The sequence below is a fragment of the [Scytonema hofmanni] UTEX 2349 genome, assembly GCF_000582685.1.
GTDB lineage: Bacteria > Cyanobacteriota > Cyanobacteriia > Cyanobacteriales > Nostocaceae > Hassallia > Hassallia hofmanni.
This window is the reverse complement of the sequence record NZ_KK073768.1, coordinates 1,922,331-1,980,001: the sequence shown is the minus strand read 5'-3', so window position 1 is coordinate 1,980,001 and position 57,671 is coordinate 1,922,331. Positions and strand designations below refer to the sequence as shown.

At 42.0% G+C, this 57,671-nt stretch carries 52 protein-coding genes and 1 pseudogene; 26 read left to right on the top strand and 27 right to left on the bottom strand.

Translation table 11 applies throughout. From position 1 onward, the window contains the following. Positions 1-286 precede the first annotated feature (286 nt). A complete protein-coding gene (locus TOL9009_RS0113915) occupies positions 287-1,018 on the top strand; it encodes a 16S rRNA (uracil(1498)-N(3))-methyltransferase (RefSeq protein WP_029633349.1) in 732 nt (243 codons plus the stop codon). Positions 1,019-1,135: 117 nt separating this feature from the next. Then, a pseudogene (locus TOL9009_RS49320) lies at positions 1,136-1,261 on the top strand (tetratricopeptide repeat protein); the annotation flags it as partial. Here TOL9009_RS49320 and TOL9009_RS0113910 read toward each other — a convergent pair. Further along, positions 1,258-1,791 (bottom strand): hypothetical protein, encoded by a 534-nt coding sequence (locus TOL9009_RS0113910; RefSeq protein ID WP_029633348.1) that lies wholly within the window; start codon positions 1,789-1,791, stop codon positions 1,258-1,260. The pseudogene TOL9009_RS49320 and the gene TOL9009_RS0113910 overlap by 4 nt on opposite strands. Positions 1,792-2,230: 439 nt before the next feature. On the opposite strand from TOL9009_RS0113910, the gene TOL9009_RS0113905 reads away from it, so the two are divergent. Further along, a complete protein-coding gene (locus TOL9009_RS0113905) occupies positions 2,231-2,899 on the top strand; it encodes an esterase/lipase family protein (protein ID WP_029633347.1) in 669 nt (222 codons plus the stop codon). Here TOL9009_RS0113905 and TOL9009_RS0113900 read toward each other — a convergent pair. Then, a complete protein-coding gene (locus TOL9009_RS0113900) occupies positions 2,829-3,260 on the bottom strand; it encodes a VOC family protein (protein WP_029633346.1) in 432 nt (143 codons plus the stop codon). The genes TOL9009_RS0113905 and TOL9009_RS0113900 overlap by 71 nt on opposite strands. 144 nt (positions 3,261-3,404) lie before the next feature. Between TOL9009_RS0113900 and TOL9009_RS0113895 the strand changes: the two genes are divergently transcribed. Continuing rightward, positions 3,405-3,644 (top strand): hypothetical protein, encoded by a 240-nt coding sequence (locus TOL9009_RS0113895; protein WP_029633345.1) that lies wholly within the window; start codon positions 3,405-3,407, stop codon positions 3,642-3,644. A gap of 143 nt (positions 3,645-3,787) precedes the next feature. On the opposite strand, the gene TOL9009_RS0113890 is transcribed toward TOL9009_RS0113895, so the two are convergent. Next, positions 3,788-4,060: a DUF2442 domain-containing protein gene (locus TOL9009_RS0113890; protein ID WP_029633344.1), complete on the bottom strand. Its 273-nt coding sequence runs from the start codon at positions 4,058-4,060 to the stop codon at positions 3,788-3,790. 12 nt (positions 4,061-4,072) lie between these two features. Next, positions 4,073-4,321, bottom strand: coding sequence for a DUF4160 domain-containing protein (locus TOL9009_RS0113885; RefSeq protein WP_029633343.1), 249 nt, complete (start codon positions 4,319-4,321; stop codon positions 4,073-4,075). 320 nt (positions 4,322-4,641) lie between these two features. Between TOL9009_RS0113885 and TOL9009_RS0113880 the strand changes: the two genes are divergently transcribed. Further along, positions 4,642-5,430 (top strand): TIGR00297 family protein, encoded by a 789-nt coding sequence (locus TOL9009_RS0113880; RefSeq protein WP_029633342.1) that lies wholly within the window; start codon positions 4,642-4,644, stop codon positions 5,428-5,430. Positions 5,431-5,439: 9 nt separating this feature from the next. On the opposite strand, the gene TOL9009_RS45600 is transcribed toward TOL9009_RS0113880, so the two are convergent. Beyond that, on the bottom strand, positions 5,440-5,562 hold the full coding sequence (locus TOL9009_RS45600) for a DUF4351 domain-containing protein (RefSeq protein WP_144238230.1): 123 nt from the start codon (positions 5,560-5,562) through the stop codon (positions 5,440-5,442). Between the two features lie 248 nt (positions 5,563-5,810). Between TOL9009_RS45600 and TOL9009_RS45595 the strand changes: the two genes are divergently transcribed. The 6 genes from TOL9009_RS45595 (at position 5,811) to TOL9009_RS47270 (ending at position 13,691) form a co-directional block, all read left to right on the top strand. Beyond that, the gene (locus TOL9009_RS45595; RefSeq protein WP_144238229.1) at positions 5,811-5,999 is read left to right on the top strand and encodes a hypothetical protein; all 189 of its coding nucleotides are present in this window, start codon (positions 5,811-5,813) and stop codon (positions 5,997-5,999) included. A 133-nt stretch (positions 6,000-6,132) separates the two neighbouring features. Then, positions 6,133-6,891 carry a peptidylprolyl isomerase gene (locus TOL9009_RS0113870; protein ID WP_029633341.1) on the top strand — a complete coding sequence of 253 codons (759 nt, stop codon included), beginning with the start codon at positions 6,133-6,135 and terminating at the stop codon, positions 6,889-6,891. Continuing rightward, positions 6,840-9,542, top strand: coding sequence for a peptidase domain-containing ABC transporter (locus TOL9009_RS0113865; RefSeq protein ID WP_029633340.1), 2,703 nt, complete (start codon positions 6,840-6,842; stop codon positions 9,540-9,542). The genes TOL9009_RS0113870 and TOL9009_RS0113865 overlap by 52 nt, the downstream gene beginning before the upstream one ends. Before the next feature lie 788 nt (positions 9,543-10,330). Then, positions 10,331-12,097 (top strand): group II intron reverse transcriptase/maturase, encoded by a 1,767-nt coding sequence (gene ltrA / locus TOL9009_RS0113860; protein ID WP_029633952.1) that lies wholly within the window; start codon positions 10,331-10,333, stop codon positions 12,095-12,097. 258 nt (positions 12,098-12,355) lie between these two features. Next, positions 12,356-13,528, top strand: coding sequence for an RRXRR domain-containing protein (locus tag TOL9009_RS39095; protein ID WP_084763214.1), 1,173 nt, complete (start codon positions 12,356-12,358; stop codon positions 13,526-13,528). After that, the gene (locus TOL9009_RS47270) at positions 13,518-13,691 is read left to right on the top strand and encodes a hypothetical protein (protein ID WP_186227553.1); all 174 of its coding nucleotides are present in this window, start codon (positions 13,518-13,520) and stop codon (positions 13,689-13,691) included. Before TOL9009_RS39095 ends, TOL9009_RS47270 begins: the two co-directional genes overlap by 11 nt. 425 nt (positions 13,692-14,116) lie before the next feature. Here the strand turns inward: TOL9009_RS47270 and TOL9009_RS0113845 are convergent, their stop codons facing one another. Together TOL9009_RS0113845 and TOL9009_RS39090 are read right to left on the bottom strand one after the other, a co-directional pair. Continuing rightward, positions 14,117-15,202: an aromatic ring-hydroxylating dioxygenase subunit alpha gene (locus tag TOL9009_RS0113845; RefSeq protein WP_029633338.1), complete on the bottom strand. Its 1,086-nt coding sequence runs from the start codon at positions 15,200-15,202 to the stop codon at positions 14,117-14,119. Positions 15,203-15,285: 83 nt separating this feature from the next. Continuing rightward, a complete protein-coding gene (locus TOL9009_RS39090) occupies positions 15,286-16,074 on the bottom strand; it encodes a hypothetical protein (RefSeq protein ID WP_051502892.1) in 789 nt (262 codons plus the stop codon). 226 nt (positions 16,075-16,300) lie between these two features. Here TOL9009_RS39090 and TOL9009_RS45590 point away from each other — a divergent pair, with 226 nt between their 5' ends. The 4 genes from TOL9009_RS45590 to moaA all read left to right on the top strand — a co-directional run bounded on the left by TOL9009_RS45590 (position 16,301) and on the right by moaA (position 22,916). Then, positions 16,301-16,489, top strand: coding sequence for a hypothetical protein (locus TOL9009_RS45590; protein ID WP_144238228.1), 189 nt, complete (start codon positions 16,301-16,303; stop codon positions 16,487-16,489). A 456-nt stretch (positions 16,490-16,945) separates the two neighbouring features. After that, the gene (locus tag TOL9009_RS0113830) at positions 16,946-19,960 is read left to right on the top strand and encodes a CHAT domain-containing tetratricopeptide repeat protein (protein WP_029633336.1); all 3,015 of its coding nucleotides are present in this window, start codon (positions 16,946-16,948) and stop codon (positions 19,958-19,960) included. Between the two features lie 419 nt (positions 19,961-20,379). Next, complete coding sequence (locus TOL9009_RS0113820; RefSeq protein WP_029633334.1) at positions 20,380-21,354, top strand: trypsin-like serine peptidase; 975 nt, start codon at positions 20,380-20,382, stop codon at positions 21,352-21,354. 575 nt (positions 21,355-21,929) lie between these two features. Then, positions 21,930-22,916 (top strand): GTP 3',8-cyclase MoaA, encoded by a 987-nt coding sequence (gene moaA / locus TOL9009_RS0113815; RefSeq protein ID WP_029633333.1) that lies wholly within the window; start codon positions 21,930-21,932, stop codon positions 22,914-22,916. A gap of 82 nt (positions 22,917-22,998) precedes the next feature. Here moaA and rpsD read toward each other — a convergent pair whose 3' ends face one another. Further along, complete coding sequence (gene rpsD, locus TOL9009_RS0113810) at positions 22,999-23,607, bottom strand: 30S ribosomal protein S4 (RefSeq protein ID WP_029633332.1); 609 nt, start codon at positions 23,605-23,607, stop codon at positions 22,999-23,001. Between the two features lie 176 nt (positions 23,608-23,783). Here rpsD and TOL9009_RS0113805 point away from each other — a divergent pair, with 176 nt between their 5' ends. Then, positions 23,784-24,428 carry a hypothetical protein gene (locus TOL9009_RS0113805; RefSeq protein WP_029633331.1) on the top strand — a complete coding sequence of 215 codons (645 nt, stop codon included), beginning with the start codon at positions 23,784-23,786 and terminating at the stop codon, positions 24,426-24,428. A gap of 37 nt (positions 24,429-24,465) precedes the next feature. Here the strand turns inward: TOL9009_RS0113805 and hetR are convergent, their stop codons facing one another. Then, entirely contained in the window at positions 24,466-25,365 is a 900-nt protein-coding gene (gene hetR / locus TOL9009_RS0113800; protein ID WP_029633330.1) for a heterocyst differentiation master regulator HetR, read from the bottom strand. Positions 25,366-25,543: 178 nt separating this feature from the next. On the opposite strand from hetR, the gene TOL9009_RS47265 reads away from it, so the two are divergent. Beyond that, a complete protein-coding gene (locus tag TOL9009_RS47265) occupies positions 25,544-25,708 on the top strand; it encodes a hypothetical protein (RefSeq protein ID WP_186227552.1) in 165 nt (54 codons plus the stop codon). Here TOL9009_RS47265 and TOL9009_RS0113790 read toward each other — a convergent pair. The 3 genes from TOL9009_RS0113790 to TOL9009_RS0113775 all read right to left on the bottom strand — a co-directional run bounded on the left by TOL9009_RS0113790 (position 25,680) and on the right by TOL9009_RS0113775 (position 31,351). After that, the gene (locus TOL9009_RS0113790) at positions 25,680-28,118 is read right to left on the bottom strand and encodes a DMT family transporter (RefSeq protein ID WP_029633329.1); all 2,439 of its coding nucleotides are present in this window, start codon (positions 28,116-28,118) and stop codon (positions 25,680-25,682) included. The two genes, TOL9009_RS47265 and TOL9009_RS0113790, sit on opposite strands and share 29 nt — an antisense overlap. 677 nt (positions 28,119-28,795) lie before the next feature. Beyond that, a complete protein-coding gene (locus TOL9009_RS0113780) occupies positions 28,796-30,130 on the bottom strand; it encodes an inorganic phosphate transporter (RefSeq protein WP_029633327.1) in 1,335 nt (444 codons plus the stop codon). A gap of 174 nt (positions 30,131-30,304) precedes the next feature. After that, on the bottom strand, positions 30,305-31,351 hold the full coding sequence (locus TOL9009_RS0113775) for a zinc-dependent dehydrogenase (RefSeq protein WP_029633326.1): 1,047 nt from the start codon (positions 31,349-31,351) through the stop codon (positions 30,305-30,307). 280 nt (positions 31,352-31,631) lie between these two features. Here TOL9009_RS0113775 and bcp point away from each other — a divergent pair, with 280 nt between their 5' ends. After that, positions 31,632-32,123, top strand: a complete 492-nt coding sequence (bcp, locus tag TOL9009_RS0113770) for a thioredoxin-dependent thiol peroxidase (RefSeq protein WP_029633325.1) — start codon at positions 31,632-31,634, stop codon at positions 32,121-32,123. Positions 32,124-32,411: 288 nt separating this feature from the next. Here bcp and TOL9009_RS0113765 read toward each other — a convergent pair whose 3' ends face one another. From TOL9009_RS0113765 to TOL9009_RS0113750, 5 genes are all read right to left on the bottom strand, one after another. After that, positions 32,412-32,750 (bottom strand): hypothetical protein, encoded by a 339-nt coding sequence (locus tag TOL9009_RS0113765; RefSeq protein ID WP_029633324.1) that lies wholly within the window; start codon positions 32,748-32,750, stop codon positions 32,412-32,414. An 88-nt stretch (positions 32,751-32,838) separates the two neighbouring features. Then, positions 32,839-32,985, bottom strand: a complete 147-nt coding sequence (locus TOL9009_RS47260) for a hypothetical protein (protein WP_186227551.1) — start codon at positions 32,983-32,985, stop codon at positions 32,839-32,841. Positions 32,986-33,067: 82 nt separating this feature from the next. Beyond that, entirely contained in the window at positions 33,068-34,420 is a 1,353-nt protein-coding gene (locus TOL9009_RS0113760; RefSeq protein WP_029633323.1) for an aromatic ring-hydroxylating dioxygenase subunit alpha, read from the bottom strand. Between the two features lie 109 nt (positions 34,421-34,529). Next, positions 34,530-35,318 carry a DUF3598 family protein gene (locus tag TOL9009_RS0113755; RefSeq protein WP_029633322.1) on the bottom strand — a complete coding sequence of 263 codons (789 nt, stop codon included), beginning with the start codon at positions 35,316-35,318 and terminating at the stop codon, positions 34,530-34,532. Positions 35,319-35,358: 40 nt separating this feature from the next. After that, complete coding sequence (locus TOL9009_RS0113750; protein ID WP_029633321.1) at positions 35,359-35,724, bottom strand: Lin0512 family protein; 366 nt, start codon at positions 35,722-35,724, stop codon at positions 35,359-35,361. Positions 35,725-35,917: 193 nt separating this feature from the next. On the opposite strand from TOL9009_RS0113750, the gene TOL9009_RS0113745 reads away from it, so the two are divergent. Beyond that, positions 35,918-36,940 (top strand): S66 peptidase family protein, encoded by a 1,023-nt coding sequence (locus tag TOL9009_RS0113745; RefSeq protein WP_029633320.1) that lies wholly within the window; start codon positions 35,918-35,920, stop codon positions 36,938-36,940. 62 nt (positions 36,941-37,002) lie between these two features. Then, positions 37,003-37,812: a metallophosphoesterase family protein gene (locus TOL9009_RS0113740; protein WP_029633319.1), complete on the top strand. Its 810-nt coding sequence runs from the start codon at positions 37,003-37,005 to the stop codon at positions 37,810-37,812. Positions 37,813-37,888: 76 nt separating this feature from the next. Here the strand turns inward: TOL9009_RS0113740 and TOL9009_RS0113735 are convergent, their stop codons facing one another. Then, positions 37,889-38,776: a UTP--glucose-1-phosphate uridylyltransferase gene (locus tag TOL9009_RS0113735; protein ID WP_029633318.1), complete on the bottom strand. Its 888-nt coding sequence runs from the start codon at positions 38,774-38,776 to the stop codon at positions 37,889-37,891. Next, positions 38,763-39,797, bottom strand: a complete 1,035-nt coding sequence (locus TOL9009_RS0113730; RefSeq protein WP_029633317.1) for a mevalonate kinase family protein — start codon at positions 39,795-39,797, stop codon at positions 38,763-38,765. The genes TOL9009_RS0113735 and TOL9009_RS0113730 overlap by 14 nt, the downstream gene beginning before the upstream one ends. Positions 39,798-39,866: 69 nt before the next feature. Between TOL9009_RS0113730 and TOL9009_RS0113725 the strand changes: the two genes are divergently transcribed. Continuing rightward, on the top strand, positions 39,867-40,742 hold the full coding sequence (locus TOL9009_RS0113725; protein ID WP_029633316.1) for a GNAT family N-acetyltransferase: 876 nt from the start codon (positions 39,867-39,869) through the stop codon (positions 40,740-40,742). Positions 40,743-41,621: 879 nt separating this feature from the next. On the opposite strand, the gene leuS is transcribed toward TOL9009_RS0113725, so the two are convergent. Then, positions 41,622-44,174 carry a leucine--tRNA ligase gene (gene leuS, locus TOL9009_RS0113720; protein ID WP_029633315.1) on the bottom strand — a complete coding sequence of 851 codons (2,553 nt, stop codon included), beginning with the start codon at positions 44,172-44,174 and terminating at the stop codon, positions 41,622-41,624. Positions 44,175-44,603: 429 nt separating this feature from the next. On the opposite strand from leuS, the gene TOL9009_RS0113715 reads away from it, so the two are divergent. Continuing rightward, a complete protein-coding gene (locus tag TOL9009_RS0113715; RefSeq protein ID WP_029633314.1) occupies positions 44,604-45,404 on the top strand; it encodes an Rpn family recombination-promoting nuclease/putative transposase in 801 nt (266 codons plus the stop codon). 81 nt (positions 45,405-45,485) lie between these two features. Next, complete coding sequence (locus TOL9009_RS0113710) at positions 45,486-46,049, top strand: hypothetical protein (RefSeq protein ID WP_029633313.1); 564 nt, start codon at positions 45,486-45,488, stop codon at positions 46,047-46,049. On the opposite strand, the gene TOL9009_RS43450 is transcribed toward TOL9009_RS0113710, so the two are convergent. Next, positions 46,023-46,274, bottom strand: coding sequence for a hypothetical protein (locus tag TOL9009_RS43450; RefSeq protein WP_186227550.1), 252 nt, complete (start codon positions 46,272-46,274; stop codon positions 46,023-46,025). The two genes, TOL9009_RS0113710 and TOL9009_RS43450, sit on opposite strands and share 27 nt — an antisense overlap. 309 nt (positions 46,275-46,583) lie before the next feature. Here TOL9009_RS43450 and TOL9009_RS0113705 point away from each other — a divergent pair, with 309 nt between their 5' ends. From TOL9009_RS0113705 to TOL9009_RS0113695, 3 genes are all read left to right on the top strand, one after another. Then, positions 46,584-46,973, top strand: coding sequence for a DUF2358 domain-containing protein (locus tag TOL9009_RS0113705; RefSeq protein ID WP_029633312.1), 390 nt, complete (start codon positions 46,584-46,586; stop codon positions 46,971-46,973). Positions 46,974-47,015: 42 nt separating this feature from the next. Continuing rightward, positions 47,016-48,206 (top strand): TRC40/GET3/ArsA family transport-energizing ATPase, encoded by a 1,191-nt coding sequence (locus TOL9009_RS0113700; protein WP_029633311.1) that lies wholly within the window; start codon positions 47,016-47,018, stop codon positions 48,204-48,206. Positions 48,207-48,574: 368 nt separating this feature from the next. Next, complete coding sequence (locus TOL9009_RS0113695) at positions 48,575-51,328, top strand: GAF domain-containing protein (RefSeq protein WP_029633310.1); 2,754 nt, start codon at positions 48,575-48,577, stop codon at positions 51,326-51,328. Positions 51,329-51,432: 104 nt separating this feature from the next. Here TOL9009_RS0113695 and dnaN read toward each other — a convergent pair whose 3' ends face one another. The 6 genes from dnaN to TOL9009_RS39075 form a co-directional block, all read right to left on the bottom strand. After that, entirely contained in the window at positions 51,433-52,599 is a 1,167-nt protein-coding gene (gene dnaN / locus TOL9009_RS0113690; RefSeq protein ID WP_029633309.1) for a DNA polymerase III subunit beta, read from the bottom strand. A 174-nt stretch (positions 52,600-52,773) separates the two neighbouring features. Then, the gene (locus TOL9009_RS0113685; RefSeq protein WP_029633308.1) at positions 52,774-53,256 is read right to left on the bottom strand and encodes a TerB family tellurite resistance protein; all 483 of its coding nucleotides are present in this window, start codon (positions 53,254-53,256) and stop codon (positions 52,774-52,776) included. Positions 53,257-53,648: 392 nt separating this feature from the next. Beyond that, positions 53,649-55,091, bottom strand: coding sequence for an RtcB family protein (locus TOL9009_RS0113675; protein WP_029633307.1), 1,443 nt, complete (start codon positions 55,089-55,091; stop codon positions 53,649-53,651). A 259-nt stretch (positions 55,092-55,350) separates the two neighbouring features. After that, complete coding sequence (locus tag TOL9009_RS39080; protein WP_038296341.1) at positions 55,351-56,169, bottom strand: molybdopterin-binding protein; 819 nt, start codon at positions 56,167-56,169, stop codon at positions 55,351-55,353. Between the two features lie 80 nt (positions 56,170-56,249). After that, positions 56,250-56,771 (bottom strand): NADAR family protein, encoded by a 522-nt coding sequence (locus TOL9009_RS0113665; protein WP_084763213.1) that lies wholly within the window; start codon positions 56,769-56,771, stop codon positions 56,250-56,252. A 504-nt stretch (positions 56,772-57,275) separates the two neighbouring features. Next, on the bottom strand, positions 57,276-57,671 hold a 396-nt coding region (locus tag TOL9009_RS39075; RefSeq protein ID WP_144238227.1), incomplete at its 5' end, for an ISAs1 family transposase.

The window sequence follows — 57,671 nt, the reverse complement described above, 5'->3', positions numbered from 1 at the left end:
CTAAAAATATTTTAGCCACTTAGATAACACTGAGTTAAAAGCAGCGTTTTTGAGGCAAGCAAATATCAAGCTTTTGCTACCCAAGTGTCCAAGAAACTGTCAGCACCCAAAACTGTTTAGTAGACTTCGCTGATCATACATCAATCTAAGTGGAAATAAGCAGCAGTGCAGTAGGTTGTATTGCAAAATTTTTAAGAAGATGAAAACTGACCCAGGCAATCTAATCACACAAATGTAGAGACTTAGCACAGAATAGTCTCTACGTCTCTACCGTGCGTAAAATTACATGGCTCAACTGCAAAGAATCGCGATAACTTCGTTAAGCTCCGCTAACGCACTTGATCAACTTCAACAAAATCAAATTCTGCTCACATCGCAACAGCAACATTACTTAAGTCGCGTATTACGGTTGCAAAAAGGCGATCGCTTTATTGCAATGGATGGTATCGGTAAATGCTGGTTAGCGCAGTTAGAAGGGGAAGAAGCGCAAATTTTAGAATTATTGACAGTAGAAACCGAATTACCTGTATCTATTACACTGGTGGTAGCCTTGCCCAAAGGTAATGGATTTGATGAAGTCGTGCGCTGTTGTACAGAATTAGGTGTAGCTTGTATTGTTCCGGTAATGAGCGATCGCACTTTACTCAACCCCAGTCCCCAAAAACTCGAACGCTGGCGTAGAATTGCTTCTGAAGCAGCCGAACAATCAGAGCGTTCTTTTGTCCCAACAATATTAGAACCTATTTCCTTTAACGCTGCTCTATCATCATTTCCCACAAATCACAAATATATTTGTGAGGGACGGGGCAACTACCCCCATTTAAAAAATTGCCTGCACAACCAAGGAGAAATGTCAATAGTTATTGCCACCGGTCCAGAAGGGGGATGGACAGAAAAAGAACTTGACAACGCTATTCAAGCCGGCTTTCAACCAGTTTCCCTTGGTCGTCGCATCCTCAGAGCAGTCACAGCCCCGATTGTGGCATTGTCCCTAATTTCCGCAGCTTGTGAAGTTTGAACAGGGTGTAGGGGGTAGGGTGTAGGGTGTAGGGTATGAATTTGATGGGGATTCAAACCCCAGTTTAGGAACCCCACACAAGATTGAAGGAATACGTCGTTATGCTATTCAACGTTTTCCTTATTAGATCAAACAGAAATGCTGGGTCAAATTCAGTCTCACATTCACCTATTTCGTAGGGAAAAGACTAATTGGGACCCAGCATTTCATTTATATAGCGGACTGATATTTGTCAAGGGTTAACCAGGAGTTTTCACACTCCGTGCCATGTCCAAGAAAGAAGTCATGTTTGCACCAGGACGACGACGACCGTTAGAGCTTGTAGCCGAAGGAGCTAGGTACTTGGGAGCAAAAGTAGTTTCAGTTGGTATCTTCGCAACTTTGCTGGCTGCGGGTGTTAGCTCTGGTTTAGGTTCAGCCTTAGGAGCCTTGCCATTTTTAGAAGCTTTGACTGACTTGGAGTCGGCTTTAGAAGCAGCAGCTTTTGTTCCATTCGATGACGCTGCGGCTTTTGATGGAACTGTTTCCACTTCTTTTTTAGAATCAGATACAACTGTTTCGACTGCTTTTTTAGCCTCAGTTGCAACTTTTTCTGCTGCTTTTTGAGTGTTTGCTGCTACTTCTTTTGCTGCCTCTTTAACAGTCTCTAACGGCTTGATACTCTTTGCCTCGTCTAACTCTAAAAAGTAGCCGTTGTCTTTTTTCTTACCTGGTAATAGCCCAGTAATAAAACCCAGAATTCCCGCGATTAAGTTTTTGATAAATCCGAACATTACAATTACTCCTGCTCTTTATATTTGGAAACCCAACGCAATTGTGAAAAATTACGTCAAAATGTTACATTTTATGAAAATTTTGTTTACTGACCGATTTACTGGTGTCACCGTGAGTATGTGACATTCCTCATCCGTCTGTGCCGATCTACATTCTAACTAATAAGAGTATAGGACAAACGTTTTCAACTCTTTTTCGCAACTCGCGGAGCAACTCTGTGTGCTGAGAATTTATTATTAAATTTTATTGTAACTGAGAGCAAGTTTCTGAAAGTTGACTTAACAAAAATTAATATTCTGCACGAAAACTTAAGTAACTGACTGTCGAAATTGGTTGCCTGTGAACCAGTAGAGTGAGTGTCATAGTCTGTTAGGGCGATCGCCATCGCCCTCGGTTAAAATTTCTACATAATTAGATAAGATTAGACATATTTTGGATATGAATACTGAGACGCAGCAACGCAATACCGTGGTATTGGTACATGGTATTAACGATACGGGGCAAGTTTTCCAGACAATGGCGACCTACCTGAGAAAGCGGGGATGGTCTGTGTATACTTTAGATTTAATCCCGAATAATGGTGATTTTGGTCTGGAAAAATTGGCACAGCAAGTTGCTGATTATATTGCCGATACCTTTGCCGCAGAACAACCACTAGATATAGTTGGTTTTAGCATGGGGGGAATTATCAGCCGTTACTATGTGCAGCGACTGGGGGGAATTAATCGCATACAGCGGTTTATTACAATATCTTCGCCCCATAATGGGACTGCGATCGCTTATGCTTCCCTACGTCCTGGATGCTTGCAAATGCGTCCTAACAGCGCATTTCTCCAAGATTTGAATAGTGACGTAGCCATGTTAAAGCAATTGAATTTTACCTCAATCTGGACACCGTATGATTTAATGATTGTGCCGGCAGATAGTTCGCGTCTTCCACTAGGAACAGAGGTGATAGTACCATCAAGGCTGCACCCTTGGATGTTAACCGACTCACGCTGTTTAGCAGCAGTAGCAGAAGCATTAACAGCACCAATTAATTCCGGTCGCCAATTTGGGCATATTCAGAACTTGCAAAAATCGCTTCTGGGTAACGATAATACTTAAATTCCATTAAGTTATGAAAAGGATCTTCTAAAAAGAAAGTGCGGTGTTCTAGAGGAGAACCGACAAAGCGGTGTTTGGCTTCTTCAAAGAAAAGTAGCTCTCTTTGTTGCGATCGCCTTAATAAATCCTCCCAATCACCTTCAGCACTAAAAATTAGCCCAAAGTGTCTGGGATAGATACCGCGTTGGGGTGTTAAAGGTTCTTTGGTCATGTGTGCTACCAATTGATGACCATAGAGATTGAGAATCAGCGCGTGCTTATTTTCGCGACCAGCAACGCAACCCAACCCATCGACATAATATATCTTGGTTTGGGCAATGTCAGTAACCGGGAAAGCGAGATGAAATAATATTTGGTTCATAATTGGCGCCTTGTGTTGATACTTACAATTTATCGAACAAAGCTTTGTTGGGTTGTAAATGCGATCGCTATGGGGAAGTAGAGCTTTTAGAATGAAAGTACCATAAGAGACAATAAAAGTAGTAACACTCAAAGGTGAAGACAAATGAGTCCAGAACAAGAATTATTAGCAAAATGGCGATCGCTTGACAAAGAAAAACAAGAAGAAGTTCTAGATTTTGTCGAATTTCTTCACTTGAAAAAATCTGGAAACAAAGCCCCCTTGGGAGAACGTTTGCGGCAAATTCGCGCTCTTATTGTTGCTTATGGTAAACATTTATTAGATGAAAATGAAATAGAAAAAGAACTTGCCAGTCGCAGAGGTGGGCTACAGGATAGAGGGTAATGAAAATAACTTATATTGATTCAGGAGTAGGGTGCGTTAGCGACGAAAGTACGGCACCTTTTCAAATGTCGCCCCCTCAGCCGCTATACTCTAAACCAGAGAGCGATCGCAATTACAAATAATACAAAAACCCAGTTGCGATCCTACACGGTAACTGAGCGATCACCTTCTGCTACCGTCATGCCATTTTTCCAAAGCTCATACTCACTCAGATCAATATCTTCATTCCACACAATCCCATAACCCCCTTGCTCAATCTTAAAGTTCTTGAAAAAAGCAGGTTGACGAAGTGGAGCAAACATGGGATTTTCTAAAAGATGGACAATATCATATTTCTTGACTTCGTGATTGGTGAATTCAATTACCAAGGTGCGATCATCAATTGCTTTTGCTTGGCAAATTCGAGGACATTTCATACTATTTTTACTCTACTTTAGAGGAGGTAGTTTACGAAACTCTTGAGTATTCCACATCTGTAAAAGATCCTGCTGGTATAAAGTTGCCCACTCTAGAACTAATTTCTGAGCGCGACTTGGCAAATCTCCTTCAATGATTTCCAGTGATTCAATGCTTACTAAGGCATTGTAATCACCATAGATTGCATGAAAATGAGGCGGAGGGTGATCCCCAAAAAACACCTTTATCACAATTCCGTAGAACCTTGTAATCTCTGGCATAATTCGTTCAAGCACAACTACTGACTTATCCTAATTCTATCAAAGCCTGCTTTATGGTAAGAGATAGGGTTTGTAAAGAGCGATCGCACTCAAGTGATCGCTTTTTGTTTATGGCAGATTAGGGAGACCGATCGCTTTGGGGATGTTGTAAGTGCGATCGCAAGAGCGTTAAACTCTTCATTTAGGCGAATGATTTAGACAAAATTGTTCAAGATGCTGATCAAATAGCATCTTAGTATAGTTTAGCTGCTATGGACGCGCTTCATCTCTAAAATGGTTATAGTGTTAATGTTTTGCCAAAACGACGGGTGATGTATTTAATGCTTTCTTTTATTTCTTCTTTAAATCCGTGGCTAGTGGGAGCAGGATTGAATACGGTTTTATTAGGCATAGTTTTTATTGCTCCCAAAAAACTGCTTACCCCAGCTGGTTTACTGCACGCTTGGTTTTTGGGTGTGCTGCTTTGGGGAACCCTTGGCTGGCAAGGATATGTAGTAGTAATGTTCTACTTTATTGTTGGTTCTGCGGTTACACGTATTGGGATGAAGCAAAAAGAAGCAGAGGGAATTGCCGAAAAGCGTTCTGGGGCAAGAGGTCCAGAAAACGTTTGGGGTTCAGCTTTAACTGGAGCGTTGTGTGCTTTGGCAATCGGGTTAATAAATTGGGGATTTATTTCAATTTCTCAGTCCGCATTCCCCAATCCTCAATCGCTCCTCCTATTAGGTTTTGTTGCTAGTTTCAGCACCAAACTTTCTGATACCTGCGCTAGCGAAGTTGGTAAAGCTTATGGTAAAAGCACCTTTTTGATTACTACACTGCAACCAGTGCCACGGGGGACAGAAGGAGCGGTGAGCTTAGAAGGAACTCTTGCTGGAATGCTTGCTTCTGCTGCGATCGCCTTTCTTGCTTGGGGTATCGGTTTAATTAATATACTCGGTGTAGTTTGGTGTATTCTGGCAGCCTTTATTGCCACTAACATAGAAAGTGTCATTGGCGCGACTTTGCAATCTAAATATACATGGTTAACTAACGAAGTCGTCAATATATTGAATACATTAATTGGTGCGATCGCTGCAATGATATTCGCCTTAATCTGGATAAGTCTGTAGACGCAATTTCTAGAGTTTGAATTGAACTTGTAAATCAGCCGGAATAGTTCCCAACCGTCGATTTAGCTCCCGCAGAACAAGCTTTAATTCACCTTGTTGAAAAATATCTTGATAAATTACAGACTCTCGCATACTTTCACCTTGAAAAAGATGGATGCAGGTGTTTCCCCTAACAACCAAGTAGCAAAATTAGCCGGATAAGTTTCTGCCAATAGTTTGCAGAGATTATCAAAGGACATAAGGCAGAGGGGGGGAAAGGGGAAAGGGGAAGGGGTAAAGGGTAGGAGTTATTTGAAATTAGTCGATTGGTCTATTTTTACTTCAACATTTCCCTTTTTTCCTTTCCCCTTTACCCCTAGAGTGATAAAGATGAGTTATTCTTGGCAGGAAAACCAGGGGATTACACTTACGAAGATGTCGCTGGAAATCTGCGGATATCTGAAGTGCGATTATTAAGTGAGCGCGATCGCCCTTCATTTTGTCAGCAGCGATATGGAAATAGCAAACAACGAACATTATCCTGGGAATGGCTGTTTTGTCGTCTCAAAGAGAAGATTTACCTAATTTAACTTAGATGTTTACTCATTAAATATTTTATAGAGTGAGGTTACACTACAATTGGCAGTTAACCAAGTTCAAAATATGCCAGATTGATTTCCAAATCTCAGTATACTTTTATAGTTGAATTTACGTAACCACTTCATGGAAAATTCATCATTTTTGGTAGTAGATGACCAGACAATTTCTATCCAGCAAGCAGTAAAATATCTCCAAGCCTCTGGAAAACTGGGACAATTTATGAGCGATATTCTTCGCCAGCACGTCATTGAGCAAGAAATTGGCACGCGAGAAGATATTGAAATCAGCCCGGGTTTAACCGAACAGACAATCATTGACTTTCGGCTGAAAAACCAACTCACAGACCCCCAGAGTTTCCAAGAATGGCTAAAAAATAATGGTACAGATTACGCTACCTTTCACTCATCAGTAGCTTTAGGCTTTAAATTAGAAAAACTTAAAGCTGTAGTTACACAACCAAAACTGCAAGAATATTTTATTGAGCGTAAAATTTATCTAGATCGGGTGGTACTTTCTCGGATAATAGTTGATAATCGAGAACTCAGTGAAGAATTGCAAATCCAAATCGAAGAAGGAGCAAGTTTTGAGCAACTGGCAAGAGAATATTCACTTGCAGACGACAAAATAGTTAGCGGCATGATGGGACCTGTTAGTAGGGGAACGATGCCGGATATACTAAGGGCGGCTGTTGATATGGCAAAGCCCAGACAATTGGTAGGACCGATAGAACTTGAAGGACGTTACGGTTTGTTTCGAGTAGAACAATTTCTTCCCGCGTCTTTAGAAGATACTCAACTAAAGCAAGCACTACAAAATGAGTTGTTTGAGAAATGGCTAGCAGAGAAAATTCAAAAGCTGACAGTGAAGCTGCAAGTGAGCTAAAACTTGTGGACAATGAATCTTTAAATATAAGCGTGCTAGCAACTCTACCTTGGAATCAACCTCCCCTAGGTTGGCTGACTCCCGAACAACAATCTCAATTGCAAAATCGATCAGAAACCCGTCGCTACAAGCTTGGGGAAAAAATCTGGTCAAAGCAAGAAGGAATTTATCAGTTTTTTATTGTTTCTGGTAAAGTCCGCTTACGTGAAGAAGGTGTCGGTACACCGTTAGCAACCCTAGAAGCGGGGGATTGGTTTGGTGAGTTGCACTCATCCTCAGTAGATTTTAAAGCTGTAGCAGCGAGTAAAGAAGTAGTAGTAGTTCGCTGGGATAAAGCACTTTGGGCAGAATTTTCTACATCACAAATTGAGCAGTTCTTTTGTGGTGAAGAGAAGGAGGAGAGGGGGAGAGGGGGAGAGGAGGAGACAAGGAGAGGGGGAGAGGGGGAGACAAGGAGAGAAGAAGAGTTTTCTCCTGTCATTTCTTCTCCCAGTTCTGCACTCTCGCACTCTTCTACTTATGTGTCGGGTTATCCATTTGTTTCTAACTCAAACACAGCCGCCGCTTGTTTGACAATGGTGGCGCAAAAGTTAGATAATCCCTTGCAACTGGAATGGGTACAACGCCAAATTAGAGGACAACGACCGAAAAATGTCGCGGAAGCTGCTGAGAAGTTAGGTTTTGTATTGCGACGTTTGCAAGTAAGTTGGAGTGAATTACGTTCGTTATCTTTCCCGGCTTTGTTGCAGTGGGGTGAATCCCAAGGGAAACAAGGTAATTGGGTGGTAGCATATGGGGTGAAAGGCGATCGCCTAATTATTGCCAATCCCAAATCGAGCGATCGCACTTGTGAAAGTGTTTCCCAATCAGTTGCCGAAAATGCTTGGGATGGACAACTTTGGCAAGTAGAAGTCATTCAGCAGCAAGAAAAATTTAACCTCAATTGGTTCATTCCCGCAGTTGCCAAATACAAGGGATTGCTCGGTGAAGTTTTGCTGGCATCTTTTACTTTGCAACTTTTGGGGTTAGCAACACCACTAATTACCCAAGTTGTCATCGATAAAGTGATGGTGCAAGAAAGTTTGCCCACCCTTGATGTGATGGCGATCGCTCTTTTGTCAGTATCATTATTTGAGGCAGCACTCGGCATCCTCCGGCTATTTATCTTCACTCATACAGCTCGTCGTCTGGATCTGAGTTTATCAGCACAGCTATTTCGCCACTTGATGCGCTTACCTTTAGCTTACTTTGAAGCGCGACGCGTCGGCGATACAGTAGCACGGGTTCAAGAACTTGAACAAATCCGCCAGTTTCTCACAGGTACAGCATTAACTGTCATATTAGATAGCATCTTTGCCGTGGTTTACCTGGTATTGATGTTTTATTACAGTGCTCAACTTACCGCAGTCGCTTTAGCTGTGTTGCCGCTGTTTGCTATTTTGACAATTGTCTCAACACCAATTCTACGAGGTTGGCTGAACGAAACATTTAACCGCAGTGCTGACAGTCAATCGTTTCTGGTTGAGACGGTGACAGGAATTCACTCAGTCAAAGCACATGCAGCCGAACCAGTAGCACGCGATCGCTGGGAAGGCTTATTTGCTCGCTTCATCCGCACAGGTTTCAAAGCCTCCACCACCTCCAATATTAGCAGCAACATCGGTGACTTTCTCACCAACTTTTCCAGCCTGCTAATACTCTGGTTTGGTGCCAAATTAGTCATCGAACAAAAACTGACCATTGGACAGTTGGTGGCGTTTCAAATGCTTTCTGGGAGGGTAACAGGACCATTATTGCGGTTAGTCCAACTATGGCAAAATCTCCAACAAGTTCTACTTTCAGTTGACCGAATTGGTGATATTCTTAATGTTGCGCCAGAAGCTGAAGCCGGAACTGGTCTAGTTTTACCGGAACTCAAAGGAGAAGTCGCTTTTGAGCAAGTCTTTTTCCGCTATCGACAAAATACTGAACCGGTTCTGCGGGGAATCTCTTTCAACGTTCAACCAGGACAGTTTGTTGGCATTGTCGGACGGTCAGGTTCTGGTAAAAGTACCCTTTCCAAGTTGTTGCAGCGTCTTTATCAAATAGAATCAGGACGCATCCTGATTGATGGTTTTGATATCAAAAGTGCCGATCTCGCATCATTGCGTCAACAAACTGGGGTAGTTCTCCAAGAAGACTTTTTATTTAACGGTTCCATCTTGGAAAATATCAGCCTCGGCAATCCTGATATTACTGCTGAACAAGTTGTGGAAGCTGCCAGACTAGCTGTTGCTCACGATTTTATCAGTGAATTGCCTTACGGTTACGAAAATAATGTTGGTGAACGCGGTACAGCTTTATCTGGTGGACAACGGCAACGTATTGCTTTAGCGAGGTTATTTCTCTCACAAGCACCAATATTAATTTTAGATGAAGCTACGAGTGCTTTGGATAGTGAAACTGAACAGCAGGTTCTGCAAAACTTGCAGAAGGTTTCTAGTAACCGCACCGTGTTTCTAATTGCCCACCGTTTTGCACCCCTCAAACGTGCCGATTTGATTTTGGTGATGGAACGTGGTGTAATTGCCGAACGTGGTACGCACTCACAACTGTTGCAAGATAAGGGTTTGTATTGGTCACTATATCAACGGCAGCAGGCAAATATATAAGAGTGTTCGCTGTTGCTGATTGATGGGATGAATTCTGGTGTGGAGACGTAGCAGTGCTACGTCTCTACAGTATGTGTAACTATAAAGGTAATCTAGAGGTAGATTCCGTCACAAACCCTGCTCTGAAGAGACAGCTGTGATTCGTTGGTCGAAATGAATAGAAATATTCAGGGATGACCGCAAGAAAAAGAAGGGAATAATCCCAACTAAACCTTGACAACTTGACAACCATAAGGGTGACTCAAATTATATTTTGAGAAGTCCCTTCCCGCAGGTGCAGCGGTGACAGCAAGTCCCCCACACTTGAGGTTAGCAACCCTAAGTGACCATTGTAACGGGGAATCATGGCGGTATCTGAAAGCCTAATTTGGAAACCCGCCTAGCAAGAACCCATGAGCAAAGCCTCGGCTTGAAGATGCGCTTGAACCATCGTGATCATGAACCAGCTTAAAGGCTAACCCTTCCGGGAAAACAGGATTTAAGGCAATGCCTGAACACTGTTGAGGCTGGAGCCAAAAGGCAAAGGATAGGGAATTGGCGGTTCCGTCTCCGACCAATAAGCACTTCCCACAAACCCGGTGGACAGCATCACTCTAAAGGTTCAACCAATGGTTGTCAGGAACGAAGTAACCCCCTTAACGCTCTCAGTCGGTCGATACTGAGTAGGTGCTAACCGTATGCATTAAGGGGAAAGGATTGAGTCAGAAGCCAACGCTCTGCTGTAATGGCAGAGATATGCTGACGGACTCACGATGATTTGGAAAATAAAGTTGTAAGTAGCAATATATATGTCTAATACACGGCTTCAGTCAAAGCCCTTGCTAAGACAAAAACCGATGGTGGAATGGAAGGATACAAACTGGCGGAAGCTAGAGCGTGTTGTATTCAAGTTGCAAAAACGAATTTATCGAGCCACTCAGCGTGGAGATGTCAAGGCAGTTCGCAAACTCCAGAAAACATTGATGAGGTCTTGGTCTGCAAAGTGTTTAGCAGTACGAAAGGTAACTCAGGATAATCAGGGCAAGAAGACAGCCGGAGTAGACGGGGTTAAATCACTAACACCATTACAACGACTAGAACTTGCATCCAAACTGAGTTTAAACCGAAAGGTCAAACCGACCAGAAGGGTTTGGATACCCAAACCTGGAAGTGAGGAAAAACGCCCCTTAGGAATACCCACAATGTACGACAGGGCGCTACAAGCGCTTGTTAAACAAACAATAGAACCAGAATGGGAGGCTCGTTTTGAGCCAAACTCCTACGGTTTTAGACCTGGGCGCTCATGCCACGATGCCATAGAAGCAATTTTTACAATAATCGCGCAAAAATCCAGGTATGTACTGGATGCCGATATCTCGAAATGCTTCGATTGCATCAACCACGAGGCACTCTTGGACAAACTGAATACATTCCCCACCATACGCCGACAAATTCGTGCATGGTTAAAAGCGGGAGTGATAGATAAAGGCATATTTTCTGATACATCCGAAGGGACACCACAGGGCGGTGTGATTTCACCATTATTAGCTAACATCGCCCTACATGGCATGGAAAATCGGATAAAGCAGGTGTCTAAAAATGCCTTCCTGATTCGATACGCCGATGATTTCCTAATTTTACACGAAAATTTATCGGTAGTCGAAAGATGCCAAGAAATTATTGCCGAATGGTTAAAAAGCATGGGATTGGAATTGAAACCAAGCAAAACCCGTTTAGCTCATACTCTCAATGAGCATGAAGGACAAAAACCGGGATTTGATTTTTTGGGGTTCAACGTTAGACAATACCCAGTTGGAAAATACCAGTCTGGGAAAAACAACGGAACTCTACTTGGTTTTAAAACCCTCATTAAACCAAGCAAGAAAAAGATAAAACTCTATGCTAGGTCATTACGTAGTGTCATCAAAACCCATAAGGCTGCACCTCAAGAGGCACTAATAAGCCGATTAAACCCAATTATTCGGGGATGGGCTAACTACTACAGCACGGTGGTAAGTAAGGAAATTCTCTCAGGAATGGACAAACTTATCTATCAACAATTAAAAGCTTGGTCAAGTTTCCGTCATCCACAAAAAGACTCCCATTGGATAGCCAAGCGCTACTGGCTTATTGACCAGGGTGAAGGATGGGTCTTTGCTAGCAGGAAAGAGGGTAACAAAAAGATGCGTCTTGTTAAGCACTCAGAAACACCAATTGTTAGACACATAAAAGTGCGAGGAGATTGCAGCCCTTACGACGGAGATTGGATATATTGGAGTACTAGAATGGGAATGCACCCAGAAGTGGCAGCAAGGGTATCAAAACTCTTGAAAAAGCAAAAAGGGAAATGCGCTCACTGCGAATTGTTCTTTAAAAATGGAGATTTATTGGAGATAGACCACAAAAAACCGCGCTCAAAGGGTGGAAAAAACACACAAGATAATCTCCAATTACTTCATCGACATTGCCACGATACAAAAACAGCAAATGATGATAAAGCTGTTAGAGGTACTAATGACAATAGCCAAATCATTGAGGAGCCGTGTGAGGTGAAAGTCTCACGCACGGTTTTGTAGCCGAGGCAGTTCGGTGACGGACTGTCCTTAGGCAGCGGCTTGTAAGAGAAAGACTAACCACCTTTCCGATACAAGACTAAAAAAGTGTCTAGCTTACAGGTTTAAAGCCTAAACTGAATTGCCTGGGCGTGGTAGCCCACAAAACGTTAAGAATGCTTCCCAAGTTTTTAACCTCTTAGGCAAAAAGTAGCGTTAGCGAAGCGGTAGCGACGAAGGAGCGTCTGGGATATACATACCTAGCAATAGGATTTATCGTAAATGTTTGTACCAGTAGTTGATCAAAACAACCGTCCCCTAATGCCAACGACACCTAGTAGAGCAAAGCGTTGGATTAAATCTGGTAAAGCTACACCATTCTTTAAAAAGGGGGTATTCTGTGTTCGATTAAATCAAGAACCAAGTAATAGAAATACTCAACCAATTGCGGTTGGAATTGAAGAAAGGCGTAAGCGCGAGGGGTTCACGGTAAAGTCGAAAATGCACACATATCTAAATATCCAAACTCATGCCGTTGATTGGGTAAAAGACCATGTGGAAGTTCGTCGTAATATGCGCCGTGCTAGGCGATTTCGTAATACCCCTTGCCGACAGAATCGTAAGAACCGACTTGTAAACAAACAAAAATTACCCTCCGGGTTCGGCAGTTCGCTATCGACGGGAACCGCCAAGACAGCGACTGCCTCACCACCATCGACTAAAGCTAGGTGGCAATGGAAGTTACGGATTTGTAAGTGGTTGGCGTTAATATTTCCTGTCTCAACTTTTGTGATTGAGGACATCAAGGCTAAAACTTGGAAAAATGGACGGAAGTGGAACCTAATCTTTAGCCCTTTAGAAGTTGGTAAAAAGTGGTTTTACTCAGAACTTAAAAGGCTTGCTAACCTAGAAACTCGTACAGGAAACGACACTTACGCTGGGCGTCAAAGCTTAGGGTTGAAAAAGTCTAAAAATAAATTGTCCAATAGTTTTTCTGCCCATTGTGTCGATTCATGGGTGCTAGCTAACTGGTTTGTTAGTGGACATACAAAGCCTGAAAATACTGAACTAATTGAAATTATTCCTTTGGAATTTCATCGTCGCCAGCTTCATAGGTTACAGCACTCTTTGGGGCATATTCGCTCTAGATATGGTGGAACAATTAGCGACGGGTTTAAACGTGGTTCAGTAATCAAACACCCAAAATTTGGATTTTGCTATGTCGGTGGTTGGCAGGAATCTCCAACTAAAAAAGATCCAAGCAGAAAAACAATTAGCTTACACAGTTTAGACACTGGTAAACGATTAACACAAAATGCACTTTCAAATGATTGCTTGTTCAAAGCATATTCTTCCTGGAGAGTCACAGCAGTTAAAACTGCCGTTCGGCTTTCCTCCACGCATCTATTGTCAAGTGGTTTCCAGCCGTATCGAGGATTTTCTTATGACCATTGAAACTGCCACAAAATATTACATAGCTAATAAACCAGTACGGCATAAAGTGTTAGGACAAATATTCATTGTCGATTTGTATCCGTCTAGACTTGGTAGCGTGCGGATAAAACTTGCTAACGGTGTAGAGATGGATTGTCAGCTAGAGTTTCTAGAGGCTGTGTGAAAAAGAGGGGTAAAGGGTAGGAGTTATTTGAAATTAGTCGATTGGTTTTGAGTTATAAGTACTCAGACAGAATTAATTACGCAATGACTGTAAATATTTTTGTCCGACTACTTAGCGCTTCTCGTTTGAATCAAATACAGATTTATCTGCGTTCATCTGCGTTCATCTGCGTTTCCTTAATTCTTTGATGTATTGCACCGAACTGAGAAGCGCTATAGTTCAACATTTAAGCCCCGACGATTAAAATCTTGGCTAGACAAACAAAGTCCGCGATTAGGCGGACTAACCTGAAAATAGGGTTTAAAATTTAATCTGACGAGACCTTCGTGGGCTTTGTACGTGTAGCCGCGAGTTTACTCGTCGGGTTATTAAGCGCAACCTCACAAAGAATTGGTATAAGTAATGAGTCCTGCCTTTTGATTTTATCAGTCACTAGTCATTTCATCTCGCAATCTTGAGCGATCGCTGATTTCTCCTTGATGCGATCGCGCTTCTAGCCAAGTTTCCCAAGAAAGGGCTTTCTGTCTTTCCACATGATTGATAAACTGCATAATGGATTGATCTGCTTTAATCGGGGTTCTGATCTCAAACTTAATTGTTTGGAAAATCTTCGTATCACCTTTAGCAAAGTAGTCACCTACCATCTTCGTCAGTGATAGCAAAACTCTGTTAACCAACCAACCGAAAAGACCTTTGCGTTTTTTCGTAATGAACAAAGTTTGACCTTCCGCTTTTCCTCCTTCCGTCATCCGCAGGGTAAACATGATGTGGAAGTGCAGAAAGTCGGGTCCAACTGTCACTGTACCCGTGCTACCGTACCAATAACACATGCTGTAGGTGACGGCGTTTTTGTAGAAAGGACGAATCAACTTGATAAAAAACGAATCCTCACCACCACGTGTAGTATTGCTGAAGGTAATTGCATTCTCATTCGGTTCGTCTTTGTGAAAGACAATTTCTAACGGCAAATTGTGAACTGTATTGAAGTGTTGAGCGTCAATTGCATTAATCATCACCACATTGGGATGACAATTTTTAATGAAGCGAGAACCTAAAGCGCTGTAACATTCTTCCTCTTCCAACTCTGGGACAAAAGGTAACGGTTGGTGTGGAGTTTCCCCAGCCCAAACCCAAATCATCCCATATTTCTCTCCCGTGTGCCAAGATTTCAACTTCATCGGCAGCGGTTCCCCTAAACAGGGGATATCAACACAAATCCCATCAGCATCAAACTTCCAATTGTGGAAAAAACAGCGCAATTCATTACCTTCAACTTTGCCTTCTGCTAAGTGGGCACCCATATGCGGACAGTAGGCATCAAAGGTAATTACTCTTTTATCTTTACCTCGGTAAATAACTAGTTCGCGACCGAGAACAGTAACAGCTTTTACCTCACCCTTCCTTAAATTGCGCGAGGGTAATACCCAATACCACCCCTCGATAAAGCGCTGTGGGTTATTGAAAGTCTTTTTTTGGCTTCTTGCGCTAAAAATCTGCGAGTTGATATTCATGTTGAGGTTTTCGCTTCTGGTGAAGCAGCTGATTATATAATTTCCAATTTAATAGCCTTCAAAATGTTGCGATCGCCAAGCGTCTAAAAGAGTATTGCAGGTTTCCCTTGAGGAGTATTTTTTTCTATCCCCCATTCTGCTGGAAACTGTTGCTGCTGCTTCATTGGGGAATTAGCGAACCACATTCGTCTTCCTGCATCTGTCAGGTTTTCTTCACAAATTTCTGTCAAGCAGACGAGTTCGGCGCCTTGGAGATGATGGGGGTTACGTTGCGAGAAGAAGCGGATGTGAGGATCTTGCAGTCTTTCTGGGGGAATTCCCCGCAGACAGTCTCGCAGCACATGGGGATGAGGAAAGCGGACTATTCCCGCTTTTGCGTCATAGTAGTTATCGAAGCGATCGCCTGCAAGAAATTCGAGCAATGAGGAAATATAAACTGGTGTAACTGCATCATATCGCGGATAAAACTCCCGCCAAAAAATCGGCAGAAAACGATAGGTACGATATCCCGCAGAAATCAGCAACCAATATAGTTTACCCTGAGCATAATCGCAGCGAAGTTGGTTTACTGAAGTTATCCAACAGCGAGAAAGCGCAGAACTCGACCATCCGCTAGGTTCCATTATGGTGTCTCCAGAATAGACCACACTTAATTTTTCCCCTTCAAACTCGGTGTTGTACATCAGCAGAGTGGAAAAACCTTGCAGCCGATCTGTTTTTTCATCCTTAAGGAGAATTACCCAGTTTTTCTGACTTAAGTCTGTCTTAAAAACATCTTGCTTTACACCTTCAAAATAAGTGCTAAGTAAGGAGTACATAGCTTGCTTATCTTCTGTTGATAAATCCTCAGTGTGAACCAGTCGGCTTTTCATGGCTTCATCAAAACAAATTTTGTCGTTCCATTATATGAACTGGAATCATTTGTTTGATGTGATTATAAAGTTTTGTTTCACAACTCATATTAAGTTGCACATCGTAACTTCACCCCAACAAAGCTATGCTTTATCTCCCCTCTCCTTAACAAGGAGCGGGGCAGGGGAGCCAGTGCGTTGCGGAGGTTCCCTCCGTTGTAGCACCTGGCGTGGTGAGGTCATATCTATGAACGCAACTCGACTTGGCATAACATCGCTCTGCAATGCGATTGTGACCCGATACAATGCGATCGCATTCCCTGGAATGAAAAATGCGATCGCTTGTCAGATTACCGACTTTGTATTTATTGTAAATCGGGACAACTATAGCATTGCCTTAATCCGATCGCAAATTAAGTTTAGCAATACCCTGTAATGCCATAACATATTGCGACGTTAGCTTAACATATTGCAATGTTAAGGCAAAACATCGCGATGTTAGCTTAACACATTGCAATGTTAAGGCAAAACATCGTGATGTTAAGACAAAACATCGTGATGTTAAGACAAAACATCGTGATGTTAAGGCAAAACATCGTGATGTTAAGGCAAAACATCGTGATGTTAAGGCAAAACATCGCGATGTTAAGCCAACATATCCCCGTGCATTCAAAAACGCGCTCTGTCAGATTCCCCACCTTGTTACAAAATCAGAAACGGATCGCATATTTATTTCAGAATGCCTGTAAGATAACAATGAAACTTCAGAGAAATCACTGAAGTAAATTAAATCATTTGCTTATATTGCCAAGCAGCAAACTAGATCCCCGACTTCTTAAAGAAGTCGGGGATCTGAAGAGGGATTTGAAGAATAACTTATAAAGGCTGAAGAATGAACAAACGTGCAAAATCTCAGCGGACTTTTTGGTGCTTGCTACCCAGTTTTACGCGCTATAGTTTAATTTTATTACTCAGTGGCGTCTTTTTGTCATCGGTGGCAGCGACTCGTAGCACAAGTGTGCAGATAGCACAAAAACCGGAAACTACTTCACAAGAAGCAACTCGCGCAGCGGCTGAACGCCTCTATGAGGAGGGATTACAACTGTATAAACAAAGGACAGCAGAATCTCGGCAGCAGGCAATTGAGAAATGGAAACAAGCACTTCCCTTATGGCAGCAAGTAGACGATAAAAAGAAAGAAGCTACTATTCTCAACAATATTGGCAAAGTCTACTCAGATTTAAGCCAGAAGCAACAAGCCCTTAACTATTACAATCAGTCATTACCCTTATGGCGGCAAGTAGGCAATAAAGCGGCGCAAGCTACCATCCTCAGCAATATTGGCAAAGTCTACTCAGATTTAGGCGACAACCAACAAGCCCTCAGATACTATAATCAGTCACTACCTTTATCGCGGCAAGAGGACGATAAAGCACAGTCAGCTATCACCCTCAACAATATTGGCAAAGTCTACTCAGATTTAGGCGACAACCAACAAGCCGTCAACTACTACAATCAGTCACTACGCTTATCGCGGCAAGTGGGCAATAAAACGGGGGAAGCTACCACTCTCGACAATATTGGCTCAGTCTATTCAAATTCAGGTGAGAAGCAACAAGCCCTCAACTACTATAATCAGTCACTACCCTTATCGGCGCAAGTCGGCGATAAAGCACAGTCAGCTCGCACTCTCAACAATATTGGCGTAGTTTACTCAGATTTAGGCGACAAGCAACAAGCCCTTAAGTATTACAATCAGTCACTACCCTTATCGAAGCAAGTCGGCGATAAAGCACAGTCAGCTGCTACTCTCAGCAATATTGGCTTAGTCTACGACGATTTAGGCGAGAAGGAAAAAGCCCTCAATTACTACAATCAGTCACTACCCTTATCGCGGCAAGTGGGGAATAAAGCGGGGGAAGCTGCTACTCTCAACAATATTGGCGGAATCTACGATGCTTTTGGCGAAAAGCAACAAGCCCTAAAATACTACAATCAGTCACTACCCTTATCGCGGCAAGTGGGCAATAAAGGACTCGAAGCTGGCACTCTCAACAATATTGGCAAAGTCTACTCAAATTTAGGCGAGAAGCAACAAGCGCTAAAATACTACAATCAGTCACTACCCTTATCGCAGCAAGTGAGCGATAAAGAAAGGGAAGCTATTACACTTTATAATATCGCTTATGTAGAACGCGATCGCGGCAACCTTCAACAAGCATTAACCCAAATTCAAGCAGCGATCAAAATCATCGAAGATTTACGCACTAAAGTTGATAGCCAAGACCTGCGAACATCTTACTTTGCTTCTCAACAGGACGTTTACAAATTCTACATCGACTTGTTGATGCAACTGCACAAACAAGACCCATCAAAAGGATATAACGCCGAAGCACTCCACGCCAGTGAAAGTTCTCGCGCCCGTGGTTTAATTGAACTATTAACTGAGGCAAGGGCAAATATTCGCAAAGACGTTGACCCCAAACTTCTTCAAGAAGAAAAAGACTTGCAATTAAAAATTGAAGCTACAGGAAAACTTCTACAAGAGTTATCTAACAAACCACAAACCGAAACCGCACAAGAAAACTTTAAAAAAGAACGCGAAAATCTTCTCAATCAACAAAAAGAATTACAAACCAAAATCCGCACTAATAGCCCGAAATACGCAGCGCTGCAATATCCCCAACCCCTGAAGTTACCGCAAATTCAGCAACAACTCGATAAAGATAGTTTGTTATTAGAGTATTCCTTGGGTGAAGAACGTAGCTATCTTTGGGCTGTAACTCCCAATTCTATCGACACCTACGAACTCCCCAAACGCGAAGAGATAGAGAAAGCAGTCACGGAATTTAGAAACGACTTGCAAAAACCGACAGTGGCAAACTTAACAGCTATAAATGCAACCAAACTTAGTAAAATCATCCTTGCACCTGTAGCTGACAAGTTAGGCAAAAAGCGTTTAGTGATTGTCGCTGATGGTGGTTTACAGAAGATTCCTTTTGCGGCATTGAATGATGTAAAGACGTTCCATCGGAACGTCTCTACAAAAGACGCTATTTCCAACACAGAAGTTTATCAACCTTTGATAGTCAATCATGAAATAGTCAATTTGCCTTCGGTTACAACAATTGCGACCCAAAGACAAGAACTCAAAGGACGCAAAACCGCACCTAAAATCCTCGCAATCCTTGCCGATCCGGTTTTTGAAGCTAATGATGAGCGCATCACTGGCAAATCATCCATCATGAATAATAACCTTGATCTTCGCGGTCAAATTGAACAATCTGACTTGAAGCGGGGAGCAAAAAATCTCAATCGCAATGGCTGGGAAAGAATTAAAGGTACAGAAACTGAAGCAAAAGCAATTTTAAAACTCGTACCCTCTAATAATCTACAAGCTTTTGATTTTGATGCTAACTACAACTGGATAACAAATAAACAACTTTCACAATATCGCTTTTTACATTTTGCTACCCACGGCTTTGCTGACCCAAATAACCCAGAACTATCAGGAATCGTTCTTTCTCTGTTTCTAGACAAACAAGCTAAACCTGCCGATAGAGGTTATCTGCGATTAGGTGATATTTTTAACCTTGACTTTGCAGCCGATTTAGTAGTATTAAGTGCTTGTGAAACCGGTTTAGGCAAAGATGTCAATGGTGAAGGATTAGTAGGCTTGACAAGAGGTTTGATGTATGCAGGAGCGGAACGAGTAGCGGTGTCTTTGTGGCAAGTTAACGACGAAGGGACAGCACAATTGATGCCAGAATTTTACACACAAATGTTGAAACAAGGGAAATCGCCTACAGTTGCTTTACGTGCCGCACAAATCAAGCTGTGGCAAGACTCCAATTGGCAAAACCCTTATTATTGGTCTGCCTTCACATTACAAGGTGAGTGGCGCTAAGGTGCATCTATTTAAGATGTTGTTTGAATAAGTGGATAGTTGTGATTTTAGACACTTATTGATCCCCCCTAGCCCCCCTTAAAAAGGGGGGAACCGGAATCAAAGTCCCCCTTTTTAAGTGGGGAACCGGAATCAAAGTCCCCCTTTTTAAGTGGGGAACTGGAATCAAAGTCCCCTTTTTTAAGTGGGGAACCGGAATCAAAGTCCCCCTTTTTAAGTGGGGAACTGGAATCAAAGTCCCCCTTTTTAAGTGGGGAACTGGAATCAAAGTCCCCCTTAAAAAGGGGGGAACCGGAATCAAAGTCCCCCTTTTTAAGGGGGATTTAGGGGGATCTAGAACCTTTTGATACTGACAAGAAGACTTTTCAAACATCCTCTAACAAACTTTTACAAATTTAAACCACTAAGGAGTATTTATCATGGCTAAAAAATCTTTGTACAACCTAACTACTGCGAGTATTTTGGCAGGTATTCTCGCAACGGTGACAGTGGCAACTTGGGCATCAGTTAACGCTCAAATTAACCGAATCGATCGCAAACTACCATCAGCAGCACCACCAAAATTCATTAAAGCTCAAAATGCCGGTCAATTCAAAATACAAAGCACTGGTAAACCATTTCAACCATCAAAACTTTCAAGCTCAGAAAAACCTTATGATGACACTCGCGCTATAGTAGACTGGGACGATCGCACTCCCATGATTAGCCGCAAATATCCTTGGTCTGCGATCGGTCGTATTGTTGGCGAATCAACTGAAGGTAATGGTTATTATTGCACTGGAACTCTAATTGCTGAAGATGTCGTCCTCACCAATTCTCACTGCGTTATCGATCCAAAAACCCGTAAACTCAGTAAGAGAGTCGTGTTTTTACCCAATGTTATCAACGGTGAGTTACAAGATGATAACGATGCAGCCCTAGCAGAAAAAATTTTATACGGTACAGACTTTACTAATGATCCAGTCACTAATCAGACAAACGACTGGGCATTAATACAACTTAACAAGCCTATCGGACAAAAATACGGTTACTTAGGCTGGAAATCTCTGCCTTCTTCGACTTTAGTCAAAAACCAGAAAAAATTTATCTTCGTTGGATATTCTGGTGACTTTCCTAACCTCAAAAAACCCAAATACGAATTTCTGAGTGCGGGTTCTGGCTGGACTGCGAGTTTTCAGGATAAGTGCAGTATTGTACAGGAGAATCAAAATATATTATTCCACGATTGTGATACCACAGGCGGTTCTTCCGGTGGACCAATCATTGGTGTAATTAATGGTGAGTTTTACATTGTCGCATTAAATAATGCTGAAATTAAAGCTCGTAAGGGCAATCCAGCAGTGAATCTGGCAGTGAAGATTGATGTTTTGGATCGGCTATTTAGCGGAAAGTAAATCAAGCAGAAAAGGAGTGCAGACAATACGGTTCGGATAACACTCGATCCCCCATTATCCCCCTTAAAAAGGGGGGCTAAGAATAGCTCTATTTCCCCCTTTTTAAGGGGGATAATGGGGGATCTTTAAGGACTATGCACCTTAACCGAACCGTATTGGGAGTGCAGATGCGATCGCATTCCTATTCTCCAGGACTTACGTAAAAACTCTCTGTAACTCTTATTGCTTCTCCTTCTCCTATCGGAGACGCTACGCGAACGGAGACGCCAAGGGCGAAGGCGCACTTGGCGTACTTGGCGGTTCGTTTTATCATGATGATCGCATTCTTTTTCTCTTAGGACTTACGCACTCGTTACGAAAAAACAAGACTTTGAGATTGCTTCCTTGCGTCGCAATGACGGAAATACGTAGTCCATGCGTAAGTCCTATCTCTATAAATTCCGAAAAGAGCGATCGCACTCTTCACTTTACACGTTAGCCTAAAAGAGCGTCAGTAAAATTTATATCCCAAGCGAGTATTTATAGCTTGACAAAAAGTATATATTCTGCATTAAAGCTATAAAACTTATAAAATTATGAACCAGGTAGATTACCTCCGGATAAGTTTAATCGATCGCTGTAATTTTCGCTGTCAATACTGTATGCCGGAAGGGGCAGAATTAGACTATATTCTCAAGCAACAGCTATTAACTGATGCGGAACTACTCACTCTAATTCAAGAGGTGTTTATCCCTGTTGGTTTTACGCGCTTTCGCTTGACTGGGGGGGAACCGCTGTTACGTCCGCGTGTGGTAGATTTGGTGAAGGCGATCGCATCTCTCCCCCAAACTCAAGACCTCTCAATGACAACCAACGGCTTTTTACTCGCGTCAATGGCGCAAAACCTTTACAATGCAGGTCTGCGACGGATTAATATTAGCCTAGATTCTCTCGACCCAGATATATTTGACCAAATCATCGGCAATCGTGGTCGTTCTCGATGGGAAGATGTTTGGAAAGGCATTCAACAAGCATACCATGTGGGATTTGATCCGCTCAAACTGAATGTGGTGATAATTCCCGGTGTTAATGACCACGAAATTCTCGATCTCGCTGCCTTGAGTATTGACAAACAATGGCACGTTAGATTTATTGAATTTATGCCCATTGGCAATTCGCAGTTATTTGGCGATCGCGGTTGGATTTCTTCTGCTGAGTTACGGCAACAAATCCGCGAACGTTGGGGTTTGACAGAATCGCAAGTTTGTGGTAGCGGACCTGCTGATATATTTCAAATTCCGGGTGCGAAGGGGACACTAGGATTTATCAGTCAGATGTCGGAATGTTTTTGCGATCGCTGTAACCGGATGCGTTTGAGCGCAGATGGCTGGCTGCGTCCTTGTTTATTAAATGAAAGCGAGCAACTTGATTTGAAAACTGCTCTGCGCGCTGGTGTCAGCACCGCCAAATTGCGAGAGCAGGTTAGACATTTATTGGCAATCAAGCCAGAAATCAACTTTAAAGGACGCGACACGGGAACAACCGGTGTTTATTCTCGCACCATGTCGCAAATTGGCGGATAGAGCTTAGAGGCTAGGGGTAAGAGTATAGAGGAATACACAAACATAGGGGGCTAATCCCTAATTCCTAGTCCCTATTGCCTCATTAAGCTTGACGTGAGTAATACTCAACCACGAGTAGTTCATTAACTTGTAATGCCACCCATTCACGCTCAATCACACCGTTAACTTTGCCTTGCATCTTGTTTTTATCAAACTCTAGATGATTGGGAAGGTTAGCTAAACCGGGATATTGCAAATTAGCTTCTACCAACTTCTTCGATTGTTCGCGGTTTCTCACCGCAATTTCTTCACCGGGACGGCACTGGTAGCTGGCAATATTCACGGGACGACCGTTAATAGTTACGTGACCGTGATTTACTAACTGACGAGCCGCTGGAATGGTGGGAGCCATACCCATGCGAAAAACGGTATTATCCAAGCGCATTTCTAGCAATTGCAGCAGCACTTGTCCGGTAGAACCAGTAACACGTCTAGCTTTGCGTACATAACGTAGCAATTGCTTTTCGGTCAGACCGTAGTTGAAGCGGAGCTTTTGCTTTTCCTCTAAACGAATGGCATACTCAGAGCGCTTCTTGCGGTTCTGACCATGCTGACCTGGTGGATAAGCGCGTCTAGCGGTTTTACGACTTAATCCTGGTAAGTCACCTAAGCGGCGAGTAATTCTGAGCCGTGGTCCTCTATATCGGGACATGTGTTTCCTTAATCTAAATCCTGTTTAATTTTACCCAGACATTCTATTATAAAAGCGAAAAGGGGAAAGCGGAAAGGGAAAAGAATTATTACCAATGCCCAATGCCCAATGCCCAATGCCCAATGCCCATTTCCCCAATTTGAGATAGCATATGCTTGGGTGTTTGGAGAATGGCAATGTTAGCGATCGCAAAAAAAATCAGCAAAAGTCCGAATAAACACGGTAGTTATGCCTTTGGAATGTTAAAAAATCAAACAATTCGCTTTTTAGTCCCAGCTTTGGCTGTAGCTGGATGGGTGGGAAGTTCCTTACCTGGTATGGCTGTCACCGCCACTTACGCAAATGATTACCGTGTTTGTGCGGGTCGCCTTTTAAGTCTCGGCGTCACTCCTGATGCGGCATCTGCTGGTTGTGCAAACGCACTGCGTCCGAAAGAGTTGTCTTTGTGCGTGTCGAGAATTCAGCGACAAACGCAAATTGCCGCGACGGAGGCACTTGCGTCTTGTAAGCAAGCAAGGCGTCCTGAAGATTTAGCCGCTTGTGTAGTAGGTATTAGTACAAATGTTAAAGAGGCTGTAAACCCAGCAGCTTTAAATTACTGTAATCGCAGTTTGTTGCCAGTGCGTTTCGCAGAATGTGTTGTGGGTTTGCGTGCAGAAACTGACTCTGCTCCTGTGCAAGCGATGGATAATTGTATTGATGCGAGTGACCGAGCGGTGAGCGGTTATTTACCTTCGTTTATACCGGCAACGCGATCGCAGCAAAATATTCAACCAGTTTTTGAGAGCACCCCAATTCCCACCAATCCCCCCAAGAATTAAAGCGATTAGCAATTCGTTGCGCTAATCGCTATTGATATCAGTCTTCTTTGTTACCAAAGACCATCTGTAAAATCATTGGAACTCCACCCTCTTGGTGATATTTATCCGCCCAAGCGCGGATAACTTCATCCAATTCTGACAAAGCCTGTTCTAATCGATCTGGTGGCACATCCATAGTTTCCAAGACTCGCATCGAATTTGGTCGCCGTTCTGCCCAATCTTTCATTAAGCGAAAATACCGAGCGGTATCTTCGACCATGATGTATGTACGCTCTTGATCGTCAGCAGGGGCGTAAAAAGAACGGGTGAGAGCGTAGAAAGGCATTCCCCAAGGAGAATCAATCCTTGTGACGGTGCCTGAGTATAGCAGACGGCGCTTGATATGCTCCGCTAAAGCTTCACTCAAACCCATACGGTGTTCTTCGGGTAAGTCTTCTTGCGATCGCTTATGCAAAAATTCAATCAGTTCTAAAAACTCAAAAGAACTGACTAATTGGGCGTCAGGCAGGTTCTGCGGCAATTTTTGTTCAATTTGCCTTTTCTCATCACTCGTCAGACTTGTACCCGGAATGCGCGATCGCCCAGGTCTCCAAGGAAACTTTTCCATCCACACATAAGGCAACTGAATTAGATAGCGCGGTTCTTGGGAACCAAGCATCTTCAGCAGCTTGCCCTCTGTCAGCGCAAGTCTCACTTCTTCAACAATGATTTTCACCCGCTTCGGCTCAAGGTGGTGCAAATGCCCTGTCATTCGCAGGTTTTGTCCCTGCTCCAGATAGGTCATGTAAATTGCACACTTTGCTGCCGTTGCTGCCGCATCTAAAAACGCCCCATGCCGATGCCCACTAGTCCGCATGGCACTAAAAGCTAGATAAAGCATGATCTGATCCATCGCACTCGGACCAAGACGTTTGATCAGATCTATGTCGTTACTCATATTACAGACAGTTGAATAGCACGTTTACACAGTTATCAGCTAAAGGAAAGTAAGTAGTATACACCCAACTGAAGGCAATATCTTCACTTCAGATTATTTAATTATGCGTTATTTAAGAGTATTCTTGGTAGTATAACGGAAAATTACCCGTACTTTATAACACACAGGCACAGCTATTATGGGCATGGGGCATGGGGCATGGGGCATGGGGCATGAAGAGGGGACTGGGGACTGGGGACTTGAAGAGGGGGAAAGGGGAAAAGAATTATTACCAATGCCCCATGCCCAATGCCCAATGCCCAATGCCCCAGTCGCTAAGATGCGCGTATTCTTTCTAGGCTAAATGCGGCTGCACCAAAAGTAATGAGTAAGATTCCTAAAGCCTGAACCATTGATAACGTTTCCTGAATAATTAACCCAGCCAAAATCACGGTTAAAACTGGGACACTGGCTCCGAATATCGCTGCACGGGTTGCACTAACTTTGCTAATTCCAAGGTTATTCAACACATAAGATGCCAAGGTCATTACACCCAAGATAAAAGCGCTTAAGATAAGTTCTAATAACCGATTGGGATCAACTATCAAACTTGAGCTAGTTGGTAAAGGCAATATCAAACCGATGAGGCACAAACATAGCATAGTCGCGAAGTTAATTAAAGTAAATGTGACAGGATGTAATTTAGCAGCACAAATCCGTGTCAGAATTACGTAAATAGCGAAACTCACTCCAGAAGCGATCGCACTCATACTTCCTACATAGTTATTACCAATACCGGCATTAGCTTGCCCGGTCAACATCAACAATTCACCGATAAAAATCGATGCGATCGCACCGATCCGAAATAATGTTGGTTGATCGCGGAACAAAAACCAAGACAAAAGCCCGCTAATCATCGGATAAATAAAGAATAGTGCGATCGCCATCCCCGTTGTTACTTGACCAATCGCCAAATAAATCAGCAACTGAGACAAAAATAAAAAGCATCCACTCACAACCGACAATATCAAAACCCGTCGCGTACTTGCTTTCGTAGGAGAAGGATTTCCCCGTACTGAGTCAGCCAAGGAATGTAAATCTTGCCATACTCGCTGATGCATCATCGGCGCTAAAACTAACATTAGTGGTACAACCACCAGCATCCTCAGCATCAAAATTAACAAAGAATTTCCCAACGTCGGCGATATCAACTGCTCAACTTGAAACGCACCCAAAATTAGGGAATTTGGCTGAAAAAGTGCCTTAATAGCGACGTTGTAAAGCGATGACAGCACCGTTGAAAACAGAATCAGCAATAAACCCATTTTCATGGGTGGTAAGGCTCCAGCGCCACGGGAAGGTCGTTGTGGCTGACGAGATCCAGATGATGTAGTGTCGCTCAGTTCTCTAGAAATAACCGAAATTGGCTCTTTCGGGTCTTTTTTTACCTCTGGTGGCTTTGCCTTGATTTCTGATGGAGGGGATAAGGGTAATGTAGTGTCGCTTAGTTCTCTGGAAAGAACAGAAATTGGCTCTTTCGGGTCTTTTTTCACCTCTGGTGGCTTTGTAGAAGTGTTATTTGATGCCGGCAAAGAAGACGCAGATAATGTAGTTTCGTTGCTCGATGTCTCCTTAGGAACAACAGAAATTGGCTCAACGGAAGGTTTGCTGACTTCTTTTTCTGTTACAGAAGATGCAGATAATGTAGTTCCGTTGCTCGATGTCTCTTTGGGAATAACAGAAATTGGCTCAACGGAAGCTTTGTTGACTTCTTTTTCGGTTACAGAAGATGCAGATAATGTAGTTTCGTTGCTCGATGTCTCCTTAGGAATAACAGAAATTGGCTCAACGGAAGGTTTACTGACTTCTTTTTCTGTTACAGAAGATGCAGATAATGTAGTTCCGTTGCTTGATGTTTCCTTGGGAACAACAGAAATTGGCTCAACGGAAGGTTTGCTGACTTCTTTTTCTGTTACAGAAGATGCAGATAATGTAGTTCCGTTGCTTGATGTTTCCTTGGGAATAACAGAAATTGGCTCAACGGAAGGTTTGCTGACTTCTTTGGCTGAAGAAGTGTTTTTGATATTCTCCTGTCTTTGCTCGTTTGGTGCTAACTCAACAGACTTCGTTGGGGTAACTAGTGTAGTTAGGATTTTTTTTTCTAGTTCCTTGTTGAGCCGATTGGTTAATTCTACCAACATCGCTTCCCCTTGCTGCTGTCGGCTTTGCAACCGAGACAACTGTTGAGAAATACCACTTTGATGGTTATTTAACTCTTGTTGCAGTAACTTCAAGGTGATAGTTAAGGTGTCATCTAGGCTGCCAATCAATTGTTCAGTATTTTTATTGATTTCTGTAACAATATTACTGTTAGCCTCATGTGACGCGATACCTGCGGCACCCCTTTCGGCGATCGCATTTCCTTGGTTTAAATCGCGTTCGATTGCTTGATTAGCTAAAGCCGAAAGCGAAGATTGTAATTGAGAAGATATATGATTTGCGAGAACTTGCGCCAACTGACGTACCAAAGCTTGTTGTTCAGTTATTTGCTTCGTCTGTTGTAGCTGTTCTTTTTCGGTTTGCAGCCGTTTAATCTCATCAGCTAAGTCTTTCTTGTCTGACTCCAGCCGATTTATATCTTCTTGTAAGGATTTGAGCAAATTCTGCTGGAGGCTTTGCAAATCCTCAACTACACCCCACAAGGCAGTTTCTGCTGCCCTAGATATTTCCCCTCTTGTACGGGGGTTTTCTGGTCGGTTCTCAAATCGCCCCATTAGTCTCTAACCTCTGACCCCTTGACGATAATGCAGCTTCTGGTGAAATTGCTTGGCGCTCATACTATTTCCTGTATTTTGTCAGATAAACTAAAAATCTTAACAGGACTTACGCGTTTTAACTTAATTGCGTGATGCTCAACACAGCGTTATCAAACCGGATAATTTCCTCTACTGTTTTGGTACTTGATTGGTGGAGATTCCCTTTGATTGATGCATCACAGACAACTCTTGTGTAAGTTATATTCAAATCAGCTATCATCAAGCGATATTTTTATCCGGGAAAATATCATCAAAAATAGATATCTATTCTTTTAACGGCAATAGCAATTATCAATGACTTACGGATTTCTGTGTTTTTTACGTTTGGCTTAATGCAGTTGTCGAACTTCTCAAACCTATCTGTAAATTTGTGGAGAATGTCAATTGCGTTACACCTTTCATCCCAAATCTGGATGAAAATATTCTTTGGTGGAAAAAAATATTCCCTTTGCCTGAAAATCATTTTACTGAATTAAACGTTTTTCTGCAAAATCTCCCCTTTTGGATTTGGGAGTGGGGACTGGGGACTGGGGACTGGGGACTGGGGACTGGGGAGAAATCTGCTTTTCCTATCCCCCATCTTCCCCATCTTCTCATCTCCCCCATCTTCTCATCTCCCCCATCTCCCCATCTCCCTACCAGAATTTAGCATTCAGCACTGTAAATATGGCAGCGCTGAGGGCTGCACTGAGGGGGACTGTAATAAGCCATGCAGCGGCAATTCCTTTGAGAGTTTGGAATTGAATAGACTTGAGATTTTGCACTAGTCCAATGCCAACTACGCCGCCAACGAGGGCATGGGAGGTGGAAACGGGTAAACCCAGCCGGGAGGCAAGCAAAATTGTCGTGGCTGTGGCGAGTTCGGCGCAGAATCCGCTGCTAGGTTGTAGGGAAATGATGCTTTCGCCAATAGTAGCGATAACTTTTTTGCCCCAAATGGCTAAACCAGCGACAATACCAACACCGCCAAGTATTAAAATCCAGATGGGGATCGTAATGCCATTGATAGGAACTGCACCAGTAGTATTAATGTAAACGATCGCAGCCAAAGGAGCGATCGCATTGCCCACATCATTAGATCCATGAGCAAATGCTACAAAGCAAGCGCTAATTAGTTGAAATTTCCCAAATAAGCGTTCGGTGGGATTGGCGAATGGGGAATGGGGAGATGGGGAGAGGGGGGGATGAGGAGAGGGGGGGATAGGAAAAGCTGATTTCTCCTTGTCTCCTTGTCTCCTTGTCTCCTTGTCCTCCTTATCCTCCAATTCTCTCCAGCTATATAAAGTCAGTCCAACTACTGCTATGGCACCTGTGAAAATTGGGATGTCGTGAGCAGGTATATTTAAACCAAATTGCTCAATCAAAAATTTTGTGACTCCTTGAGTCAGTGAGGGTAGGACAATTACTCCAAATATCCCCAGCAGCAATGCACTCAACCAAGGAATCCATTCTTTTAATTGCGCTATCTGATTAGGTTGATCGAGAATCCAGCGCTTGATTTGACTGTAAAATAAAGCTGCGATCACACCACTTATCAGGGGGGTAACAATCCAACCAAGGGTAATTAACTTAATTGAAGACCAATCAATGGCGTTAACTCCCAAAGCTGCCCAACTAAATCCAGCGATCGCACCAACAACTGCATGAGACGATGATACAGGTAAACCCCGTGAGGTGGCAATTTGCAACCACACCCCAGACGCGATTAACACCGTCACCATCCCAGTTAAAAGCATTTGCGGTGCAGCGACAAATAAAGCGGGATTGGCGATTTTCGTCGCTAGTGTTTCTGATACCTCTTGCCCAAACAATACAGCACCTGTAAACTCTAATACCCCAGCAATTATCAAAGCCTGTCTTAGGGTAACAGCTTTAGAACCTACAGAAGTCCCCATCGCGTTAGCAACATCATTTGCTCCCAAGTTGAAAGCAACGTATAAGGCTAGTAAAGAGATGAAAATTGTAAACATTTAGATGGGGAGAGGGGGGGAGTGGGAGAGGGGGGGACAAGGAGACAAGGAGACAAGGAGACAAGGAGATGGGGAGATGGGGAGATGGGAGAAATGTTTCTTATTTCTTACCCTTTCCCCTTTCCCCTTTCCCCTTTCCCCCTCTTCAAATTCCCCAGTCCCTAGTCCCCAAAACTATGGATAAATCAAAATCTTGTAAGTTTCCGAAGTGGGTGCGATCGCCATTTCTACAGCTTGAGATAATTTTTCTAGGGGATAGTGATCGCTAATTAATGCTTTGACGTCGATGCGTCGATTAAACACTATATCACTTGCGAGACTTTGCAAGCGATATGATGAACTATAACTGCCCATCAAGTCAATTTCCCGGCGATACAGAAGATTCGGGTTAATAGCAATTTCCATTTCATCGGGAAACTCGGCGAAAAAGACGATTTTTCCACCTTTGCGGGTACAATCAAGAGCCTGAAAGAAAGCTTTATCACTGGGGACAGCTAGCAAGGTGACATCAACACCCATACCATCGGTTAGTGCTTGAATTTTAGCAGGTAAATCGGGATCGCGGGCATCAAATGCGGCTTCTGCACCGACATTTAAAGCTTTTTCAATTCTAGAGGGCAGTAAGTCGGTGGCGATCGCTTTTGCTCCGAAATGCTTCACCAACATGACAAACATTAACCCAATAGGACCGGCACCAGTAACCAAAACTGTTTGACCAGGAATAATTTGAGCTTTTTTTACTGCCTTCAAACAGCAGTTAGTCGGTTCTACAAAACTTGCTTCTTCAAAGCTGATATCATCAGGAATTGGAATCAATCCACCCGATCGCACTATATGACCGGGAACCTTGACATACTCCGCAAAACCACCCCCACTAGCGTTAAACCCCGCTGTGGTGGAAATATTTTTGTAGACATCGCACATTGAGAAATTATCATTGAGGCAGTACGCACAACGCATACAAGGGATGTGGTGCATTACTGCCACACGTTGTCCTATTTCCCAATTTTTCACTTCATTACCGACTGCGGCGATCGTTCCTGCCGTCTCGTGTCCAAAGATACGCGGTGGTTCATATAGCGGATAGCGAATCTTTTTGATATCCGACTGACACAACCCGACTACCCGCACTTGTACCAAAACTTCATCGGCTGAGAGTTCTGGAACTGGGATATCTTCGTAAGAAAGTTGATTAACGCCTCTAAATACCTGTGCTTTCACGCTGATTTTTTATAGCTTAACGATACTAGATTTAACATTTCTTAGGCGTTTTTTGAGCTATAAGTTGCATTTATGTTTATTAAACCACTGCATTTGTCAAATAGACATAGGAGTGAAAAAGAATGTAGAGACGCGTTAGCGAAGCGGAACGAAGTTCAATTTCGCGTCTGGTACAAGGGTTTTGGATGACGCATATTTAATTTCGGGACATGTCTAATATGCAACAGCTTCAATTGATATATTTAGGAGTGAACTAAATTTACACTTCTTCCCTTGCTTCGTGAACAACATTCCCCAAACAGGACAACAAGCGCCTAATTTTACCGCACTAGACCAAGACGACAATCAAGTTAGTCTCAGTGATTTCTCTGATAAATGGGTTGTGCTTTATTTCTATCCCAAAGACGACACACCTGGATGTACTGTTGAAGCCAAAGACTTTACTGAATTTAACCAGGAATTCAACCAACTCAAAGCCAAAATATTAGGAGTAAGCACAGATTCTGCTAAATCTCATTGTCGATTTATTAACAAACATAACTTGTCAATTACCTTATTAAGCGACCCAGAACATCATTTAGCAGAAATGTATGGTGCTTGGCGATTAAAAAAATTTATGGGAAAAGAATATATGGGTGTGGCACGGTCAACTTTTTTAATTTCACCTGATAGAATCATTGCCTATACATGGTCAGTTGTTAAATCAAAAGGTCATGCAGAACAAGTGTTAAATAAATTGCAAGAATTATCCGCTTTGGTTGCAATTGAATAAAAAAACTTTCTCTTCAAACTCCGCGTACCTCAGCGTTACCCTCAGCGCACCTTTGCGTTAAAAAAATATTATCCTGAGCATAACAGATTTGATACAAGCAGCCTAATACCAATTTTATGTGAGGCTGCACAGAATAATAATCATCCGTATTTATCTGCGTTTATCTGCGTTTATCTGCGGTCAATTATTCTAGAAATCAAATTCTATGCAGCTTCATCTTAATTTGGTATAACCAAATTAATGATTGTTAGGTGCGCTATTGACATTTGCCAATAGCGCATCGGACACCTAATCTTCATCAAGTGCCGGAAAAGCCTCTTCAAATTGCCACAATCTATCTTTATTTGCCATGAACCAAATACGAGTTTCTGGAGTTAATTGACTCCAAATAATTTCAACTGGTATGTGGGGAGAGGCATATTGATACTTCTGACCAAGTGATTTCAGATTGTCCACGACATTCAAAGGAACACCGAAATCTTGCCAGTCAACTTTTAAATGTCTACCAGAAAGTCCCGCTGTTGGATCGTAAATCAATTGTGCCGCTCTCACTAAGTCAGCAAAATGCTTCGGTTTAAGTTCGGCTAGCTTTTCAATCTGGAGTAATTCATCATTGTTTTGAGACATACTCACTTTACGTAATGGTGATTAGTCGTTGATCAAACTTACTGCCAGAGATTCCTACCTCAATAGTTAATATTTTAGCCCAAAACTATTAGGATAATTTGTAATTATAAAGCCAATCTTCTCTCCTCAGTTGCTTTTTTTGCAAGTTCACCATGCGAGTTAGGCTAACTGCGTCTTTCAAAATTACAACAATACCCGGTGCGATCGCTCCATCCTTCTTCGTTATTAAATACACGTAGAGACGTACCGTGGAACCTCTCTGAGGGGGTTTTGGGTTTTACGCATGTACATAATTTACCTGAAATCTGCTGTATTACTTACTTACGAGTGTAATAACGTTCAAAGTGGGTTTTAAGTTTTCCTAAGCTAGCTGCTGAAACTACTGCTCCCAGAGATGCCAAAACTAGCGCTATTTGCATTTTTGAACCGTCTGTAATTATGGCTAATGCTGCCAGTGCGATCGCTACTCCCACAAAGATTTGTACCAATCGATTTGTTACTTTATATGCTTGATTGCAAGAACTACAAATATGTGTGTGTTCTTCTATTCGGTTTAGAGATATAAGTTGGCGATCGCACTCTCTACTAACAACATTTTTCGACGTGGAATAGCCATGATAATAAGGCAAAGAAGACCCGAATTTATCTAACCATTTGCGGTACTCAATGACAAATACATCGCAAGTTTTCAGCGGTAAATACACTTCTTTTAGGTTCTGCCCTAAGCGCTCAATTTGTTTTTCTGCCCCCACAACGAGTGGCAAATCTTCTTCCAATAGTTTGTTACGAAACATATGATCTAACCACCGGGGTGTTACCTTGACTTTCCAAGTCATAAAGTTACGATAATTTCTAGCAAGGACGCGACATCGACCCTTGCCTAGAGGTATCGAATATAAAGCCAGCCCCCCAGCCCAATTTTTCTGTGGAATGCTAAATCTGTAAATAACAAAGTTGGGAGCAATAAATTCTATTGGACTCCAAGGTTTATTAGGTTCTCTTGTTCCCCGCAACCTGCCAAGAAACCCATTTTTCGAGCTTTCGATAACTTCCATTTCTAAAGGTTGGGCATTTTCTCGCTTACCTTGGGTTCCAGCGTGGCTAATGTTAACGTGAGCCGTATCTACAACGTTTTCTATGAAAAACTGTTGGTCGTAATTCAGGTCACGCACAATATTTGTACTAACGAATTCCGGCTTGTCCAACTCCGCTATAGTTGGAATTAGTTTATCATCAGCAGTGTCGGCTTCACCTGCCCACATCCAAATCATGCCCTGGCATTCCACAACCATAAAAGACTTCACGCAAGAGTTGAGAGGAATTTTGGCTTCATCTGGTAATTGGGGAATATGTAGACATTGACCATCTTTACCAAACTGCCAACCGTGGTACAAGCACTCAATTTTGCCATCGATAATTTGTCCATCAGAAAGTTTAGCTGCACGATGGGGACAAAGGTCTATTAAACAGACAAGTTCTTCATCTTTGTTTCTAAATAAGACCAACGGTTCATCGTACAAAGAAAAGCTATAAGGACGGTCTTTTGGCAAATCTTCCACGAAGGTAATCGGATACCAACATTGTCTCCAGTTCAATTCTTGCTCTTTCTCAGACATCTGGGAACTAGAAGTTAATTGTGCCGCTTCTGATATCTTTATTTCGGTTGTCATAATTTTTCCACTTATGCGAATGGTAATGAAACTATTTTCAACTTAGCAAATGCTTAGGCAGTAATGTTAAACCTCTAAACCCAGATGCGTCATATTGGCAGCCGAACTCCTAATCTTGCAAGCTAAAGACTTCGGAAATCAACATCGTAAATGCTCCCGATTTATCATATTTAGTTGTCAGTCTTTTATACTCGTTTTCCGTAACTAGCTTACCAGATACTATCTCAAATTCTTCTCCAATATTAACTTTTTCCGGCACATTGACAACAATCCCATCTGGCAGAGATATCGTCTTATTTTTTCCATTTGTTGGATCTAGTACAAGCTCTTTATTTTCTCCTGAAGCCGATATTTGTAAATCACTATTTAGATATTCTTTTCGTCCGCTCCACTTTCCAGGCAACTTTTCTATTTCTGCTTTGGCTGGTGTATTGGGAAAGCTATTTAGATGCTCGTGAATTATCGTAATTCTCTCCAACTTGCCACTCTCAGCATACATAGTAACTACACTAGTTCGCCAATCTTGATATCTGAAAAATAATTCCCCAGCAAATTTTTTTCCAGCTTCCAATTTTTTTGATATCACGGCATTGTTATCGTTACCAAAGGACACTGACCTTGTAGATAAAAGTGCTGGATGAATTATTCCATCAGGCTGGTTACAAGTTTCCTTGTCAATATGCCAGATTTTTTCTTCCTCTGTCCCGTCGGTGTAGCTATATTTATTAATGTGAGTAATAACAGTTTTATCTTCATTAGCCTGAAATCTTCTCACGGCTTTAAAGGATCTAATAATTTCTTTGTCTGGGGAATACATAGTCCATATTCCATGCCAAGAAATACCTTCAGTCGTGATATGTCCAAATAAGTTTTCCCAGTTTTTATCTTGTAAATTCATAATTTTTCACTTTGACCCATTGACAAAACTGAATACTTTATTATTCAGTTTCAATTAAAACTGTCACAGATGCCACAGCGATCAACATTTCGTCATTTTTATCGTTGAGTGAGGGAATTGCCCGTCCTTGGACAATCATACCCCCAGACTCGACGACGAGAGTTTTGCGACCAAAGGGCAGTACAGCTAGTACTTCTGCTTCTCGCACTTGTTCGGGGTAGGGGACTGCTACCTGAACTTCCACAATCATTTCATCGGGATCGCTTAAACCAGCGACTTCCCAAACACCAGGCAAAGCATTGTGAGCGATCGCATTTCTCACAGCTCTTGCCGCTGCTACTGTCGGTTCTTGTCCATGCTGATCTATCCCCATCGCCATCTCAATAATCAAGCGTTTACGTGCCACAGTTACCTCAAATTATAAAAAATTTACTCGCTTGCATTAGACATAGGTGTAAAAGTTAATTATCCGTTACCCGAAACCCTTGATGAGACGTAGCATTCCTACGTCTCTACATCTTTTTTACCAAATGCTTCCGCGTAATGCATGAATTTGCATGAAGCGAATATTGGTGGCAAATGTTACTATAGCTGCCATCATGAGCATAAATCGCCGCCAATTTATCACAACCTTTGGGCTAGCTGCCTTAGCTACCCCAATACAACCGCTTATAGCCCAAGTTAAGATCGCGCCTAACACCATCATTAAACCACCCCGCCTGCAAGTGGGTGATACGGTAGGATTAATTAGTCCTGCGGGTATCGTTGAGCTTAAAGATGTCGAGGAAGCAAAACTTGCCATAGAATCACAGTTAGGGTTAAAAGTCAAGTTAGGAAAGCATATTTTAGATCGTTATGGGTATTTAGCAGGTAAAGATAGCGATCGCGCTTTTGATATCAACGCCATGTTTGCAGATAAATCTGTCAAAGCGATTATTGCCATGCGCGGTGGCTGGGGTTGCAATCGTATTTTACCTCTACTCGACTACATCCGCATCGGTTCCAATCCAAAAATTTTGATGGGCTACAGTGATATTACATCGCTGTTGTTAGCAATAAATGCCCGCAGTAAAATTGTGACATTTCACGGTCCTGTTGCTACATCTAACTGGAACGAGTTTGCGCTTTCATACGTCAAGCGCATCTTATTTAACAGTGAAGCTGTGACAATGAAAAATTTGGATACTGAAGAAGGAAAAATGCAGGTCATAACAGCAGGAAAAGCTAGAGGTAAACTTGTTGGTGGGAACTTATCAGTATTATCCGCAATGGTAGGGTCGCCTTATCTACCTTCATGTCATAAAAGTATTTTATTTGTTGAAGAAGTAGGTGAAGATGTTTATCGTGTAGATCGAATGCTAACTCAATTAAAAAACGCGGGAATTCTTAACCAAATAGCTGGCTTTGTCTTTGGGCAATGCACTAATTGTAATCTAGGAGATGAACCTTCATTTACTTTAATGCAAGTATTGCAATATCATATAGTTCCTTTAGGCATTCCTGCTTGGTACGGTTCCATGATTGGTCATATTAAGAATAAATTTACCTTGCCAGTAGGCATAGAAGTTGAAATAGATGCCAATATTGGAACTATAAAAATGTTAGAGTCTGCTGTCACATAAATTTTAATTTTGAATTCAAGCATTTTTTCTTTCGACTGCTAACAGCTTAATCAATCAAAAAAATGCAGATAAACTATATTTCCAACCATCCTATTCATCAAATACCATTCATTACCGCTGCGTCCAGTGGTGCCGGGATGGTTGATAAAGTTCTGCCCGTTTTACCAGCACAAGTTGACTCACTACCACCTGGTTTAGAAGCAATAATTGCTACTAGCGATTTACAAGGTAGAGATCCAAATAATCAACGTCTTCTTGGTCATCTTGTCGCTGAAGAACTAGAAATTTTAGCTGAACAGGGAAAAATTCCATCACCAAAAACAACAGGAATTATTTTAGCAGGCGACTTTTACGCCAAAATAGATAAGCGCGGTGGTGTAGGAGATGTACGTGAAGTTTGGCAAGCTTTTAGCAGTCGTTTTCGTTGGGTAGTTGGAGTCGGAGGAAATCACGACAGTTTCGGCAAAACCCCAGAAAACATAATGGAATTTCAAAACGAGCGAGGCATACACTACTTAGATGGTAATACTATTTCTGTAGATGATATTCGCATCGCTGGCATTTCCGGCATTATTGGCAAAAGCAATAAGCCTTTTCGTCGTTTAGAAAAAGACTTTAGAAAAGCCATCCAAAATATCGTCAAAGAATTACCAAATATTTTAATACTTCATGAAGGTCCCAATGATGTAGAAGCCAAATTGATGGGGAACGAATCTATACGTGCCGAACTAGCAACAGCAACTGACTTACTAGTAATATGCGGTCATTCTCATTGGAAAGTCCCCATGACCACCTTCCCTAAAAAAGTACAAGTTTTAAACGTAGACAGTCGTGCAGTAGTTCTCAGAGTCGGGAAATTACCTACAATGTAAAGACGTTCCGGCGGAACGTCTCTACGAGGGTTGCGATGTTATTATTATTGTTAATTAAACGGATATGGTATCAAACCTATAAATTCCGAAAATCAATCATCGTCTGCAAATAAGCATCTGGCAACCCAGTATCAAAACACTTCCCATTCACAACATAACCTGACATCTTCTCTTTTTGCCGCAACTTATCCAAACAAGTTGTTAACTGAAACTCTCCTTTTAACCGCACATTATTTTTAATATCTTCTGCTAAACAATCAAAAATTGTCGGTGTGAGTGCATACAACCCAAATATACATAAAAACTGATCGTCTGGCATCCCTTCCACATGCAGATGCTGACGTGCATACTCAATACTGGGTTTTTCAGATATTTGTGTAACCGAAAGTATCGTATTTTCCTTTTCCCAAACCCCCGTAACACAGCCAAGTTTCTGCAATAACTCTGCTGGCATTGTCGTCAATCCTACCACATTATGGTTGACTTGTTCGTAAACTTCTAAAACTTGACGCGCACACGATTTGCCAATATTTGATTTATAAATGTGGTCGCCTAACATCAACAGAAACGGCTCATCTTTAACCCAATCTTTTGCAGAATATACTGCATGACCATAGCCTTCTTGTTTATCTTGGATTAAAATAGTAATTCTATCACCCAAATCTACCAAATATTTGCTGTATTCCTGATTTTGCGGTGAGAGCTTTTCAAAAAGTTCTGCTTTGGGTGGTCTTTTAAATAAAGTTTTAAAAGTTTTTTTATCCTCTGGTTGCACCACAATCGCAACTTCTTCAATTCCCGCAGTAATCGCTTCTTCGATAATCGCTAAAATTACAGGTTTTGCCCTACCATCTCGATCAATAATTGGAAAAAGTTCTTTTTTCACAACTTTGGTAGCCGGAAATAAACGAGTCCCAAAACCAGCCGCTGGAATTACAGCTTTTCTCACTTTATTTTTTTGCATAAATAGTCAGTGGCAAACATTGCATTTGCGGAAAGTTACCCTCAATTATTTCTATAACTTTTTGTTGACTTTCCTTATCTTTGACGATAAATTGTGCGGTACCATCGCCTTGGGAACCAACACCCTTACCACCATAAATATAAGGTTGAATTGGTTGATAATTAAGAAGTTGGTGCAAGACAATAGCGGTTAACTGTTGGGGACAAGCGGGTATAAGATGCTTGTCAAATTCAGCTTGTGCTTCTTTCATCAAAAAACCAATTTGTTCAGCATCACCTTTTTGCAAAGCATCAATTGCTGAAGAGGTAATTTGATAACTAATTTCACCGAGATATTTTTGCACATTTACTTGTACTTCGGTTGTGGCGAAGGGATAACACTCATTCAGGTTGGTAAGAATTTCTTGGGTATTTTTAGCAGCACCAAGGTCTACGATGACAAAAAATAAATCCTGGGGAGTATTAAGCTCGATGATATCAGTATCACTGCCATCAAATATCATGGAAATGGGGCGATCGCCATAAGCACAAGCTTGATCCATCCTTCCACAACGTGAAGGTGTCGTAATTTCCCCCAGATAAGCAAACTCCATCTCTCCCCGCTGCGTCATTTTTAAGTTATACACTCGATTAAACGCCCTAGCCACCAATACGCAAATTGCCGCACTTGAAGATAATCCTTTTTGAATCGGCAAATCTGTAAAATAATTGTCAATTTCTAATCCACCCACATGAAAGTGTGTCATAAATTGGTAGGCAACGCCAGCAGTATAACTGAAAAAACCGCCGTTTTTCGCTTCAGTCAGCAAAGCCAGCTTGGACATCGGCATTAGCGTTTTCTCGGTAGATGTGCGTAGCACTAGCCAATCTGGGTGAGACTTCACTTCGGCATAAAGTCCTTGATTCGTGCCTACAAGCAGCGTGTAGCCCGCTTTGAGTTGCGGATTGATGCGGCGATATCCTCCAGCCCAATCAGTGTGTTCACCGAATAAACACAAGCGTCCCGGAACAAAAATTTTCATTGCTTTTCAACCTGGAATATGGAAAATTTGATGCGTAGTTTATGTAGTACATTCATTGGTAAGTCCCTTATGAATCAGTATCGCTTTCAAAAGTCATTTGCTGAAGATAAATTAAGCGATCGCCTTTTTAACTTATTGGAAATTGTCTTCCCAGAAATTAAAATTAGCGACGCAGCGCAAGTCGGTAGAATGCTTGGTGCATCGTGGGAATCTGCCTCTACTCCCTTCATCCGCTTGCATGATAACGTTGCAATTAGCCATGTGGGAGTGCTAGAAATTCCCATGCAACTTATGGGACAAAATATCACAGCTGGGGGAATCCACGCAGTGTGTACCCATCCAGAATTTCGCCGGCGCGGTTATTACCGGGAAATTATGGAAGAAGTGCTTGATTACTGCGAATGCCGTTACGATACCCTTGTTCTCACGACAGCACAACCAGAGTTATATCAACCTTTCGGCTTTCGTGTTGTCGGAGAACACATTTTTATCGCCAAATGTGACTCAGTAGGTAGTCAAGGCTTGCGATTAATTGACACTTCTGATCCTAATGACGTGAAATTGCTACACCGACTGTTGGAAACACGCGAACCTGTCTCCAATATCCTAGGCATAGTAAATGAGAAGGCTGTATTCTGCGTCAATGAAGGAAGAAACCCTCTATACTATGCCCCAGACTTGGATGTTATCATTTGCATGGAAATAAAAGATACACAACTTCAGCTTTTCGATGTGGTTGGGACGAGAATCTGTACTTTAGCTGAGATTCTCGAAAGAATTAACATACCCATTCAGGAAGTTGCGATCTACTTCAGCCCAGATCGCCTAAAAGCTAACGTGCAAGCATTATCTCACGTCCTTGATGGAGATTCTCTGCTGATGGTTCGCGGCAACTTTGCGGCAGAAAATGAGAAATTCATGCTACCGCGTTCTGCACGTTGTTGATGATTGTTGATGTGCGATCGCCAACCTCAAAAAATATACTTAGTATTTTTTATACTTCAAATCGCACTCATCAACACTTCAGCTTAGTCTTGTTTATCACCATAAATGATAAGCCATCTGAGATAAACAAGTGTCAGTTAACAAACTGTCACTCACCAGAATCCCGTCTTGAGGGCAAAAGAGATATTCTTAATAGTGCAAGGAGTGATACCACTTCATAATATGTTTGCTACATGTTATCTTTGCGATCCTCTTCAATTAAGAGGTATTGCTAGTTCTAAATGTTGCATCAAACGAGTGGGTTGGTATACAGTTATACGGGAAAGCGCTTGAGTGAGCAAAACTCTCAAGCGCTTGTTCGTGTTTGTATAAAATGATAGAAACCCAGCTTCTAAATCTTGAAATTTACCGAAAATTTGGGTTTAAAGCCCCGTCCTTAAAGTACTGGTTTTTGGTATACTAATCGTAGTGGAAAGGTAATCAACCACTTAAAAAACCTAGCAGTCGAAAGACAGCGCTGAACCTTGAAAATTGAACGCCACTTGCTACAACGGGGGGAACCCCCGCAACGCAGTGGCTCATCTATGCGGTTCTACTGCATTTTTCTAGACTCCACCTCGCAGTAGGTAAAAGATTCAGAGGAGCTAGACGTACAGTATTTGAGACACCTGTTTGTTTCAATTTCAAAAAGGACTCGCTCCGAATGCGAATAGGGTAGGGCATACCCTAATTAACGCTTGGGAGCCAGTGCGTTGGGCGGCTCCGCCGACTTGAAGCACCTGGCGTGGAGAATCCCACCTCTGGACTAGGCACTGCAAGGTACCTATTTTAAGTGGTTTCGTTGAGCCAAGAATCCTCGTACCCTAAGGTCGAGGAGTGTCAACCGATGACGAAGTTTACCAACTTCCCAGGCACCACAATCACCTTTTTAATTTCCTTACCCTCAATGTAACGCTGGGCAATTTCCGATTCACGAGCATACTTTTCCAAAGCTACTTTATCAGCTTGCTGAGGCACTTGAATTGACCCGCGAGTTTTGCCCATAATTTGAATCACCAAAGTAATTTCATCAGCAATCAAAGCAGCAGGGTCAAATTTTAGCCAAGGTTGAGTGTGAACTGAATCACTATTGCCCAACAAATGCCACAATTCTTCAGTAATATGTGGTGCGAAAGGTGCCAGCAACATCACCAAAGTTTGAATACCTTCAACATAAATTGGTGAATCTTTGCAGCTAGCATCAGCAAGGGCATTACTCAACTTCATCAATTCAGAAATAGCAGTATTAAATTGATAATCCCCCTGCAAATCTTCCGTCACTTCCTTGATAGCAGTATGAATTGCCCGTCGCAATTCCTTCTCAGCCTTATTTAATTCCTTCGTAGTGACGCGATTTATCGCGTCCATATTATCAACAGATGTCACTAAACGCCAAACTCGATTCAAAAACCGAAATTGACCTTCAACATCAGCATCTTCCCATTCCAAATCTTTTTCTGGGGGTGCTTTAAACAAGACAAACATGCGTGCAGTATCCGCACCATACTTCGCCAAAGCTTCCTCAGGATCGATGCCATTATATTTCGATTTAGACATCTTTTCATAGAAGATTTGTAACGTTTCCCCGGTTTCTGGATCTCTCGGATTTGCGGGGTCAACTTGTGCCGATGGGATATACTTCCCAGTGATGGGATTTTTGTAAGTTAAACCCTGCACCATACCTTGAGTCAACAGACGTTGGAAAGGTTCATCGAAATTCAACAAACCGCGATCGCGCAACACCTTAGTAAAGAACCGCGAATATAACAAGTGCAAAATCGCGTGTTCAATACCACCCACATACTGATCTACAGGCATCCAATCATTCGTTTTCGCTGAATCGAAAACCTGCTGTTCATTCTTCGCATCAGTATACCGCAAGAAATACCACGAGGAATCAATAAAAGTATCCATCGTGTCAGTTTCTCGCTTTGCGGGAGTGCCACAACTCGGACAAGGCACATTGACAAAAGATTCTAACTGTGCTAAAGGTGAACCACCGCGCCCACTAAATTGTACATCTTCCGGCAACTGCACTGGTAAATCTTCATCTGGTACTGGCACCGTCCCACAATTAGGACAGTGAATTACTGGTATTGGCGCCCCCCAGTAACGCTGTCGGGAAATCAACCAATCCCGCAAGCGATATTGTACCCGCGCTTTCCCAAAACCTTGTTTTTCGGAGTATTTTACGATCGCACTCTTGCCTTCACCAGAAGCCATACCATCAAAGTCACCAGAATTAATCATAATTCCCGGTTCTGTGTATGCTTGTGAAGTTTGTTGTTCGCCATCTTGTGGTGTAATAACCACTTTGATGGGCAAATTCTGTTCTTTAGCAAATTTGAAATCGCGGACATCGTGTGCAGGTACACCCATCACTGCCCCAGTACCATATTCATACAGTACATAATCAGCAATCCAAATCGGAATTTCTTCCCCAGTAAATGGGTTAATTGCCTTACCACCAGTGGGGATACCCCGTTTCGGTTTATCTTCAGCAGTGCGTTCTAACTCGCTTTGGTTGGTAACTTCTTTGACAAACGCTTCCACCGCAGCTTGCTGTTCTGGGGTTGTAACCTGCTTGGTTAAAGGATGTTCTGGTGCTAAAACTACGTAAGTAACCCCATAAACTGTATCCGGACGGGTGGTGTATACGCCGATTTTTTCATCCATCCCGACGATGGTAAATTCTAAGTACGCACCAGTGGATTTACCAATCCAGTTTGCCTGCATCAACTTGACGCGATCGGGCCAACCTGGTAATTTATCTAAATCATTTAACAATTCTTCGGCGTAGTCGGTAATCTTCAAAAACCATTGCCGCAGCAACTTGCGCTCGACTATGGCACCGCTACGCCAAGAACGTCCTTCGCTATCGACTTGCTCGTTTGCCAGTACAGTTTGGTCTATGGGGTCCCAGTTAACAGCAGCTTCTTTTTGGTAAGCTAACCCCGAAGAGAGAAATTGCAAGAAAATCCACTGCGTCCACTTATAATAATCAGGGGAACATGTAGCTACTTCGCGTTCCCAGTCGATTGACAAACCCAAACGCTGCAATTGCTGCCGCATTTGAGTGATATTTTGATACGTCCACTTTGCCGGTGGAACACCTCGATCAATGGCGGCGTTTTCTGCTGGCAAGCCGAATGCATCCCATCCCATCGGATGCAGTACCCGATAACCTTGCATTCGTTTGAGGCGGGCAATTACATCAGTAATCGTATAATTACGGACGTGACCCATGTGCAGGCTGCCCGATGGATAGGGAAACATGGATAAGGCGTAGAATTTTGGCTTGTCGCTGTTTGTAGCTGTTTTGTCTAAGCCGAATGAAATCCATGTTTTTTGCCATTTTGCCTCAATTTCGGCTGGGTTATATCGGGACTCCACAATGAAAACTCCTTCCATGTATGCGATCGCTTCTGCTTCGCTATTGTGGCATAATCTAGAGTTACCTGACGACTTAGAAACTCGATAAAACTTTGTGTGTCAAAAAGTTCAGAAGGCACTTATGCTGGAGGCAGAAGGCAGAAGGCAACCCACCCTTACTCATAGTGGGATTGAAACAAGGACGTTTTATACCGTCCGTGCAAGCCATCTTGAGTATAATTATTTGTTTCAACTGGGCTTTAAACCCACAAAGTAAGTTTTAATTGATACTCCTAACATAAGTGCCTTCTGCCCTCGAACTTCTGCCTTTCTTGTCAAAAAGGTGAGTGGAGTAAATGAAGCGATCGCCTGCGTGTCCGCAAAACTCTCGCTTTCGATACCATCAACTCTGTAAGCTATAATCAGCAGCTTTCGGTACGCGAAATAACAGTGAAAACAGACAGCATTTTCTATAGCTTATTTCAGACATTTCCTAGCATTTTCTTTGAACTAATTAATAAATCCCCAGCCGAAGCAGTTGGCTATGAATTCACCTCTTGCGAAGTCAAACAACTTGCCTTTCGTCTTGACGGTTTATTCTTACCAATCACGAATGATCTAGAAAAACCCTTCTATGTGGTTGAAGTTCAGTTTCAAGCCGATGAGGATCTATATTATCGCTTGTTTGCTGAATTATTCCTCTATTTGCGGCTATACAAACCTGTATCACCTTGGCAAGTTGTGGTTATTTATCCTACTCGTGGTATAGAAAGGGAACAAACCTCACAATTTAGGGAAATGTTAGCTATAAATCGAGTAAAACGCATTTACTTAGATGAGTTAGGAGAACTTGCAGAAACCTCCCTTGGGGTTGGTGTTGTTAAACTTGTTATTGAGGCTGAAGAAACCGCACCACAATTAGCAAGACGTTTAATCGACCAAGCAAAACAACAGTTAACTGATGAAGTTAGTAAACGTGACCTCATCAACTTAATTGAGACAATCATTGTTTATAAATTACCACAAAAAAGCCGCGAGGAGATTGAAGCAATGTTAGGATTAAGTGAGTTAAAACAAACTAAAGTTTATCAGGAAGCCTTAGAAGAAGGTTTAGAACAAGGTAAGCAGCAAAGCAAGTTAGAAACAATACCACGAATGGTAGAGTTTGGATTGAGTTTGGATGCGATCGCTCAATTGTTAGATTTACCTTTAGAAGTAGTTCAGCAAGCAGTACAGCAGACTGATGGATAGATTTTGATAGTTTTTTAGCCTTTAGCGATCGCCTATGTAACCGCAAAACGCTACTCTAGAGGCTAAAGATGAGAAAAAACTATGAAATTTGATGAAATAGCGCTAACGCTGGCAGAGTTATTTGGTGAAGCAGCTGTTGTAGCGATCGCACAGGGATCTTGGCAAGTAGAAACTTCTGGTTTTCGGCTATTAGTACTAGTTAGCGAAGATAATACATGGGTGCGAGTGTTGCTGCCAATTGTGCCAATACAAGAAGCTCAACCTTTATTAGAACAGTTGTTAGAAGCGAATTTTGATGAGACTCAAGAAGTACGCTATGCCGTGTATGAAGGTGTAGTCTGGGGAGTATTTCATCATAATGGTAGCACCTTGGTGAGTGCGGATTTAAAGAGTGCGATCGCCCGACTAATATCTTTATATGAAGCTGGTTTAAATGATGTCTTCAATGGGCTAATTGAAAATCGCATTCGGCAAATTATCCTAGCAGCAAAACAGCAAGGACAATCTCTACAAGCTACTATGCAAACTTTAGAACGCTTTTACGCTGAAGGATTGTTAGGTGAAATAGAACAAACCCCAGAAGCACAAGCAGAAGTTATCGCAGCTTGGCAACGTCAGTTAGAGCGTCTTTGGAACGAAAGTTGATAGTTGATAGTGGATGGTTGATAGTTGATGGTTGATAGTTGATAGTTGATGGTTGATAGTTGATGGTTGATAGTTGATAGTTGATGGTTGATAGTTGATAGTTGATGGTTTATAGTTGATAGTTGATAGTTGATAGTGGATGGTTGATAGTTGATAGTGGATGGTTGATAGTTGATATAGCAGTCCTAAATTAGAGCGTGAACAACAAGATCCCCGACTTCTCAAAAAAGCCGGGGATCTGAGCCTCTCGATTTTCACAACTGATTTAGGATTGCTATAAGTAGATAAGTACGATAAAACCTAACTACGTCCGAAGCGAACGTAACGAAGTGAAGTGTTCGCGTTGGCAAAGCCTCTCGCAGAGAAGCGTCTCCGACAGGAGAAGCAATCACAAGGGTTTCGAGGCTTTTACATTTCGTTACATAGGTAGGTTTATTTGTGCCTACCTACTTAGTAGAATAAATAACACTCAACAAATAAACAAAAACAAACAACCACCAACAACTAACAACTAACCACTATCCACCAACAATTATGGATATTATTCAAATTCTCAAAGAAGACTATCAAAGATTTCCCGTAAATCAAACTTACAGCATCTACGCTGAAGATGTTTATTTTCAAGATCCGCTTAACAAATTTCGTGGGGTTAAGCGATACAAACTGATGATTAAATTCATCAAGACTTTCTTTTTAAATCCGAAAATGGATTTACACGATATTCAAAAAGAAGGAGACACAATTAAAACTAAGTGGACACTCAACTGGAATACACCTCTACCGTGGAAACCACACATCTCTATCCCTGGCTGGAGTGAGTTACGCATCAACTCTGATAGTCTGATTGTTTCTCACATCGATTATTGGAATTGTTCCCGTTTAGACGTGCTAAAGCAGCATTTATTTCCTTTAAAAAGTCGATAATGTAAATAAATGTAAAAAATCCTCATCTAGGACAGATCATCCATGCGCGTAATTTTGATGACAGGCAAAGGTGGTGTAGGTAAAACCTCCGTTGCCGCAGCTACTGGACTGCGTTGTGCAGAACTAGGCTATCGCACACTTGTTTTAAGTACAGATCCCGCACATTCCTTAGCAGACAGTTTTGATTTAGAGCTAGGACATGCAGCACGACAAATTCGTCCAAATTTGTGGGGTGCGGAACTCGATGCGCTATTAGAACTAGAATCAAACTGGGGCGCCGTCAAACGCTACATAACCCAAGTTTTGCAAGCGCGGGGTTTGGATGGGATACAAGCCCAAGAATTGGCAATTTTACCAGGCATGGATGAGATTTTTGGCTTGGTAAGAATGAAACGCCACTATGATGAAGGTGAGTATGATGTTTTGATTATTGACTCAGCCCCCACTGGTACAGCATTGCGTCTGTTGAGTTTACCAGAAATCAGTGGCTGGTATATGCGCCGATTTTACAAACCGTTTCAAAACATTTCTGTCGCACTTAGACCTTTAGTTGAACCTTTTTTTAGACCGATCGCAGGTTTTTCTTTGCCAGATAAAGAGGTGATGGATGCACCTTATGAATTTTATGAGCAAATTGAAGCTTTAGAAAAAGTATTAACTGATAATACTCAAACTTCAGTCCGGCTGATTACCAACCCAGAAAAGATGGTAATTAAAGAGTCTCTTCGCGCTCATGCTTATTTGAGTTTGTATAATGTGGCAACGGATTTAATTATAGCTAATCGTATCATTCCCGACGAAGTACAAGATCCATTTTTCCAACGTTGGAAAGAAAATCAGCAGCAATATCGCCAAGAAATTCATGATAATTTCCTTCCTCTGCCTGTGAAAGAAGCACCGCTTTTTTCTGAAGAACTTTGCGGTTTAGCAGCGTTAGAAAGATTGAAGGAAACGCTCTACAAAGATGAAGATCCAACTCAAGTTTATTACAAAGAAACGACAATTAGAATAGTGCAAGATAATAACCAATACAGTTTGGAACTTTATTTACCTGGGATTCCCAAAAACCAAGTTCAACTTAGTAAAAGTGGAGACGAATTAAACATCACAATTGGCAATCATCGCCGTAATTTAGTATTACCGCAAGCTTTGGCAGCATTGCAACCATCTGGTGCAAAGATGGAAGATGATTATCTAAAAATTCGCTTTGCTGAAGCTGCAAAAATTAGTTAGGTAGAGACGTTCCGCGCCTTACGTCTCTAAGGGTGTAGGGTGTGTTACGGCTTTCGTAACGCACCAAAAATCTGGGATGGTGCTGTACTCTCGGCGATAATATCATGTCTGATAAATTACTTACAATATAAAGACTTCCGCGCCTTACGTCTCTACAACGGTAAGGATATTTTTGTTACTATTAATTAAAGAGCTATAATATCATGATATTTAATATTGTTAGCGTGAATAGTAGTATTTTTATATTAGCAATTTAGCAGATTTATATAAATATAATCAGTGATTTTGCTGAGGACTAAATCAGTTATAAAAGAAGATAATTATTAGAAAATAATAAAATTATTATTTTAATAATTTTCTTAAAAGCAATGACCTCTACCAGAGAAGAAGACTTGCGGGTAAGTCGAAATCAAGAAAATTTGCTGCGTGGCATAACAAACCGTATCCGTATGACGCTAGAACTGCAAGATATTCTCATAGCGACAGTGGGGGAGGTGCGTTCGTTTCTCGGCACAGATCGAGTGATGATTTATAAATTTAATGTCGATAGTAGCGGTCAGGTCATTGCTGAATCTATAAACGATCGCTCGTTACCATCTTTGTTAGGGCTTAATTTTCCCGCTTCGGACATTCCACCTCATGCGCGGGAACTATTTATTAAATCACGAGTGCGATCGCTTGTAAATGTGCACGAGGGCAAAATTGGTCAAAGTCCTGTGTGTGACCCCCAAACTAAAGAAATTATATCTGAAGATTTTCGTTATCGTCCTGTAGACTCCTGTCATGTTGAATATTTGACCGCAATGGGTGTACAGTCATCTCTGGGAGTGCCGATTCTGATAGACGAAAAACTCTGGGGACTATTGGTATCTCACCACTCACAACCGCGTTCTGTTGGGCAAGATGAACTCCAAGTGTTACAGATTGTGGTAGATCAGCTTTCTGTTGCGATCGCTCACAGTACTCTTTTGACTCAAGCTCGTGAAAAAGCTGAACGAGAAGCGATCGTTAGCCGCATTGCGACTTTATTGCATTCACTGCCGACAATTGTATTACAGCCAGCTTTAGAAGCAGCCATTGTTGCTTTTGGCGGTTCTGGTGGCAGACTTTGTATTAGAAATGAAGCTTTTAATTATCAAAATCCCAGCTTCAGAAGTTTCCCGGAATGTTTGATACCTGGAAGCGATGCTGTCAAAGTTTATGTTAGTGGAAAGCAACCTGCAATACCAGAACAAACAATATATCCATTGATGGAGCAGTATCGCGTCTGGCAGGAACACTACAAGTCTCGTAACTATGATGTTTGGGCTATTTCAGATATATATGAAACTCAAAATTTACGAAGTTTACAAGCTACTTTTCAATCAACCCAAATTCGCAGCATCTTGATGATTCCGCTTTGTTATCGTCAGCAATTACTCGGCTATTTAAGTATTTTCCGAGATGAAATAGACACAGAAACTCTCTGGGCTGGTCAATGTGATGGCGACAAGCGGCAACTCTACCCCCGTGTATCATTTGATGTTTGGCGTGAATTTAAAAAGGCACAGGCTCGAAAATGGACGTTTGAAGAGATTCAATTAGCTGAAGAAATCGGTAAACATTTTGCGTCATCATGTCAGCAGTATGAACTATACCAACAAGTACAAGCCTTTAATACTGACTTAGAAAATCAAGTTAAAAAGCGCACCGTTGAACTGCGACGGACAAGTCAACAGCAACAAGCTGTGTTTGGAGTCATTGCCAAAATTCGTGAGTCTCTTGACACCGATACTATTTTTCAAACAACGACTAAAGAGGTTTGTCAACTATTAAAAGCCGATCGCGTTTCTGTTTATCGCTTTGATTGTGATTGGGGTGGTGAATTTGTCGGTGATTTTGAAGCTGCTAGTTCCAACTGGTTGAATGATGAGTATAAACTAGGTATTAATACTGTTTGGAACGATACTTACTTACAAGACACAGAGGCAGGACGCTACCGCAACAATGAAACATTTGCAGTAAATGACATCTACAAGATGGGGTTTACTCAGTGTCATATCGATAATCTAGAGCAGTTTCAGATTCACGCTTTTGTGCTTGCTCCGATCTTTGTCGGACATAAACTTTGGGGTTTGCTAGCAACTTATCAACACTCTGGATCTCGAATTTGGCAAGACTTTGAAGTTAATTTCTTCAGTCAGATTGCTGCCCAAATAGGGGTAGCACTCCAGCAAGCTGAATTGCTTGCCCAAACCAAGCATCAAGCAGAACAACTCGCTCAAGCGCTAGAAGAATTACAACAAACTCAAGCCCAATTAATCCAAACCGAGAAAATGTCCAGTTTAGGACAATTGGTGGCTGGTGTGGCACACGAAATTAACAACCCGATAAACTTCATTTATGCCAACCTCAGCCCTGTCTTTGAATACGCTAAAGGTTTACTTAGTATGTTAGCTCTTTATCAACAGCAGTATCCGAACCCTAGCCGTGAGATTTGCGATCTAGCAAAAGGTATAGACTTAGAATTTATTGCCGAAGATTTGCCCAAAATACTGTCGTCGTTGAAAGTAGGAAGCGATCGCATCCGTCAGATTGTCCTGTCTTTAAGGAATTTCTCCAGGCTTGACGAAGCCCAAATGAAGAAAGTTGATATTCACGAAGGTATTGATAGCACCTTACTCATTTTACAGCATCGTTTGAAACCAGTGCCAAACAGTCGCGGTATTGAGGTAGTTAAAGAGTACAACAACCTACCCTTAGTGGAATGCTATGCCGGACAATTAAATCAGGTGTTTATGAATGTTTTGAGCAATGCGATTGATGCTTTAGAAGAAACATTGGAAAAAAACCCTGGAGAGATAAGCGATCGCCCCCAAATTCGGATTATTACCGAAGTTATAAACAACGATCAAGTGGTGATTCGCATCGCTGATAATGGTTCCGGAATACCCGAAGACATCAAAACGCGAATATTTGACCCGTTTTTTACCACCAAGCCAGTGGGAAAAGGTACTGGCTTAGGTCTATCAATTAGTTACCAAATTGTGGTAAACAAGCACGGTGGTGTCTTCCAATGTAATTCGCAACCAAAGTCAGGTACGGAATTTTGGATTCAAATCCCGATTAGAGTCTTCCAATAAATAGACATCGACCGAATTTAAATATGCATTATCCAGAACCCTTGATTAGACGTAGCAGTGCTACGTCTCTACATTGTTTTCACGTCTATATCTATTCGGCACTTTTAACTTCTTAATTGCACCGGCATTGCTAAATAAGTCATCTTTAAACCGCTTAGAGGTGTAAAAATCACTGGAGTGAGATTTCCATTTAGCTGCATTTGAATTTCTTGAGATGGCAATGCTTTTAAGCCTTCCATTAAATATTTGACGTTAAAGGCAATATCTATATCTTCTCCTGATATTTGTGCCGGCATCGACTCAATAGCGCTACCCACATCTTGAGATTCTACTGATAAAGTAATTTCCCCGGCATCACCGTCCATGCTGATTTTGACGATATTATTTTTTTGATCTGCTAAAACAGCAATTCGCTCTAAGGTGCTAACTAATTGTTTGCGATCGAGCGTTAATTGTCGCTCAAATTGACGGGGAATAAGTAACCGATAAGCGGGATATTGTCCTTCTAAAATTCGGCTTGTTAAACGTTGATTTTGCCATTGAAAGACTATTTGACCTTGATCGAAGTATAAGGCTACAGTTTCTTCTTCGGAGGAACTATGAGCCAACATCCGCTCTAGTTCGCGCATGGCTCTGTTTGGTACTGTCACCTCTAGTTGATTTTCACTGCTAGCAACAGGACTTTCGTTGAGTGTTTCTACAACTGCTAAACGATGTCCATCTGTAGCTGCAAATTCCAGCGCGTCTTGTTTAAGTGTTAAATGTACGCCGGTGAGCACTTGTTTGGTTTCATCGCTACTGGTGGCAAATAAACAACCGCGCAATCCTTCAATTAATGCAGCGGTGGTCAGATGAATTGCTTCGATATTTTCGATTATAGGTAGTTCGGGATACTCTTCGGCTCCCATTGCTCGAAGCTGATAACGTCCACTTTTGGGTGTGAGTGTAACAATTATACCTTCACCGCCTGGGGCTTCGGCGCTACTTGCAGATTCATCTTCTAGGGTGATTTCACCTTCGGGAAGACGAGAGGTAATATCAACAAGTAGTCTAGCAGGAAGTGCGATCGCTCCGGATTGAATAACTTCAGCGTTAAAGGTTGTGCGGATACCCAAGCTGAGATCGAAGGCTGTTAAACTTACTAAGTTAGTTTGAGCATCCGCTTGCAGTAAGATGTTAGCAAGTACCGGATGAGTTGGACGTGATGGAACTGCACGACTCACAATTGAGAGATTGGTACTGAGGTCGCTTTGGGAACAAACTAATTTCATGTTCAGGTCTAGCTGGTGAAGAAATATGCTAGCACCATTGTTGCGAACAATGGTGCTATGTAGGTAGGCGAAAACAAATATAACAGGACTTACGCAAGAACTCTCTCAAACTCTTACTTCTTCTCCGCAAATCGCTCCCAGTCCTACCTCACTTGCCCATTAAGTGGAAAATCGTTAATAGGGGCTTTTTTCAGGATATAAGAGGTTAATGCGTTTCTGCCGTAATGCTGATTCTTCTTTTTGTAGTTGCTCTAACTGCTCTACTGTTTCTTCTGGAACCCCTATAATAGAAGCCATTTGCCGAATTTTTGCCTTTTCCTGTTCATGAAATTCTCCATCAGCAGCACAAGCTCTAATTGCAGTGAGAAGTAAATCTCTCTGTGCTATGGAAACTTGAGGAGAGCGAGCAATGACTTCTTCTAAATCTTCATCCCCCTCATATGTTTTTAACTCTTCAATCACCCAGTCTGCTACTCCCCAAGATGCACAGAATCCAATAGCCCAATCTTTTTCTTCCTGTGAAATAATTCCATCTCCTTTAGCGCAACATAAAACTGATTTCATATAAATGCAACAATCCTCATCTGTAGGGATCTCTTCAAAACCAAAGAACCAATTAAATATCCAAGATTGACCAAGTTTTTTGATGTCAGACATAATTTTTTCCTTGTAGATGCTAGTTGGTTGTGAGTTTGTTTGAATGTTACTTTTTCAGCATATTATTAATCCCTAGGAAAACTCAAGGACAGTTAATATAACGCAAGTTGCTAGTACAGGTCAGCAAGAGGAAAAGGGGCTTTCTAGCGGGGGGCAGGGGGAGAACCCCATAAATTTAGGGGCTTGAAATAAGGACGCATTATTTAGGAGTGCTACGCATCTCGATTGGGAATATTAAGGTACAAACCAAGCCGAATTGTAGGCAAAAGCCCCCTTGCTCCTGATCAAATTGAGGGTTGAAGCCCCACCCCTTGTGGCGTGGTTTTTCTCCCCTGCTAAGAGCTCCCTGCTCCCCTGCTTTTTCATTTTTTATTGCTTGTGAGAAATCAGGGTTAAGCTTTAAAAGTCAAAACCGGACTCAAACGCGCTACAATATCGACCATTTCCGCCTCTACCTGCACATCAATCACTGACTGAATCGACTTATAAGCCGCAGGTGCTTCCTCAATTCTGCGTTCTTGGCGCAGTGTGATGCAGTCTACCCCCGTTAATCTGAGTTCTGACTCACTTTGCGATGCACCTTGACGAGTCAGGTCAAAGCGGCTACGCACTCTTCCTGCCCCATGTGAAGCGGAATTGCAAAAGGCTGGATTTCCTCTACCCACCATTAGGTAAGAATAATCACCCATTGAGCCGGGGATAATTACAGGTTGTCCGGCATAAGCGGGACAAGCACCTTTGCGAGTTATCCAAGAACCCGATTTCTCAGACAAAGTGATGTTATGAGGTAAGTCATAAACTAAGGGTGCTTCCACATATGAGTAAACTTCTCGCAAACGCAGACGTAATAGTTCTGCTAACATCAAGCGATTAATAAAGCCATAGTTGGCAGCTGTTGCCTCAGCTTGCAGATAACTAGCAACTAATTTGGGGTGGGAATGCACAGAAAGAGGAAAAATGTGCGAGTCAGGATACTTCAAACCTTTTTGCCAAGCGGCTTTAGTTTTATCTCGCCACATTCCGCCGATGTATTTACCTACATTGCGAGAACCTGAGTGAATCATAAATGCAAGTTGTCCTTCTCGCACTCCCCAAGTGTGGGCGATCGCACGATTTTCAACTTGATCAACTCGCTGCACTTCTACAAAGTGATTCCCCCCACCAATTGTAGCCAATCCGCCATCGCGCACCAGTCCATCATCGGGTACAAGTTCTTCGGGTGCAAGTTTCCAATTTCCATCCATTGAACCATCTAAGAAAATGCGATCGCTTTCTTGGACGATTTGCGGCAAATTAGATTTGACAAAACTGCCTGTAGGTGAATCCAACATCGCATCTAACCAACCGGGAACCCCGTATTGAAACATGGCGCGAGATGTTTTCGCTGTCATGGTGACATCGCGGGTGCCGAAGAAGTAATCACCCTTCATCAATTCCACAAAGCGATCGCGCTTTGCTAAAAATTCATCGATTGTCAAATCGACGACATGCAAACGCATCCCACAATTGATGTCAGAACCGACAGCCGCAGGAATAACTTGACCTTCAGTTTCTATTATTGAACCAATGGCAATTCCGGCATCACCTGGGTGAAAGTCAGGTGTAGCACAGGCACGGCAAACGCAACCGCCTGCGGGGTGGCGAACGCTTGCCAGATTCGCTAACTGCTTCAGTGCCTTCGCTTCTACGGGAAAGCCTAGCGGCAGTAGTACTTCTGCTACTGGCACATCCGAATTATCACGTAACCGAACCGAATAAGTTTTGTTGTTGTAAGTTACATCTAAACCCTGCCGCGCTAAAGCACGCAGGAGACGATTGAGATTTTTGGGCTGCATGAATACTCAAATGTAAGTCTTATAAAAGACTCTTGATAGTGAAGAGATTGGGGAGACTTGGGTTCAGCAGCCGCGTCTCAAGTAATGTAATAAGTCGGTTCCCAGAGTTTTGGGGAAGACGAATTATATATGAAATCTTAGTAAAGTTGTCAATAACCTTTTTAACACATATTTATCTCAAGTGACAAGTGTATTCAAAGGGGGTAGGGTGTGGGGGGTGGCTGAGTTAACATTTTGACTACACCCATTAAAAGAAAGGTTAGTTAGAGGTAGAATCTATTGATATACCTGCCAACATCAATTCTTCTTCAAATTCTTGTAGTGTTGTGTTTAAATTATTTTCTAATTCTTCTTGACAATTACCAATACCAGAAAAAATAACTCTTAACTTAACATCTGAACCAAAATTCTTTGGTCTTGATTTTATGTAAATTTTATCTTGATTTTTTTCAAAAATTTTCTTGACAATAGGAGCTAAAATTGATTCGTCATTACAATTAACAATTACAACTCTTTCAATAAATACACTGTTGCCAAATATAGTTTTGAGGATTGGTTGCAAAGGCTCTTCAAAAATTTTCTTTAATTCTGTAGGCACACCTGGTAGACAAATTATCGTGGAGTTTTGTACTTTCAAAATCACTGCTGGTGCTGCTCCAACAGGATTTTCAACAGGAGTGGCATCTCTAGGTAGAATACCCATCTTTTTTCTAGCCAATGTGATTTCAGAGCTATCAACATATCCTTGACTTGCAAAGTATTCGTATCTTTTCTTTACAAAAGATATAGCTTTTACGTTAAGCTCTAAAGACCGATTTGTCGCTTGAGCAACGGCTTCAAGAGTCATATCATCTACTGTAGGTCCCATACCCCCTATTGTAATAATCAAGTCTATCTTTTGCTCTATTGCTGATTGAATTTCTTTGCTGATAGCGTTCAAGTTGTCTCGAACCAACACTACACGTTTCACCAACCCACCCATACCTGTAATTCTCTTAGATATCCAGTTAGTGTTCGTATCAAGAACATCTCCAACTAAAACTTCATTACCTATTGTTACTATTTCAATTTGAATCATAGAAATGTAATTGATTCATCGGTGGTGCAGGAATAAACTGCTTTTGGAAGCTTTTTAAAGGTTTTCGTTGAGAGTTAAAGTTAACTAGAATGACGAAGTATAGTTCGCACTTCCATCAAAATTTGCCCTAGTCTATTTTTACCACTACCATCTTCTCCGCAACCCCAATAATAGTCATGCAGGGTAGTTTCTACTAGTAGTTGATGAGCAGTTGAGAGCAGAATATCTCGAATATCTGCATGGTTTTGGAATTTAGCTAACACTGCTTTCTTCATGAACTCATCTTTGACTTGCCTCCAGTCTAAGCGGAGGGGAAGGGAGCGATCGCCTCCGATATTGGCTGCTTCTAAAGGGGTTTTCACCTGCTGCACTTTTTCAAAATAAGGTGTGCCGACAAACTTCTGTGCTTGAAAATAGTGTTCGCTGGTTTTCCAATAAAAGTTATCCAATATAAAATCATGTTCAGAGAAGTTACAAAAGCAACCGTAGGGAATTTCATGATCGAAACAAAAATAGATTGTTTCTTCGGGGAAATGCACAAACTTTACTTTCGATTCTGGAGATAGATGTTCTAAATTTGGAAGCAGGGATTTGTCTTGCATTGGTATTGAAATATCTCGAACTATTTTTGAATTACCACACAACTGGCGTTACTGAGCAGTTTTAGTTTACCTTATATATTCTCAGTTTGAAAGCGAAGATGCAATAGCAGTTAAGTCAGTACAAGGCTCTGCATTAACATAACAAGGCTCTGCATTGGCATAACAAGGCTCTGCATTAACATAACAAGGCTCTGCATTGGCATAACAAGGCTCTGCATTGGCATAACAAGGCTCTGCATTGGCATAACAAGGCTCTGCATTGGCATAACAAGGCTCTGCATTAACATAACAAGGCTCTGCATTAACATAACAAGGCTCTGCATTGGCAATCTGACAGGAAATGTCACAACCGATCGCATTTTAAAATGCAGGGGATGCGATCGCATTGTAAGTGGTTACGCAAAAATACTTATGTCAGAAGCGTTTCGTTGTATTCAAAAGAGTGCAATTCTTCAAAAAATCTCAACCCCATATTATAGCGGTTCTCCGTTAATTGATGTACAGTCAGACTTCTCTCCAACAAGGAGAGAGACTTTGAGTCTTACTCCCCTTCCCGGAATAGGGAAGCAGGGTGGTTTCATACAAAGAAAGAAAAAACTTTGTGTAGTTGATTAGAGAGGGCGCGTTGTGCTTGAGGAATAGTTCGGAAACCGAGTTTGCGGGCGATCGTAATGAAAAGTTGTGTAAAATAGACCAATTGACAGGAGCATTGCCACCACGACGTGGTGGAAAGTCTTCTTGGAATGTCACATCTCGAACCCAATGCAGTCGATTTTCGATGCCCCAATGCCCTTGAATGTCACAAAGTAACTGTTGAGCTTCGAGATATTGACTACATATATAGAATTGACGCTCGTAGGATGGCTGACCATTGCGCTCACCCTGACGCTCGACAACCAC

Bases quoted from the DNA above. Each gene is read 5' to 3' on its own strand.
- TOL9009_RS0113905 (WP_029633347.1), top strand. From the start codon at position 2,231: ATGAATACTGAGACGCAGCAACGCAATACCGTGGTATTGGTACATGGT.
- TOL9009_RS45590 (WP_144238228.1), top strand. From the start codon at position 16,301: ATGAACGCAACTCGACTTGGCATAACATCGCTCTGCAATGCGATTGTG.
- TOL9009_RS0113805 (WP_029633331.1), top strand. From the start codon at position 23,784: ATGTTAGCGATCGCAAAAAAAATCAGCAAAAGTCCGAATAAACACGGT.
- TOL9009_RS0113685 (WP_029633308.1), bottom strand. From the start codon at position 53,256: ATGTCTGACATCAAAAAACTTGGTCAATCTTGGATATTTAATTGGTTC.
- ltrA (WP_029633952.1), top strand. From the start codon at position 10,331: ATGTCTAATACACGGCTTCAGTCAAAGCCCTTGCTAAGACAAAAACCG.
- TOL9009_RS0113705 (WP_029633312.1), top strand. From the start codon at position 46,584: ATGGATATTATTCAAATTCTCAAAGAAGACTATCAAAGATTTCCCGTA.
- TOL9009_RS0113830 (WP_029633336.1), top strand. From the start codon at position 16,946: ATGAACAAACGTGCAAAATCTCAGCGGACTTTTTGGTGCTTGCTACCC.
- TOL9009_RS45600 (WP_144238230.1), bottom strand. From the start codon at position 5,562: ATGCGAGAGTCTGTAATTTATCAAGATATTTTTCAACAAGGTGAATTA.
- TOL9009_RS0113710 (WP_029633313.1), top strand. From the start codon at position 45,486: ATGAAATTTGATGAAATAGCGCTAACGCTGGCAGAGTTATTTGGTGAA.
- TOL9009_RS0113755 (WP_029633322.1), bottom strand. From the start codon at position 35,318: ATGAATTTACAAGATAAAAACTGGGAAAACTTATTTGGACATATCACG.
- TOL9009_RS0113665 (WP_084763213.1), bottom strand. From the start codon at position 56,771: ATGCAAGACAAATCCCTGCTTCCAAATTTAGAACATCTATCTCCAGAA.
- TOL9009_RS0113885 (WP_029633343.1), bottom strand. From the start codon at position 4,321: ATGCCAGAGATTACAAGGTTCTACGGAATTGTGATAAAGGTGTTTTTT.
- TOL9009_RS0113870 (WP_029633341.1), top strand. From the start codon at position 6,133: ATGGAAAATTCATCATTTTTGGTAGTAGATGACCAGACAATTTCTATC.
- TOL9009_RS47270 (WP_186227553.1), top strand. From the start codon at position 13,518: ATGACCATTGAAACTGCCACAAAATATTACATAGCTAATAAACCAGTA.
- TOL9009_RS0113695 (WP_029633310.1), top strand. From the start codon at position 48,575: ATGACCTCTACCAGAGAAGAAGACTTGCGGGTAAGTCGAAATCAAGAA.
- TOL9009_RS0113700 (WP_029633311.1), top strand. From the start codon at position 47,016: ATGCGCGTAATTTTGATGACAGGCAAAGGTGGTGTAGGTAAAACCTCC.
- TOL9009_RS39080 (WP_038296341.1), bottom strand. From the start codon at position 56,169: ATGATTCAAATTGAAATAGTAACAATAGGTAATGAAGTTTTAGTTGGA.
- dnaN (WP_029633309.1), bottom strand. From the start codon at position 52,599: ATGAAATTAGTTTGTTCCCAAAGCGACCTCAGTACCAATCTCTCAATT.
- TOL9009_RS0113725 (WP_029633316.1), top strand. From the start codon at position 39,867: ATGAATCAGTATCGCTTTCAAAAGTCATTTGCTGAAGATAAATTAAGC.
- TOL9009_RS0113740 (WP_029633319.1), top strand. From the start codon at position 37,003: ATGCAGATAAACTATATTTCCAACCATCCTATTCATCAAATACCATTC.
- TOL9009_RS39095 (WP_084763214.1), top strand. From the start codon at position 12,356: ATGTTTGTACCAGTAGTTGATCAAAACAACCGTCCCCTAATGCCAACG.
- TOL9009_RS0113735 (WP_029633318.1), bottom strand. From the start codon at position 38,776: ATGCAAAAAAATAAAGTGAGAAAAGCTGTAATTCCAGCGGCTGGTTTT.
- TOL9009_RS0113820 (WP_029633334.1), top strand. From the start codon at position 20,380: ATGGCTAAAAAATCTTTGTACAACCTAACTACTGCGAGTATTTTGGCA.
- TOL9009_RS0113890 (WP_029633344.1), bottom strand. From the start codon at position 4,060: ATGAAATGTCCTCGAATTTGCCAAGCAAAAGCAATTGATGATCGCACC.
- TOL9009_RS0113910 (WP_029633348.1), bottom strand. From the start codon at position 1,791: ATGTTCGGATTTATCAAAAACTTAATCGCGGGAATTCTGGGTTTTATT.
- TOL9009_RS0113780 (WP_029633327.1), bottom strand. From the start codon at position 30,130: ATGTTTACAATTTTCATCTCTTTACTAGCCTTATACGTTGCTTTCAAC.
- TOL9009_RS0113895 (WP_029633345.1), top strand. From the start codon at position 3,405: ATGAGTCCAGAACAAGAATTATTAGCAAAATGGCGATCGCTTGACAAA.
- TOL9009_RS39090 (WP_051502892.1), bottom strand. From the start codon at position 16,074: ATGAAAAGCCGACTGGTTCACACTGAGGATTTATCAACAGAAGATAAG.
- TOL9009_RS0113730 (WP_029633317.1), bottom strand. From the start codon at position 39,797: ATGAAAATTTTTGTTCCGGGACGCTTGTGTTTATTCGGTGAACACACT.
- rpsD (WP_029633332.1), bottom strand. From the start codon at position 23,607: ATGTCCCGATATAGAGGACCACGGCTCAGAATTACTCGCCGCTTAGGT.
- moaA (WP_029633333.1), top strand. From the start codon at position 21,930: ATGAACCAGGTAGATTACCTCCGGATAAGTTTAATCGATCGCTGTAAT.
- TOL9009_RS0113760 (WP_029633323.1), bottom strand. From the start codon at position 34,420: ATGACAACCGAAATAAAGATATCAGAAGCGGCACAATTAACTTCTAGT.
- TOL9009_RS0113675 (WP_029633307.1), bottom strand. From the start codon at position 55,091: ATGCAGCCCAAAAATCTCAATCGTCTCCTGCGTGCTTTAGCGCGGCAG.
- TOL9009_RS0113880 (WP_029633342.1), top strand. From the start codon at position 4,642: ATGCTTTCTTTTATTTCTTCTTTAAATCCGTGGCTAGTGGGAGCAGGA.
- TOL9009_RS0113845 (WP_029633338.1), bottom strand. From the start codon at position 15,202: ATGAATATCAACTCGCAGATTTTTAGCGCAAGAAGCCAAAAAAAGACT.
- TOL9009_RS0113745 (WP_029633320.1), top strand. From the start codon at position 35,918: ATGAGCATAAATCGCCGCCAATTTATCACAACCTTTGGGCTAGCTGCC.
- TOL9009_RS0113915 (WP_029633349.1), top strand. From the start codon at position 287: ATGGCTCAACTGCAAAGAATCGCGATAACTTCGTTAAGCTCCGCTAAC.
- TOL9009_RS0113865 (WP_029633340.1), top strand. From the start codon at position 6,840: ATGGCTAGCAGAGAAAATTCAAAAGCTGACAGTGAAGCTGCAAGTGAG.
- TOL9009_RS0113900 (WP_029633346.1), bottom strand. From the start codon at position 3,260: ATGAACCAAATATTATTTCATCTCGCTTTCCCGGTTACTGACATTGCC.
- TOL9009_RS0113790 (WP_029633329.1), bottom strand. From the start codon at position 28,118: ATGGGGCGATTTGAGAACCGACCAGAAAACCCCCGTACAAGAGGGGAA.
- TOL9009_RS0113765 (WP_029633324.1), bottom strand. From the start codon at position 32,750: ATGTCTCAAAACAATGATGAATTACTCCAGATTGAAAAGCTAGCCGAA.
- hetR (WP_029633330.1), bottom strand. From the start codon at position 25,365: ATGAGTAACGACATAGATCTGATCAAACGTCTTGGTCCGAGTGCGATG.
- TOL9009_RS47265 (WP_186227552.1), top strand. From the start codon at position 25,544: ATGGGCATGGGGCATGGGGCATGGGGCATGGGGCATGAAGAGGGGACT.